This is a genomic window from Flavobacterium circumlabens, from assembly GCF_004345565.1.
Classification (GTDB): domain Bacteria; phylum Bacteroidota; class Bacteroidia; order Flavobacteriales; family Flavobacteriaceae; genus Flavobacterium; species Flavobacterium circumlabens.
On the sequence record NZ_SLWA01000005.1, the window covers coordinates 321,127 to 378,797 of the forward strand.

Annotated in this window: 54 protein-coding genes, 1 tRNA gene and 1 pseudogene (2 of these 56 only partly in view); 30 read left to right on the plus strand and 26 right to left on the minus strand. The window is 35.4% G+C overall.

The features are described from left to right. From EV142_RS24710 to EV142_RS14315, 6 genes are all read left to right on the plus strand, one after another. A protein-coding gene (locus EV142_RS24710) for an alpha/beta fold hydrolase (protein ID WP_371311641.1) crosses the window boundary here: on the plus strand, window positions 1-2 show a 2-nt sliver of it. 253 nt of this gene lie to the left of the window's left edge; only 2 of the gene's 255 nt are visible here; the start codon falls outside the window, past its left edge; its stop codon straddles the left edge of the window (only 2 of its three bases are visible, at window positions 1-2). Window positions 3-25: 23 nt separating this feature from the next. Further along, window positions 26-982 (plus strand): polysaccharide deacetylase family protein, encoded by a 957-nt coding sequence (locus EV142_RS14300; RefSeq protein ID WP_132036537.1) that lies wholly within the window; start codon window positions 26-28, stop codon window positions 980-982. 53 nt (window positions 983-1,035) lie between these two features. Next, a complete protein-coding gene (locus tag EV142_RS14305) occupies window positions 1,036-2,142 on the plus strand; it encodes an alkene reductase (RefSeq protein ID WP_132036538.1) in 1,107 nt (368 codons plus the stop codon). Between the two features lie 49 nt (window positions 2,143-2,191). Beyond that, entirely contained in the window at window positions 2,192-3,037 is an 846-nt protein-coding gene (locus EV142_RS14310; protein WP_132036539.1) for an oxidoreductase, read from the plus strand. 324 nt (window positions 3,038-3,361) lie between these two features. Next, the gene (locus tag EV142_RS24530) at window positions 3,362-3,712 is read left to right on the plus strand and encodes an alpha/beta fold hydrolase (RefSeq protein ID WP_202978505.1); all 351 of its coding nucleotides are present in this window, start codon (window positions 3,362-3,364) and stop codon (window positions 3,710-3,712) included. A gap of 50 nt (window positions 3,713-3,762) precedes the next feature. Further along, entirely contained in the window at window positions 3,763-4,299 is a 537-nt protein-coding gene (locus EV142_RS14315) for an alpha/beta hydrolase (RefSeq protein ID WP_262710766.1), read from the plus strand. 137 nt (window positions 4,300-4,436) lie between these two features. Here the strand turns inward: EV142_RS14315 and EV142_RS14320 are convergent, their stop codons facing one another. Further along, window positions 4,437-4,694 carry a hypothetical protein gene (locus EV142_RS14320; RefSeq protein WP_132036540.1) on the minus strand — a complete coding sequence of 86 codons (258 nt, stop codon included), beginning with the start codon at window positions 4,692-4,694 and terminating at the stop codon, window positions 4,437-4,439. A 560-nt stretch (window positions 4,695-5,254) separates the two neighbouring features. Here EV142_RS14320 and EV142_RS14325 point away from each other — a divergent pair. From EV142_RS14325 to EV142_RS14335, 3 genes are read left to right on the plus strand one after another with little or no spacing between them, the layout of a single operon-like run. Next, on the plus strand, window positions 5,255-5,692 hold the full coding sequence (locus EV142_RS14325; RefSeq protein WP_132036541.1) for a chemotaxis protein CheB: 438 nt from the start codon (window positions 5,255-5,257) through the stop codon (window positions 5,690-5,692). Next, window positions 5,693-7,987 carry a CheR family methyltransferase gene (locus EV142_RS14330; protein WP_132036542.1) on the plus strand — a complete coding sequence of 765 codons (2,295 nt, stop codon included), beginning with the start codon at window positions 5,693-5,695 and terminating at the stop codon, window positions 7,985-7,987. It abuts the gene before it with no gap. A gap of 35 nt (window positions 7,988-8,022) precedes the next feature. Beyond that, a complete protein-coding gene (locus EV142_RS14335) occupies window positions 8,023-10,467 on the plus strand; it encodes a PAS domain-containing protein (protein WP_132036543.1) in 2,445 nt (814 codons plus the stop codon). A gap of 31 nt (window positions 10,468-10,498) precedes the next feature. On the opposite strand, the gene EV142_RS14340 is transcribed toward EV142_RS14335, so the two are convergent. The 5 genes from EV142_RS14340 to EV142_RS14365 all read right to left on the minus strand — a co-directional run bounded on the left by EV142_RS14340 (window position 10,499) and on the right by EV142_RS14365 (window position 13,109). Then, complete coding sequence (locus EV142_RS14340) at window positions 10,499-11,503, minus strand: chemotaxis protein CheB (protein ID WP_132036544.1); 1,005 nt, start codon at window positions 11,501-11,503, stop codon at window positions 10,499-10,501. A gap of 486 nt (window positions 11,504-11,989) precedes the next feature. After that, window positions 11,990-12,235, minus strand: a complete 246-nt coding sequence (locus EV142_RS14350) for a GIY-YIG nuclease family protein (RefSeq protein WP_132036545.1) — start codon at window positions 12,233-12,235, stop codon at window positions 11,990-11,992. Window positions 12,236-12,356: 121 nt separating this feature from the next. Next, entirely contained in the window at window positions 12,357-12,611 is a 255-nt protein-coding gene (locus EV142_RS14355) for a GIY-YIG nuclease family protein (protein WP_132036546.1), read from the minus strand. 111 nt (window positions 12,612-12,722) lie between these two features. Next, entirely contained in the window at window positions 12,723-12,977 is a 255-nt protein-coding gene (locus EV142_RS14360) for a GIY-YIG nuclease family protein (protein WP_132036547.1), read from the minus strand. A gap of 58 nt (window positions 12,978-13,035) precedes the next feature. Then, window positions 13,036-13,109 (minus strand) — tRNA-Met (locus tag EV142_RS14365). 153 nt (window positions 13,110-13,262) lie between these two features. On the opposite strand from EV142_RS14365, the gene EV142_RS14370 reads away from it, so the two are divergent. After that, on the plus strand, window positions 13,263-13,655 hold the full coding sequence (locus EV142_RS14370) for an START-like domain-containing protein (RefSeq protein ID WP_026984135.1): 393 nt from the start codon (window positions 13,263-13,265) through the stop codon (window positions 13,653-13,655). A 54-nt stretch (window positions 13,656-13,709) separates the two neighbouring features. Continuing rightward, a complete protein-coding gene (locus EV142_RS14375; RefSeq protein WP_132036548.1) occupies window positions 13,710-14,549 on the plus strand; it encodes an aminotransferase class IV in 840 nt (279 codons plus the stop codon). On the opposite strand, the gene EV142_RS14380 is transcribed toward EV142_RS14375, so the two are convergent. From EV142_RS14380 to EV142_RS14405, 6 genes are all read right to left on the minus strand, one after another. Continuing rightward, on the minus strand, window positions 14,546-15,106 hold the full coding sequence (locus tag EV142_RS14380; protein ID WP_127339858.1) for a YqgE/AlgH family protein: 561 nt from the start codon (window positions 15,104-15,106) through the stop codon (window positions 14,546-14,548). The two genes, EV142_RS14375 and EV142_RS14380, sit on opposite strands and share 4 nt — an antisense overlap. Window positions 15,107-15,234: 128 nt before the next feature. After that, window positions 15,235-15,507, minus strand: coding sequence for an HU family DNA-binding protein (locus EV142_RS14385; protein WP_012022249.1), 273 nt, complete (start codon window positions 15,505-15,507; stop codon window positions 15,235-15,237). Between the two features lie 180 nt (window positions 15,508-15,687). Then, the gene (gene fmt, locus EV142_RS14390; protein ID WP_132036549.1) at window positions 15,688-16,635 is read right to left on the minus strand and encodes a methionyl-tRNA formyltransferase; all 948 of its coding nucleotides are present in this window, start codon (window positions 16,633-16,635) and stop codon (window positions 15,688-15,690) included. Further along, a complete protein-coding gene (locus tag EV142_RS14395; protein WP_132036550.1) occupies window positions 16,635-18,530 on the minus strand; it encodes a RecQ family ATP-dependent DNA helicase in 1,896 nt (631 codons plus the stop codon). Before EV142_RS14395 ends, fmt begins: the two co-directional genes overlap by 1 nt. A gap of 64 nt (window positions 18,531-18,594) precedes the next feature. Further along, window positions 18,595-19,128 (minus strand): AAA family ATPase, encoded by a 534-nt coding sequence (locus tag EV142_RS14400; RefSeq protein ID WP_132036551.1) that lies wholly within the window; start codon window positions 19,126-19,128, stop codon window positions 18,595-18,597. Between the two features lie 233 nt (window positions 19,129-19,361). Beyond that, complete coding sequence (locus EV142_RS14405; protein ID WP_132036552.1) at window positions 19,362-20,279, minus strand: alpha/beta hydrolase family protein; 918 nt, start codon at window positions 20,277-20,279, stop codon at window positions 19,362-19,364. Between the two features lie 264 nt (window positions 20,280-20,543). On the opposite strand from EV142_RS14405, the gene EV142_RS14410 reads away from it, so the two are divergent. The 4 genes from EV142_RS14410 (at window position 20,544) to EV142_RS14425 (ending at window position 23,987) form a co-directional block, all read left to right on the plus strand. Continuing rightward, window positions 20,544-20,840, plus strand: a complete 297-nt coding sequence (locus EV142_RS14410; RefSeq protein ID WP_132036553.1) for a DUF493 family protein — start codon at window positions 20,544-20,546, stop codon at window positions 20,838-20,840. 3 nt (window positions 20,841-20,843) lie between these two features. Continuing rightward, window positions 20,844-21,566 (plus strand): DUF4290 domain-containing protein, encoded by a 723-nt coding sequence (locus EV142_RS14415; protein ID WP_132036554.1) that lies wholly within the window; start codon window positions 20,844-20,846, stop codon window positions 21,564-21,566. Between the two features lie 218 nt (window positions 21,567-21,784). Further along, entirely contained in the window at window positions 21,785-23,098 is a 1,314-nt protein-coding gene (gene murA / locus EV142_RS14420) for a UDP-N-acetylglucosamine 1-carboxyvinyltransferase (protein ID WP_132036555.1), read from the plus strand. 13 nt (window positions 23,099-23,111) lie between these two features. Next, a complete protein-coding gene (locus tag EV142_RS14425; RefSeq protein ID WP_132036556.1) occupies window positions 23,112-23,987 on the plus strand; it encodes a cation diffusion facilitator family transporter in 876 nt (291 codons plus the stop codon). Window positions 23,988-24,286: 299 nt separating this feature from the next. On the opposite strand, the gene EV142_RS14430 is transcribed toward EV142_RS14425, so the two are convergent. The 3 genes from EV142_RS14430 to EV142_RS14440 form a co-directional block, all read right to left on the minus strand. Beyond that, window positions 24,287-26,776, minus strand: a complete 2,490-nt coding sequence (locus EV142_RS14430) for a DUF5686 and carboxypeptidase regulatory-like domain-containing protein (RefSeq protein ID WP_132036557.1) — start codon at window positions 26,774-26,776, stop codon at window positions 24,287-24,289. A 70-nt stretch (window positions 26,777-26,846) separates the two neighbouring features. Beyond that, window positions 26,847-27,260 (minus strand): type II 3-dehydroquinate dehydratase, encoded by a 414-nt coding sequence (gene aroQ / locus EV142_RS14435; RefSeq protein WP_132036558.1) that lies wholly within the window; start codon window positions 27,258-27,260, stop codon window positions 26,847-26,849. A 133-nt stretch (window positions 27,261-27,393) separates the two neighbouring features. Beyond that, window positions 27,394-27,954 (minus strand): porin family protein, encoded by a 561-nt coding sequence (locus tag EV142_RS14440; RefSeq protein ID WP_132036559.1) that lies wholly within the window; start codon window positions 27,952-27,954, stop codon window positions 27,394-27,396. A gap of 472 nt (window positions 27,955-28,426) precedes the next feature. On the opposite strand from EV142_RS14440, the gene EV142_RS14445 reads away from it, so the two are divergent. From EV142_RS14445 to EV142_RS14460, 4 genes and pseudogenes are all read left to right on the plus strand, one after another. Further along, window positions 28,427-29,008: a porin family protein gene (locus EV142_RS14445; RefSeq protein ID WP_132036560.1), complete on the plus strand. Its 582-nt coding sequence runs from the start codon at window positions 28,427-28,429 to the stop codon at window positions 29,006-29,008. Between the two features lie 196 nt (window positions 29,009-29,204). Beyond that, a pseudogene (locus tag EV142_RS14450) lies at window positions 29,205-29,793 on the plus strand (porin family protein). Between the two features lie 78 nt (window positions 29,794-29,871). Beyond that, a complete protein-coding gene (gene xerD / locus EV142_RS14455; protein WP_132036561.1) occupies window positions 29,872-30,768 on the plus strand; it encodes a site-specific tyrosine recombinase XerD in 897 nt (298 codons plus the stop codon). Between the two features lie 146 nt (window positions 30,769-30,914). Continuing rightward, window positions 30,915-32,435 (plus strand): sensor histidine kinase, encoded by a 1,521-nt coding sequence (locus EV142_RS14460; RefSeq protein ID WP_132036562.1) that lies wholly within the window; start codon window positions 30,915-30,917, stop codon window positions 32,433-32,435. A gap of 78 nt (window positions 32,436-32,513) precedes the next feature. On the opposite strand, the gene rny is transcribed toward EV142_RS14460, so the two are convergent. From rny to EV142_RS14475, 3 genes are all read right to left on the minus strand, one after another. Next, window positions 32,514-34,076 (minus strand): ribonuclease Y, encoded by a 1,563-nt coding sequence (gene rny, locus EV142_RS14465; RefSeq protein ID WP_132036563.1) that lies wholly within the window; start codon window positions 34,074-34,076, stop codon window positions 32,514-32,516. 209 nt (window positions 34,077-34,285) lie between these two features. Beyond that, window positions 34,286-34,576, minus strand: coding sequence for a cell division protein ZapA (locus EV142_RS14470; protein WP_132036564.1), 291 nt, complete (start codon window positions 34,574-34,576; stop codon window positions 34,286-34,288). A 4-nt stretch (window positions 34,577-34,580) separates the two neighbouring features. Further along, complete coding sequence (locus tag EV142_RS14475) at window positions 34,581-34,871, minus strand: hypothetical protein (protein WP_132036565.1); 291 nt, start codon at window positions 34,869-34,871, stop codon at window positions 34,581-34,583. Window positions 34,872-35,050: 179 nt separating this feature from the next. Here EV142_RS14475 and EV142_RS14480 point away from each other — a divergent pair, with 179 nt between their 5' ends. From EV142_RS14480 to EV142_RS14490, 3 genes are all read left to right on the plus strand, one after another. After that, window positions 35,051-36,748, plus strand: a complete 1,698-nt coding sequence (locus EV142_RS14480; RefSeq protein WP_132036566.1) for a M23 family metallopeptidase — start codon at window positions 35,051-35,053, stop codon at window positions 36,746-36,748. Between the two features lie 11 nt (window positions 36,749-36,759). Then, on the plus strand, window positions 36,760-39,225 hold the full coding sequence (locus EV142_RS14485) for a TonB-dependent receptor (RefSeq protein ID WP_132036567.1): 2,466 nt from the start codon (window positions 36,760-36,762) through the stop codon (window positions 39,223-39,225). 110 nt (window positions 39,226-39,335) lie between these two features. Beyond that, window positions 39,336-40,058: a hypothetical protein gene (locus EV142_RS14490; RefSeq protein WP_132036568.1), complete on the plus strand. Its 723-nt coding sequence runs from the start codon at window positions 39,336-39,338 to the stop codon at window positions 40,056-40,058. 176 nt (window positions 40,059-40,234) lie between these two features. Here EV142_RS14490 and EV142_RS14495 read toward each other — a convergent pair whose 3' ends face one another. From EV142_RS14495 to EV142_RS14520, 6 genes are all read right to left on the minus strand, one after another. Then, on the minus strand, window positions 40,235-40,936 hold the full coding sequence (locus EV142_RS14495) for a hypothetical protein (RefSeq protein WP_132036569.1): 702 nt from the start codon (window positions 40,934-40,936) through the stop codon (window positions 40,235-40,237). 101 nt (window positions 40,937-41,037) lie between these two features. Next, a complete protein-coding gene (locus EV142_RS14500) occupies window positions 41,038-42,867 on the minus strand; it encodes an ABC transporter ATP-binding protein (RefSeq protein WP_132036570.1) in 1,830 nt (609 codons plus the stop codon). Beyond that, the gene (locus EV142_RS14505; RefSeq protein WP_132036571.1) at window positions 42,868-43,905 is read right to left on the minus strand and encodes a PDDEXK nuclease domain-containing protein; all 1,038 of its coding nucleotides are present in this window, start codon (window positions 43,903-43,905) and stop codon (window positions 42,868-42,870) included. It abuts the gene before it with no gap. Between the two features lie 6 nt (window positions 43,906-43,911). Next, a complete protein-coding gene (locus tag EV142_RS14510; RefSeq protein WP_132036632.1) occupies window positions 43,912-45,639 on the minus strand; it encodes a phospho-sugar mutase in 1,728 nt (575 codons plus the stop codon). Window positions 45,640-45,765: 126 nt separating this feature from the next. Then, the gene (locus EV142_RS14515; RefSeq protein ID WP_132036572.1) at window positions 45,766-46,722 is read right to left on the minus strand and encodes a glycosyltransferase family 2 protein; all 957 of its coding nucleotides are present in this window, start codon (window positions 46,720-46,722) and stop codon (window positions 45,766-45,768) included. 7 nt (window positions 46,723-46,729) lie between these two features. Then, on the minus strand, window positions 46,730-47,260 hold the full coding sequence (locus tag EV142_RS14520; RefSeq protein ID WP_132036573.1) for a DUF4199 domain-containing protein: 531 nt from the start codon (window positions 47,258-47,260) through the stop codon (window positions 46,730-46,732). Between the two features lie 271 nt (window positions 47,261-47,531). Between EV142_RS14520 and EV142_RS14525 the strand changes: the two genes are divergently transcribed. The 5 genes from EV142_RS14525 (at window position 47,532) to EV142_RS14545 (ending at window position 53,947) form a co-directional block, all read left to right on the plus strand. Further along, complete coding sequence (locus tag EV142_RS14525; RefSeq protein WP_127339835.1) at window positions 47,532-47,783, plus strand: type B 50S ribosomal protein L31; 252 nt, start codon at window positions 47,532-47,534, stop codon at window positions 47,781-47,783. A 174-nt stretch (window positions 47,784-47,957) separates the two neighbouring features. Next, window positions 47,958-49,133, plus strand: a complete 1,176-nt coding sequence (locus tag EV142_RS14530) for a GlmU family protein (RefSeq protein ID WP_132036574.1) — start codon at window positions 47,958-47,960, stop codon at window positions 49,131-49,133. A gap of 349 nt (window positions 49,134-49,482) precedes the next feature. Then, window positions 49,483-51,117, plus strand: a complete 1,635-nt coding sequence (locus tag EV142_RS14535; RefSeq protein WP_132036575.1) for an ABC-F family ATP-binding cassette domain-containing protein — start codon at window positions 49,483-49,485, stop codon at window positions 51,115-51,117. Between the two features lie 224 nt (window positions 51,118-51,341). After that, window positions 51,342-52,496, plus strand: a complete 1,155-nt coding sequence (locus EV142_RS14540) for a porin (protein ID WP_132036576.1) — start codon at window positions 51,342-51,344, stop codon at window positions 52,494-52,496. 20 nt (window positions 52,497-52,516) lie between these two features. Further along, window positions 52,517-53,947, plus strand: a complete 1,431-nt coding sequence (locus EV142_RS14545; protein WP_132036577.1) for an anion permease — start codon at window positions 52,517-52,519, stop codon at window positions 53,945-53,947. Between the two features lie 2 nt (window positions 53,948-53,949). On the opposite strand, the gene EV142_RS14550 is transcribed toward EV142_RS14545, so the two are convergent. Continuing rightward, window positions 53,950-54,234, minus strand: coding sequence for a GNAT family N-acetyltransferase (locus EV142_RS14550; protein WP_132036633.1), 285 nt, complete (start codon window positions 54,232-54,234; stop codon window positions 53,950-53,952). 312 nt (window positions 54,235-54,546) lie between these two features. Between EV142_RS14550 and EV142_RS14555 the strand changes: the two genes are divergently transcribed. Next, on the plus strand, window positions 54,547-55,206 hold the full coding sequence (locus EV142_RS14555; protein WP_132036578.1) for an alpha/beta hydrolase: 660 nt from the start codon (window positions 54,547-54,549) through the stop codon (window positions 55,204-55,206). A 170-nt stretch (window positions 55,207-55,376) separates the two neighbouring features. Here EV142_RS14555 and EV142_RS14560 read toward each other — a convergent pair whose 3' ends face one another. Then, the gene (locus tag EV142_RS14560; protein WP_035682014.1) at window positions 55,377-55,892 is read right to left on the minus strand and encodes a hypothetical protein; all 516 of its coding nucleotides are present in this window, start codon (window positions 55,890-55,892) and stop codon (window positions 55,377-55,379) included. A 166-nt stretch (window positions 55,893-56,058) separates the two neighbouring features. Between EV142_RS14560 and rpmH the strand changes: the two genes are divergently transcribed. Further along, on the plus strand, window positions 56,059-56,220 hold the full coding sequence (rpmH, locus tag EV142_RS14565; protein WP_008464848.1) for a 50S ribosomal protein L34: 162 nt from the start codon (window positions 56,059-56,061) through the stop codon (window positions 56,218-56,220). Window positions 56,221-56,366: 146 nt separating this feature from the next. Then, a protein-coding gene (carB, locus tag EV142_RS14570) for a carbamoyl-phosphate synthase large subunit (protein ID WP_132036579.1) crosses the window boundary here: on the plus strand, window positions 56,367-57,671 show its beginning. The gene runs 1,551 nt beyond the window's last position; the window shows 1,305 of its 2,856 coding nt (coding positions 1-1,305); its start codon is at window positions 56,367-56,369; its stop codon lies beyond the right edge, outside the window.

The following is a 57,671-nucleotide window of genomic DNA, read 5'->3' on the forward strand; positions in this document are numbered from 1 at the left end:
AAAGATAAATTTTAGTGAAACCACGATGAAGGACAGAAGAACATTTCTTAAACAAGCAAGCCTCGTTGGGCTTGCGGGATTGTTGCCAACAACTACATTGCTTGCAGGTGATTTCAAAGCAGAAACACTAGCCAGTGATAAAGATTCGGTGACCAGGTGGGCAGACGGATCACGTTTGGTCGTATCCTTGTCTATGCAGTTTGAAGCGGGAGGTCAGCCTGTAAATGCTGAGAGTCCATTTCCACAAAACATGCAAAAAGGATTCGTTGACCTTCCGGGGAAGACGTGGTATCAGTACGGGTACAAAGAAGGAATTCCAAGAATGCTCGACAATTGGGATAAGCTCGGAGTAAAAGTTACCTCTCACATGGTGGGGTCGGCAGTATTAAAAAATCCTGCTCTTGCAAAGGAAATTGTGGAAAGAGGGCATGAAGCTGCCGCTCACGGGATGGACTGGGCAACGCAATATTCTATGCCCTATGAAACTGAAAAAAAGTTCATCAGGGATGGTGCCGATGCTATAAAAAAAATAACCGGTTTTGAACCTGTGGGTTATAATGCCAATTGGTTAAGACGGGGTACCAATACACTCGAAATTTTGCAGGAACTTGGCTTTAAGTACCATATTGATGACTTAAGCCGTGATGAGCCTTTTTTAGTAAAGGTAAAGGGAACTGATTTTGCAGTGGTTCCATACACCATTCGCTGTAACGATATTGTATTGATAGAAGGAAAGAATTTTAGCGCAGATCAGTTTGCACGCCAGGTCATAATGGAATTTGACCAGCTTTACAGGGAATCTGAAAAGAAACGCAGGCAGATGTCTGTAAGTTTTCATGATCGCATAGGAGGTACACCACAAATGGTTGCCGCAACGACAGAAATCATCAGTTACATGCAGCGCCATAAGGGAGTTAGCTTTAGACGAAAAGACGAGATTGCCCAAATGGCTTATGAAGATAAGAATATCATAAGGGAATGATGATCCGGCTAAAAGCTAAGTTCTAATTTTTTAAAATAATAATCAGACCTAAAATGAAGTATCAGAAATTATTTCAGCAATACAACTTAAGCGGGAATCAATTGAAAAACCGTTTTCTAATGGCTCCAATGACCCGGTCAAGAGCTTCACATCCGGGTGATATTCCAAATGCTTTAATGGCCGAGTATTACGCTCAAAGAAGCACAGCCGGTATTATAATTACAGAAGCAACTCAGATTTCTTTGCAGGGAAAAGGCTATGCCAATACCCCGGGTGTTTACAGTAAACAGCAAATAGAAGGCTGGAAATTAATAACAGATGCCGTACATAAAAACGGAAGTATCCTATTTCTGCAATTATGGCATGTGGGCAGAGTCAGCAGTTCAAAAGTTAACGGATTGCAACCTATAGGACCTTCACCCTTAACAGCTCAAAACACAAATGTTTACATATTTGACGGCGCTCCAAACGGAGATGTAACTTTTGTTCCGGTAGAAGAACCCAGGGAAATGAATAAAATCGATATCAGTACTGTAATTAATGAATTTGTAGAAGGTGCTAAAAATGCGATTGAAGCCGGTTTTGACGGCGTTGAAATTCATGGCGCAAACGGTTATCTGATCGATCAGTTTTTACGAAGCAACAGTAATAAACGAACAGATGCGTATGGCGGAACCATGGAAAACAGAATTCGTTTGCTGATTGAAATTTCAAAAGCGGTAGCCGATGCAATCGGAAGAGAAAAAACAGGAGTAAGACTATCACCATTTATCAGCTTTAAGGATATGAGTGATCCTGAGATTTTGCAAACCATAATGCTTGCTGCAGCCGAATTAAACAAACTGGATCTTGCTTATATTCATCTTTGTGAGGTCGATTGGGATGATGCACCTCAAATTCCAATTGAGTTTAGAATGAAACTTAGGGATACTTTTAGCAATACCATTATTGCTACAGGAAATAAAACCCCTGAAGAAGCGGAGCAATTACTTCAGGATAATTTAGTCGATTTAATTGGCTTTGGAAGAAATTTTTTAACCAATCCGGATTATCCTGCTAAAGTAAAACAAAACCTGAGCTTAAATAAAATTTCAGACAATCACACTTTATTTGGCGGAGGTACGGCAAGAGGTTATACCGATTATCCCTTTATAAAATAAATGTTTTTTAGCTCTTTAACAGATAATAAAAACTTTAAATAAACAGATTATGAAAAATGAAAATAAAACATGGTTCATCACCGGAACTTCGCAGGGTATTGGACTTATTTTGGTGAAACAATTACTGAAGCAGGGATATAATGTTGCCGCAACAGCCAGAAATGCCGAAACGCTCAAAAAGGCTGTTGGCAGTTCATCATTGCAATTTCTTCCGTTACAGGTAGATTTAGTTGACGAAAAAAGTGTCAAACAAGCGGTAGAAACTACGGTTGCCCAGTTCGGTTCAATAGACTATTTAGTCAATAATGCCGGATATGGTCTGATAGGAGGAATCGAAGAAAGCTCAGATGCTGAAGTTCGAGCCAATTTTGATGTGAACGTTTTTGGTTTACTAAATGTAACCCGTGCGATTCTCCCTTATATGAGGCAAAAGAAATTGGGACATATCATTAATATCTCTTCTGTTTTTGGACTACTTGCAGGAGCAGGCTGGGGAATCTATTGCAGTACCAAATTTGCCGTTGAAGCTATTTCTGAAGCTTTAGTCCAGGAAGTAAAGCCTTTTGGCATAAAGGTTACCCTTATTGAACCCGGGTATGTGCGTACCAATTTCCTGAACAGTTCGTCCTTAATTGCATCAAAAAATCCGATAAGCGATTATACGGAAATACGCGAGGCAGTAAGAACACATCAGGAAGATCTTGGCGGGAAACAGTTAGGTGATCCTGAAAAAGTAGCCGCATTAATTCAACAGATAACCACACTGGAAGCGCCTCCACTTCATTTATTAACAGGATCTGACGCGTATCAGTTTGCTAATTATAAAATTGATTCGTTAAAAAATGAAATAGAAGCCAACAAAGAACGCACGTTCTCTACAGACTTTACAGCATAATTATTGCTTACTATTTATATTATTAATTATTGTGAAACATCAATTTCAAACAGCAGTTGAAATTGGTGTTTTTTTTTGAAACAGAGTACTTGTTAAAGTGTGAACTAAAACCATTTTAAAGTATAGGTCGCTTTTTTCTGATATTAAAAACAAATATTTAGATTTATTTATTCCTCCAAAACAAGCAAATGCTTATAAAATAAGGCTTCCCGATTACTAAAATTTCAGCATTTTAATTTTAACGAACTATTAACAGAAATAATAACGGAACGATCGTTCCGTTATTGTAAATTTGTCCCATAAATATTTAAACACAATATAAAAATGAAAACAATAATTAGAAATTTAGCCATGCTTTCAGGAGCATTTTTAATGGGGATTAGTTTACACGCACAAGATAAACCGGTAGAAGCTGCTAACCCGCCAGCCAACTTTAAACACGCAACTGTAAAAGTGAATAATGTTGACATTCATTACGTAATTGGTGGTAAAGGGGAACCATTGGTATTAATTCACGGTTTTGGTCAAAACTGGTATATGTGGAACAGACTTTTACCGGAACTATCCAAACATTTTACATTTATTGCTCCGGACTTAAGAGGAGTAGGGGAATCAGGCAAACCTGATAGCGGTTACGATAAAAAAACAATGGCATCAGACATTCTGAACTCGTAAAAAAATTAGGTTACAAAAGCATCAATTTAGCGGGACATGATATTGGTCTCATGGTAGCTTATGCCTATGCAGCACAATATCCAAACGAAGTAAAAAAATTAGCCTTAATGGATGCTTTGCTTCCGGGAATTGAGCCTGTATGGTCGCAGGTTTCAGCGTCAGCATGGTGGTTTGGATTTTTCAGCTGGCAGCCTTCAGGATCTATTGTATCCGGAAAAGAAAAAGAATTTTTAACCGGATTTTGGCATGTAGTAGCTTTCGCGAAAGATTCTTTTACAAAAGAAGAATCAGCTGAGTTTATCCGTGCATACTCTTTAAACGGTGTCATAACAGGAAGTTTCCGTTGGTTTGGGGCTTTTTCACAAGATGCAAAAGATAATGTTGAATTGATGAAAACGAAATTAAATATGCCAGTGCTCACGATGGGAGGACAGTATTTTGCTGCAGCATTTTTAAAAGAGCATACAAAAATTGTAGCCAACGATGTGCACGAAACGAATATTCCAAATTCAGGACACTGGCTGGTACAAGAGAATACTGCCGCTGTACAAAAAGGGTTATTAGAGTTTTTTCTTGAAAAAAAATAATTTTTACAAGAGTCAAAAACTGCAGCCGTTATTAAGTAATAGTAATAACGGCTGCAGTTTTTTTATCACTGATTAATGATTTTTTTACTGTTCTTATTCAGCCTGATTGCTCATTAATTGTTTTAATGTAATCTATATTATTTTTCCTCTTCTAAATCGTCAACGGCCGAAATCTGATCCAGAATATTCGTTTGGTTGGGCGAGATGTAGTTTTTTGTCTCGGCGGGAGTTTCTTTCTTAAAAAGCATATCCAAGGCATTGTATAGTCTTAATAAAACATCTCTGTCTTCTTTTTCAATCTCCAAAGCGGTATTAAAATTAAAAACATAATTATTCGAATTGCGTACTTCTACTTTTATCGTTTTTGAGGTGATTTTAAATTTGACTATATCCATATTGTTTCTTGTTTTTTAGCTGGTATTTGACTTATTCTTAATAAGTTCTGTTTTCTCGTTTTTTCCGCAGATAGTGAAGAAAAGATTCCAAATAGGGATGAGATTTCACAAAGGTAATATTCTTTACTAGCTTTTTGAAAATCAATAATTCAAAATTAATTTTTTATCCAATCAAAAATATACTAAAAAATAACTTTTCGCATATAATTTATCAGTAATAAGCATTGTATGAGATAAATGAGTAGATATTAAATTAATGTATCGGTGCTTAAATGATATTTTTATTTTGGTGTGCGTGAAAGATTTTCCAAAAATACCATCGAGCAATTTTTAAAAAACAGGTAAAAAATGAGATTTAGTATAGCTTGAATTCTGATGGTGTAGCGCAACTAAAAATGCTTATAAGGAAGATGCAAATTCAACGCATAATAAATACAGGACAAATTATTGGACAACTAAATTCTTTTATTGCCTTCTAGTCACATTTAATAGGGTTCCTATAATATTAGTCGTACATTTGATACCCCTGCTATTTCGCAAAAAAATCCTAATCTAAGTTTATGAGTAATGAAGAACCAAACTATATTGTTGCAATCGGTGCTTCTGCTGGCGGCTTAGAAGAAATAAACACTTTTTTTGAGCGTACGCCGCATGATGGCATATCCTATATTATTGTACAACACTTGTCTTCGGATTTTAAGAGTGCAATGGTAGAACTGTTGTCTAAACACAGCAGTTTGTTAGTGAAAGAAGCGAAAGAAGGAATGGAAGTTTATAAAAATGTAGTCTACCTTATTCCCAATGATAAGTTTATGGGAATCAAAAACAATAAACTCCAGTTAACGGATAAGGATAAAATAAAAGGGCCACATCTTACTATTAATACTTTTTTTAATGCCCTTGCCATCGACAACGGTAAAAAAGCAATTGGAATCGTTCTCTCCGGTTTAGGGTCTGATGGTAGTGAAGGTATAAGAGCCATAAAAGAAGCAGGCTGAATGACCATTGCCAGAAATCCACAAAATACCGAATTCAGCAGTATGCCCGAGCAGGCTATTGCCACAGATATGATCGATTACATTCTGGAACCTCAGTTTATGCCGGATGTTATTGCAGCGTATGTAAAAAGTAATGATGAAGTATCAGAGAATACCAAAGCTGATAAGAGTAACATCACTGAAATTATTGATTATATCCATCAGAATTTACCATTTGATTTTTCAGATTATAAAGATACGACCATACTCCGCAGAACCAAAAGAAGAGCGGCGGCACTCAATATTTACGACCTGAAGGATTATTTATTATTTCTAAAAGAAAATCCGGAAGAACTCAAAGTATTGGCAAAAGATTATTTAATCAGCGTTACTTCATTTTTTCGCGACACAGAGGCTTTCGATCTGATCGAGAAAACTATTTTACCAAGAATATTAGAAAATCTTAATCCACGTGATGAAATTAAATTGTGGGTCGCAGGTTGTGCAACAGGAGAAGAAGCGTATTCAATTGCTATTCTCTTAAATGAATTGCTGGTTGGGAGATTTAAAGATACAGTGGTAAAGATTTTTGCAACAGATATCGATTCCGCAGCATTGCTTTATGCCGGAAAAGGAGCTTACAGCGCTGATCGCATTAATGGTATCAGTGCAAAGAGGCTCAGTGAATATTTTAATTTTGACGGAAAAAATTACATTGTAAAGCCGGAAATTCGCAAGATGCTGATATTTGCACAACACGATCTTGTCAAAAATCCTCCCTATTGCAACATGCATTTTATAAGCTGCCGTAATTTGCTGATTTACATGACGCCAATTCTTCAGAAAAAAATCTATGCTATGTTATTGTTTGGTCTTAAAACCAATGGCTTTCTGTTTTTAGGTTCAAGTGAAAATCCGCTAACCATTATAGATAATTTAGAGGTAGTTAATAAAAAATGGCGGATTTATAAGAGTCTGAAGGATAAGCGGACTGTTAACTTTGATACGTTTGCCCTGCCGGAACTTAGTACCTATCGACAGACGACAGCCATCAAAGACGATCCCTCCAAGAATATGAATACTACTTTTACAGAGACCGTTAATAGCTTAATAGCAAATTATATCGGGTATCTGGCGATTTGCGTTGATATCGAGAATACGGTAATCAAATCTTATGGCAATACATCAAAATATCTTTTGCCACAAAATTTCAATACCAATTTGCCGGAATTACTGCCCCGATCTTTAGCCGTTGCTTACAATACGCTGAGTAAAGAAGTTCTGAAAACGGAACAATTTGCAAGTGCAAAAGGTATCATTTTTAAACTCAATGATATCGTTATGGAAGTCAATCTTTCCGTAGGCCCTGTTAATATTGATGGTGGAAAACAGAAAGGACTCATTGTTATTTTTAATGACGATAAAACTACAAGTTCCGATAAGGATAAATACCCCTTATTTAACGAAGTAGAATATAATAACAAATATACCGAAGCGCTCGAAGAAGAACTGGTAGAAGTAAAAAGCCAACTTCAGGACGCACATGATAAACTGTCGGCTTCGAATGAAAATATGCAGTCTTTTAATGAAGAATTAATTTCAGCCAACGAAGAAATGCAAAGCACCAACGAGGAAATGCAGTCTGTTAACGAAGAGCTTCATACCATAAATGCGGATTATCAGTTGAAAAATAAAGAACTCGCTGAAATCAATGACGATCTTAATAATTATTTCAGAAGTAATATAAACGGACAAATTTTTATCGACAGTAATCTGAGATTAATGAAATACTCCCCTGGTGCCGTTAAACATATTAATTTGGTAAATACTGATATTGGACGTCCAATTCACCATATTTCAACAAATATAAAATTTGATACAATTGTAGAAGATACCAAAGCTGTAATTGAAAAAAGCACCATGATTACCAGGGAAATAGAGGCCAACAACGGAAAATGGTATCAGGTTATGATTATGCCTTATCTACAGGCAGGCAATAAAATTAACGGAGCGATTATTACTTTTAATGATATCAGCGAACTTAAAAACACGCAGTCTGAACTCCATAGTAAAAATGAAATTTTGCTGCGTATGAATAAGGAACTGGAATATATAAAAAAGACGGCAACAAACGATATTGCAATTCCTCTGACTGACATTGAAAATAGAATTAAAAACCTGAAAGATCTAAAATCTTCTGATGTTGACGTTGCGGAATTACTTTCGATCATAGACAGTTCAGTTCAGACACTTCGAGGTCTTGCAACTGATCTAGCCCGTAAAGTTCCAATTAAACACGACAGTGGATTAAACTAAATGACGACACGCGACAACTGATAAATATTTAAAACATGAGCAACGCAAATCTGGATTTCCTTTCACCACACAGTGAAATAGCGAAGCTTATACGCGATAAAGATTGGAGTAATAATCCGATTGGCAAGGCAGACTTATGGCCGCCTGTTTTAAAGTCAGCATTGATAATTATTTCAAACTCAAAATTACCAACAGTACTATTTTGGGGAAATGAGCTTGTTGTTTTCTACAATGATACTTTTTTGGAAATCCTGGATTCAAACGAGAAAGAAAAGTTTTCTTTTGGAGAACCCTTTAAAAATAATTCGGATAAGGAGTGGGAATTTATAGAACCGATACTTAAAAATATTCTTCTGCAGGGTAATACGGTTTTCTATGAAAATCAAATATTTGAAGTTTTTTTAGCTGGAAAAAATAATATTCCCTATACCGTTAGTTGCAATCCCATTAGTGATGAATTAGGAAAAACGGCAGGTATTACAGTGAGTTTTATAACAACTTCAGGAAACGAAAAAAACAAATTAGCAAAAAATATTGAACGCTATTCTGCGACTCAAAGTGTGAGGGAATTTCGCAAAATTGTAGCAGAATCATCTATTCCCATTGCAATTCTCCGGGGACCAAATCATATTATTGAGAATGTTAACAGCGCTATGTTCCAAACTGTCTTTCAAAAAGAAAGCAAAGGAATTTTTGGTAAGACACTTATTGAGGTTTTTCCGAATATGCGCGATCAGAAATATCCCGATTTACTTGATGAGGTTTTTAAAAGCGGTCTTATTAAGAAGGAGAAAGAAGCAGAAATTTATGTTTTGTATGAAGGAGAGCGGTATAAATTCTATTTTGATTTTGAATTTACGCCTTTACTGCAGGCCGATGGGAATACTTCAGGAATTATGGTCATCATATACGACGTAACTGAAAAAGTGGAAGCACGCAAAAAAGCAGAAGATGCAGAAGAGCGGGCAACGCTTGCTGCGGAAATTGCAGAAATTGCCACCTGGGATCTCAATCTACAAACGCATCAGTTGATACATTCTGCCAGTCTGGCTACAACTTTTGGTTATCTGCCATCCGTAAAAATGTCCTATATTCAAATGTTAGAGCATATTGACCCTGCCGATCTGACGGATATTGTCAACAAAGCCTTTGAGGAAGCTATGAATACGGGTTACTACAAATACGTAGTTCGCATTAATAAAGCAGATGGGGAAGCCAGGTGGATTAAATCGCACGGTAAAATTTTTATGGATGATACTGGTGAGCCATTGAAAATGATCGGAACCATCCTTGACATAACAAATGAGAGAGAACGTGAAGATCTTCTTTTAGGAAGGGAACAGAAATTCAGAATGCTGGCCGATTCCGTACCACAACTCATCTGGACTGCTGATTCTCAGGGAAATTTCAACTATTTTAATTTATCAGTTTATAAGTATACGGGATTAGCCGAAAGTGAGATGAGCCAGGGAGGATTGTTATCCCTTATACATAAAGAGGATAGGGATCAATTTATGAAATTATGGTCTGCTGCTATTGGGGCAGGGACTGATTTATCGATAGAGCACCGCTTACTTAATGTTAAAGGTCAATACAGGTGGCATCTTAGCCATGCCTCCGCACAAAAAGATATTCTCGGCAATATCCAGATTTGGGTAGGTACGAGTCATGATATACAGAATCAAAAAACTTTTACCAATGAACTTGAAAAACAGGTCCACGAACGTACTACCGAATTAATGACTAAAAATGGAGATCTGGTCAAAATGAATATAGAATTACGATCTTTCGCGTATGTTTCGAGTCATGACTTACAAGAGCCTTTACGGAAAATCCAGATGTTTATCAGCCGTTTAGAAGATACAGAAGAAGATGCATTTACAGAAAATGCAAAAGAATATTTTACAAGGATTAAAGTTGCTGCAAGTAGAATGCAGACCCTTATTGTAGATCTTCTGGACTATTCGAGAACAAATACGTTAGATAAAATATTTGTGAATACCAATTTGGAAGATCTTGTTAAAGAAGTTATAAATGATTACAAAGAAATCATTGAAGAGAAAAATGCCGTAATTGAATTTTTTGATCTATCCGAAGTAAGAGGAATCCCTTTCCAGTTAAGACAGCTTTTTAGTAATCTGATAGGTAATTCTTTAAAATTTACCAGAAAAGGTATTTCGCCTCATATTATAATCAAAAGGGTAAATATTAAGGAAAAAGAAATAAACGCGCAGTCTGAAAATCCGGAAAGAAACTATTGCCATATTTGTTTTTCAGATAATGGAATAGGATTTGAAACCGAATATGAAACACGAATTTTTGAAATCTTTCGCCGTTTGCATGATAATGTAGAATTTAAGGGAACCGGTATTGGACTGGCGATCGTTAAAAAAATTGTTGAAAATCACGAAGGTATTATTACCGCTAAAGGAACTAAAGGAAAAGGAGCACAATTTAATATTTATATCCCTATACTCTAAAAATTTTGAAGTTCTTTCAGGAATTATTAAATCATACGGCAGAATCCGTTACGCTAGCCTCATCGTTACTCAATAAAATGGCTCTTATTCTGTCGATATGTATCTGTGACATTTTGGACCTCTCTTTAGCAGAGGTCGCTGTGGCTCCTTTTTGATCCTGCGCGATCGTAGTGAGAAGATTTTTTCTTTCTTCAAACATTCTTAAAGCAGTCCACATCGTTTCTTCAATTTTCATAGTTTGTTCCGTCAGTAAAGTGGCAGCAGTATAAGCATGACCCGTGTGACATCTGTACCGCAAATCAGGTCCTTTATTCATTTTCCATAAAACACCTCCGCAGCCGGGGCAGTTAAAAGGAACTTGTTCTCCTAGTGAATTAACGGAAGGCAAGTCACTTAACACACGTTTTGCGATTTGAACCTCTTTGGTAATGTCTTCCGGAATTGCTACCTGTTTTTTAGATTTTCTTGCGACTAAAGTCGAAAGTATACCGCCCATTTCGGCTATGGGTATGCAATAATCCGGTTTTATTTGATTTAGTGCGTTTTTAGGCATGTCCGGATAATCGGCATCTGCCGGATCCTGAATAATGCAAATGCCTCCGCACCTTTGAATGGCAATTAAACCCGAGGTTCCATCATCCAGATATCCAGTTAAAAGAATTCCAATGGTACGGTTGCCGAAAGAAGTGGCTGCCGACCTGAATAAAGGGTCTATTGCAGGGCGCGAACGATTTTCCTGTGCACCTTTAGTGATCAGTATAGAACCATTTTCTTCAATCATCAGGTGATTATCGGAAGGAGCAAGATATATTTGACCAGATTTAATTTTTTCCCCCTGTGTAGCATGAATGCATTTGAGTTTGCCAATTTTATTTAATTCATTTAGCAATGCGTCGCCTGTAGCATCTGACGATAGATGCTGTACAATCAGTAAAGGGGCAGGAAAATCTTTTGGCAGTTGTTCTATTAAGGCTGTTAACGCCTTCATTCCTCCGGCAGAAGTTCCAACAACAACTATAAATTCGTTTTCTTTCATGATTTCTAATTAATTATAGAATTTTAATTCCCGGTTGTTATTTTAAAATTTCAGTTAAAGGCGATTTGCAATACTCTGCTTAATACCTATTAAAATTATGAACTTGTTAAGTTCTTAGAAGATATCACCTAAAAATCGATGAATTTACTATTGTTTCGATGTTATTATTTGCAGCTGGAATTTAGGCAACTGGTTTTGCGTTTTACAGTTACAAGGTCTCCATTCTTTGTGATGTCTAAAGTATTATATTTTTCAATAGAATAGTTACACAACAATTACAATGTGTTTCAAGATTAAAGGGTGTTGCGAGTAAAACCAGTGTAGTTTTTATTAAATGTTTCAGAATAAAGAATATAGACAACAAATTCTTCCATAAGTAATTGTTATAAACGAAAAAAACACCAACTTTTCAGTGGTGTTTTTTTATTTTGTAGCGAGGACGGGAGTTGAACCCGTGTCCGCCGCGGCGGATTAGAATCCGTTATTTTATAAGTTACTGATAAGGTTTTTAATAAATTCCCGTCCAATTCCTGTTTTTAGGTATTTTTCTCTTTTCATCGCTTCAGATTTAGAGGAGAAAAACTCAACGTGAATCACCATCCAGGGTCTGAATTTTACAGTGTATCCTTTTGTTCCAAGATGATTATGAGATTTAAACCTTTCCATTAGATTTGATGTAAAACCAGTGTAGTTTTTATTAAATGTTTCAGAGTAAAGAATATAGACAACAATTCTTCCATAAGTAAATTGTTATAAACGAAAAAAACACCAACTTTTCAGTGGTGTTTTTTTATTTTGTAGCGAGGACGGGAGTTGAACCCGTGTCCGCCGCGGCGGATTAGAATCCGTTATTTTATAAGTTATTGATAAGGTTTTTAATAAATTCCCGTCCAATTCCTGTTTTTAGGTATTTTTCTCTTTTCATCGCTTCCGATTTAGAGGAGAAAAACTCAACGTGAATCACCATCCAGGGTCTGAATTTTAAAGTGTATCCTTTTGTTCCAAGATGATTATGAGATTTAAACCTTTCCATTAGATTTGATGTAAAACCAGTGTAGTTTTTATTAAATGTTTCAGAGTAAAGAATATAGACAACAAATTCTTCCATAAGTAAATTGTTATAAACGAAAAAAACACCAACTTTTCAGTGGTGTTTTTTTATTTTGTAGCGAGGACGGGAGTTGAACCCGTGTCCGCCGCGGCGGATTAGAATCCGTATTTATAAGTTATTGATAAGGTTTTGAATAAATTCCCGTCCAATTCCTGTTTTTAGGTATTTTTCTCTTTTCATCGCTTCAGATTTAGAGGAGAAAAACTCAACGTGAATCACCATCCAGGGTCTGAATTTTACAGTGTATCCTTTTGTTCCAAGATAATTATGAGATTTAAACCTTTCCATTAGATTTGATGTAAATCCAGTGTAGTTTTTATTAAATGTTTCAGAATAAAGAACATAGACAACAAATTCTTCCATAAGTAAATTGTTATAAACGAAAAAAACACCAACTTTTCAGTGGTGTTTTTTTATTTTGTAGCGAGGACGGGAGTTGAACCCGTGACCTCAGGGTTATGAATCCTGCGCTCTAACCAACTGAGCTACCTCGCCAAAATTGCAAGCGAACCGTGTTCCTCATTGCGGGTGCAAATATAAAAATAATATTAGAGCTTACAAGCATAAAATGAAGAAAAAAAAATATTTTTAAAAACGCATTGTTTTCGGACATATATTCTTATATTTCGAAAAAATTAAAAGTAGCACATGGATCCAAAAATACGTTACGAAATCGAGTTTCCTATAAATTCTTCGCCGCAATTATTATATCAATATATATCCACTCCGTCGGGTTTATCAGAATGGTTCGCTGATAATGTAAACTCAAGAGGGGAATTTTTCACTTTTATCTGGAATGATTCGCAGGAAAAAGCGCGTCTGGCTTCTAAAAAAACAGGTGAAAAAGTAAAGTTTAAATGGGTAGATGAAAGCAGTAAGGATACCGAATACTTTTTTGAACTTCATATCCTGGTCGATGAACTGACTAAAGATGTGTCCTTAATGGTAGTTGATTTCGCTGAAAAAGAAGAAGTGGGCGAAGCTAAACAATTGTGGGAGAATCAAATCTCAGACTTGAAACATCTTATAGGATCTGTTTAGTAAAAGTCTATTTAATGCCTTATATTTGCCCTGAACAAAATTCAGGGTTTTTTTATGATCAATTTTAACGGAAACATAGTGGAGCAGGAAGAGAATATATTAACTCAAAATCGTGCTTTTTTGTATGGTGATGGTGTTTTTGAAACGCTAAAAATAATCAACAGCAAAATATTGTTTCTCGAAGATCATTATTTCAGGTTAATGGCTTCAATGCGTGTGGTCAGAATGGAAATTCCCATGAATTTCACCATGGAATACCTGGAAGAGCAAGTTTTAAAAGTGGTGAAGGAAAATGGATTTTCGGCCTCAGCAAGAGCGAGAATTACTGTTTTTAGAAAGGATGGAGGTTTGTATTTGCCAAAAACAAACGAAGTTTCATTTTTAATTCACACAACTGCACTTGAAAACACGTCATACGTCTTAAATACAGCTCCTTATGAGGTTGATTTGTATAAAGATTTCTATGTGACCAAACAATTATTATCGTCCATTAAAACGACTAATAAACTGATTAATGTTACCGGAAGTATTTTTGCTCACGAAAATGGTTTGGATAATTGCATTTTGGTAAATGATACTAAAAATGTTGTTGAGGTATTACAGGGAAATTTATTTATGGTTATGGGTAAAAAACTGATCACCCCGCCAATTTCAGAAGGTTGTCTGAATGGAGTAATGCGTAAACAGATTTTAGCTCTGGCTAAGAAAACAGAAGGCATAGAAGTAAGTGAAGAAATAATTTCTCCGTTCGATCTTCAAAAAGCAGACGAATTATTTCTGACAAATGTAATCACAGGGATACAACCGATAAGTAAATATCGAAAAAAAGAATTTACAAACAGTCTGGCTCATTTATTAGTGCAGAAGCTGAATGAATCTATATCTGAAAATTAATTCAGATATGGATTTTCAGGTGCATTCGACCAAATAAGATAATCTCCGCCCAACTCAATTATTTGTTCTTTCCAAAAATGAGTGGTGGATTTTCCGATAATTTTATTCTTGTAATTATTATCGGCAATGATCCAGGAGTTTCCCTGCATTTCACTTTCAAGCTGATTTTCATCCCAACCGGTATACCCTAAGAAAAAACGAATATTATTTTTGTTAATAGATCCGTCATTTATTAAGTCTTTGGTCGATTCGAAATCACCTCCCCAATAAATTCCATTAGAAATCTCCACACTATTCGGGATTAACTCTGGAATATTGTGAATGAAATAAAGATTGTCCTGCTCTACAGGACCTCCATTATATATCTTAAAGCTAGCATCAATTTCAGGAATTAAGTCATTAATTGTATATTTTAATGGCTTGTTTATTATAAATCCTATTGATCCTTCTTTGTTATGGTCTGCTAATAAAATTACCGATCTGTTAAAAGATAAATCTCCAATTATTGAAGGCTCGGCAATAAGCAGGTGTCCTTTTTTTAATTTTTCTGAAATCATACGGCTACAATTTTTATTAAATTTAATCATAAAATTTTTAAAATCCCAAATAAAATCGTTAAACCGCACAAAAAAACCCTCCATGAGGAGGGTTTTAATTATATTATAAGTTTAGAGAACTTTCTTACTTAGTTCACTGCACCTTCTAATTCAGCACCAGCTTTAAATTTCACTACATTTTTAGCAGCGATTTTGATAGTTTTTCCAGTTTGTGGATTTCTACCGTCTCTAGCAGCTCTAGCAGATACTGACCATGATCCGAAACCTACTAGTGAAATTCTTCCTCCTTTTTTCAAAGTAGTCCCTACATTACCTAAAAAAGACTCTAAAGCTAATTTAGCCGCAGCTTTTGTAATTCCTGCATCAGCAGCGATAGCATCGATTAATTCTGATTTGTTCATAATTATTAGTTATTAATTGTTGGTTAAAAAAAAATTGTTAATACACAAATTTAGTAGGAAATCCGTTCCTTGCAAGTGTTTTCTTTAAATTTAGCAAAAATTGTTAATAACTTACTTTTTTTGTTCATAAAGCGTGTTATTTGTGGCTTAAAACAGGTAAAAACCCCTGTTTTATTGACCTTAATAGACCTTTGCTGTTTCCGAAAAAGTAATCCCGTTTAGCAATTCTGCTACCTGCATTCTCTTTTTTCCGGGTAATTGTAAACTTAAAAGCTGAACAAAACCATTTGCAATAGCAATTTTGATTTCTTTTTTGCTGCTGATCAGGCTTCCAATTTCATGGGAATGAGCTTCCTCAATCAGTTTTGCCTCATATATTTTAATACTTAATTCTTCGTTTTTGTCTTTTAAGAAACACCATGATGCCGGATAAGGACTTAATCCTCGAATCAGATTGTTGATTTCATCTCCGGATTTCGTCCAGTCGATTTTGCAATTTTCTTTGTTGAGTTTATAAGCGGTTTTAATTTCAGCATTGTCTTCTTGAATTGTCGTCGTCACATTTCCTTTTTCAATAATCTGCAAAGTATCAATTACCGTCTGACTTCCTAAATGCATTAATCGGTCGTGTAATTGTCCGGCATTTTCTGCTGGTTCAATTGCAATCTCCGAATTTAAGATCATCGCTCCCGTATCTATTTTATCATCTATAAAAAAAGTAGTGACGCCGGTTTTGGTTTCTCCATTAATAATAGCCCAGTTAATGGGTGCCGCGCCACGATAATCGGGTAATAAAGAGGCATGAAGATTAAAGGTTCCCAGGCTTGGCATTTCCCAGACTACTTTTGGTAGCATTCTGAAGGCAACTACAATTTGTAAATTCGCATTTAAGGATTTTAGTTCTTCCAGAAAACTTTCGTCTTTTAGGCTTGTGGGTTGTAATAAAGTTAAATCATTTGCTAGTGCATATTCTTTTACGGCAGAGTATTTTATTTTTTGTCCGCGTCCCGCAGGTTTATCTGCAGCCGTGATAACGCCTACAACATCGTAATTGTTTTTGATAATGGTGTCCAGAATGCCAACAGCAAATTCGGGAGTTCCCATAAATATGATTCTTAATTTTTCCATTATAATTTTAAAGTGTATGTATTATTCGGTTGTATGATGATATAGTTGTTTTCTAATAATTCCTGAAGTGCCGGAATAACAACGTCGGTATCCAGTTTGATCTGACTCTGAATTTCCCTCGAAGTTAAAGAGGCTGATTTTAATAAAGAAAGAATCTTATCCGCTATCGAATCCGCTTCGGTTATTTTGCCTTTTTTGGCAATACAATAGGAACAAACTCCGCAATTGGATTCTGTTTTTTCTCCAAAATAATCCAGAATCAATCTGTTTTTACAGGTTTTATCTTCTTTTATATAATGAAGAACAGATAAAAGCTGGTCTTTTTTAAGTTGATTTTGCCTTTCCAGATATTTTGACACTCTGTTTATCGTGAGCTCATCTTCACGGACTTCATTAAATAAGATAGTTGCGTCGTTGTTTTTGGATTTATATTCGATAATCTCTTTTTCTTGTAATTTTTCTAACACAACAGTAACTTGTTCTTCGGTATGATGTGATTTTTTGGCAATTAAGGAAAGATTAAAAGGGACTTTCATTTCATAAATTCCGGGATAAGTTCTCAATATCGCCAGAACAATTTCTTCATCGTTCGGATTCAGACTTATGTAGCGAATCACTTCTTTGGATTCGATTAAAAATTGCATGGTAATCTTTTCAGAGAATTCCTGTGACATCGTAATAATTCCCTGCTGATTCAGAAACTGCAAAGCATTATAGGTTTTTAGGGTTGAGAAATCATATTTCTGGCAAAAATGATTCAGCTTAAACGAAAACGAATCATTAATACCTTCGCCATAAGCAATCTGAAAATAATTGCAGAGTTTGACATAGATGGCATTCAGGAATTTTTTATCAGGTAAAATACTTAAAAACTGCTGTTCGGTTTGATTGATATCTGAAGAACTGGTGAGTAAAACGGCAAATGATTTACCGCCATTTCGTCCCGCTCTTCCGGATTCCTGATAATAATTTTCAATGTTTTCAGGAAGCTGGGTGTGAATCACTGTTTTTACATTATCCTTGTCAATTCCCATTCCAAACGCATTGGTAGCCACAATTACCTGCGCTTGTTCCGACATCCACAATTGCATGTTTTTGTCTTTTTCCTTAGACGAAAGGCCGCCATGATAATAAGTTGCCTTAAAGCCCAGCGATTGTAATTGTGTCGAGATGTTCAGGCAGGATTTTCTGTTTCGTACATATATAATGGAAGGCTGTGGATTTTTCTTGAGGATTTGCTCAACACGATACAGTTTGTCTTCAACATTAAACACCATGTAAGCAATATTTTCCCTGGCAAAAGACTGCTGAAAAAATGCAGTATCTTTTAGTCCGAGTTCTTTTTTTATGTCTTCAATAACTCTCGGAGTAGCCGTTGCTGTCAGCGCCAGAAAGGGAATTTTAGGAAAGAACTTTTTTAGTTCTGAAATTTTCAGGTAAGCGGGACGAAAATCATGGCCCCATTGCGAAACACAATGCGCTTCATCAATTGCAATTAAATTTATGGGCAGATTTTTAATGCGTTCCAGAATCCAGTCCGATTGCAGTCTTTCGGGGGAGAGGTATAAAAATTTATAATTTCCGAACTGGCAATTGTCCAGTAAATCAATGATTTCTTCAGTGTGAATTCCTCCGGTAAGGGCAATAGCTTTGATTTCTCTTTTTTGTAAATTAGCCACCTGATCTTTCATCAGTGCAACCAAAGGTGAAACTACAAGGCAGATTCCGTCCTGCATCATGGCGGGAACCTGAAAACAGATTGATTTTCCGCCGCCGGTTGGCAGTAAGGCAAAAGTATCCTGACCATTCAGAACCGAATCAATTATTTCTTTTTGAAGTGGTCTGAAACCGTCGTGTTTCCAGTATTTTAAAAGAATTTCCTGTGCTTCCGGCATTGGTCTTGTTTTAAAGTTAAAAAATTTAGAAAGCAGTTTCTAGTTTTGCAACTTTAAAACAGGCCTAAATTTTATCTAAGATATAAAGAATTCTATTGTCCACGGTATCTTTCGGCACTTCTATTAAGTCGTAGCCGTATTTTTTATAAGTTTCAACAAGGTGATTCTGGATCGTGACTGCCTGTTCAAAATTCTCATAACGCTCTGTGTCGCTTTCATAAATTTCTTCCCAGGGCGGTAAAATAAAAATCTTAGAATATTTAATGTCTTCGCATGCCTTTGTGAAATGTGCCGGATATTCATCACCAATATAATCCATGTAAGCCACAACATCAGGAATGCCACGGTCTATAAAAACCACATTGTCAGGTTCTTCAAGAGCCTGTTGGTATTGTTTGATGCGGCCCTGAAGCAGCATTTCGCTAAACAATAAAGGCTGTTCCAAAAACAATTGGTCGATACCTCGCTGTTGTGCTTCGAGCGTAACTTGTCTTGAAATTTCAGGATAACAGCAATAGCCACGAGCTACCAATTCGTTAATAAGAGTAGATTTTCCCGTTCCCGGGCCACCAATGAGTACTATGATTTGTTTTTGCACTTTCTTAAAATAAAGCGCAAATTTACCTAAACTTATTCGTAATTAAAAAGAATATTTATCAGAAACGAATGATTTCGTAATTTTATAGTTCAATAGAACGATTTCTGTTGCTGCAATAAAGTTTGTTCTCCTGTAATTAAAGCATTAAGGAGCCACTTGTTCGATAGGTATGGATTCATTTATTTAAATAAAAAGTAAATATAGAGAGAGGCCTTTTTATTCCTGATTTTTTTTTACTCACAAAATAAATACTTTCCAGTATTAACACTTTTCTTCTCCAAAGGAATAATCAAATGCGATTCAAATTTGTTGCCTTTTAAAACAGTATCTACAAAATTCAAAACATATTGCTGTCCCTGATGAAAAAGATAACCGGAGAATTCATGCCCGCCGCCGCAAAAAGTAATCAGTTCAATGTCTTTATGCAGGTCATTCATATGATTGTAAACGGCATAAGAACCAAAAAGAATCAGCCAGCCTGAAGCATTTGTAGGGCAGGAGCGATGGGAGCCCGCGGAATACGGAACTGTTGCATCATTATTTCCGTGTGAGAGTAACGTCGGAATTGCCTTTTCTCTCGTAATCAGATTAATATCCATGATTGCTCCCGAACCTCCGATAAAACCTTTGTATTTGAAGTTTTCCGGCAGATTGCTTTTGTATAAATTCATCAGTTTATAATCCCAGTAAACAGCGTGAAAGCCGATTTCGGCACCGGCGCTAATTCCGGAAATAAAGATTTTAGAGGTGTCCAGATTATATTTAGCAGCATTTTCAAGTAAAAAAGAAGTTGCCTGCCACATGTCGCTGACGCCAATCTGAATGGCTTTTATCTTTTCGGTCAAAGTGCCTTTACAGCCAAAATCCTTTCTTTTCATATACAAACTGTACGAAATGCTCGCCACGGCATAACCGTTTTTAGCCATAAACATTCCGAATTCTTTTTCGCTCGTGCGTTCTCCGCCAGAAAACCCGCCTCCGAATGCAAAAAGGATCAACGGAATTTTTTCATTAGTTTTCTGCTGAGGCAAATACAAATCTAAATCCAGTTGGATCGTATCGTTCTGAAAATAGGTTATTGTTTTGATTTCCTGTGCCTGAATGTTGTTGAAATGGAGAATTATAAAAAGTAAGATTGCGTATTTTTTCATAAGAATGTTTTTTGAATGTCGCAAAGTTGCAAAGCCGCAAAGTAAAAATATCCAAAGCTTAAAAACTTTGCGTCTTCGCGACTTTTCGCGCAAATTTATCAGCAATGTTTTCTCAAATATAAGAGGAAATTTCACAAAGAAATAAAGTTACAAAGCTTTTTTCTTCGCACCTTTGCATCTCTGTAACTTTGAACCTTTTTCGAAAGAAAAAAATCTAAAAATCTAAACTCAAAACCGTATATTTGCGTTTATTTTTAATTACGAATGGAGAACGATAAAGAAAAAAGTACCGCCGAATTTTACGAAAGATTAAAGGTTGAGCTGGATAATTCAAATACCTGGCCAGCAGAATATTTGTATAAATTTATAATGCCTTCAGTAGGCGATAATGTCGACCGTGTTGAAAAAGCTTTTGACAGTATGGGGGCGGTTATTAAAACAACAAAATCTAAAACAGGTAAATTTACCAGCGTTTCTGTAGATGTTACGATGAACAGCGCCGATGAGGTGATTGCTAAATACAAAGAAGTTTCTACAATAGAAGGTATAGTTTCCTTATAACTTATGGTCGAAAAATATAAAAAAGAAGTCGCGAATGACGTTGTTTTTAATTTAGAATACAATTCTGAAAGACAGCGTTTACTTATTCCGGAATATGGTCGTCATTTACAAAAACTGATTGATCAGGCAACCATTATTGAAGATGCTGAAACGCGCAATAAAGCAGCGAAATACATCATTCAGGTTATGGGTAGCCTGAATCCGCATTTACGTGATGTGCCAGATTTTCAACATAAATTATGGGATCAGCTTTTTATTATGTCTGATTTTAAATTAGATGTAGAATCGCCTTATCCAATTCCGTCCCGTGATGTATTACAGCTAAAGCCGGATGTTTTACAGTATCCGCAGAACTTTCCAAAATACAGGTTTTATGGGAATAACATCAAATATATGATTGATGTTGCCAATAAATGGGAGGATGGCGAGATGAAAAATGCATTGATACTGGTGATTGCCAACCATATGAAAAAATCATATTTGAGCTGGAACAAAGACACGGTAAAAGATGATGTGATTTTTGAGCATTTATACGAATTGTCAGGAGGTAAAATCAACTTGTTGCAAAGTACAGAAGAACTTTTAAATACAACTGATTTATTGCGTACCAACAAACGTATATCTAATAAAATTACGCCAGCCGGACCACCAAAAATCCAAAGTAACAAAAGCAATAATAAAGGCGGGAAACCAAAACCTTTTCAGAAAAACAATAGTCAGAAATAAAAAAAGGTACTAAGATACTAAGTGACTAAGGCTCTAAGTTTTTTAACTCAGAACCTTAGCGTCTTAGAGCCTTAGCGACTTAAAAAGAAGAACCTTAAAAATAAAAAAAGTTGCTAAGCAGCTAAGTTCCTAAGTAGCTAAGCTTTATGGCTTATAATCTTAAAAAGAAACCTTAGAAACTCAGAACCTTAGAAACTCAGAAACTCTAAAAAAAGAATATGGGAATTTTTAAAATCGAAGGAGGAATACCTTTAAAAGGAGAAATTACTCCGCAAGGAGCAAAAAATGAGGCATTACAAATTTTATGTGCCGTGCTTTTAACGGGAGATAAAGTGAAAATTAATAATATTCCCGATATTATTGATATCAATAAATTAATCACTTTGCTGGGTAATTTAGGGGTAAAAATTCAAAGAAATGAACCAGGTTCTATTACATTTCAGGCTGATGAGGTTAATGTAGGTTATCTGGAAACAGAAGCTTTCAAAAAAGAAGGAGGAGCACTGAGAGGTTCTATTATGATTGTTGGTCCTCTTTTGGCCCGTTTCGGAAAAGGATACATTCCTAAACCGGGAGGAGATAAAATTGGCCGTCGCAGATTAGATACACACTTTGAAGGTTTTATTAACCTTGGGGCAAAATTCAGATACAACAGAGAAGATCACTTCTATGGAGTAGAATCACCGGAAGAAGGTCTTACCGGAACAGATATGTTGCTTGACGAAGCTTCGGTTACCGGAACAGCAAATATTGTGATGGCTGCTGTTTTGGCAAAAGGACAAACAACCGTTTATAACGCTGCCTGTGAGCCTTACCTGCAACAGTTATGTAAAATGTTGAACTCTATGGGAGCGAAAATTACTGGAGTGGGTTCTAATTTACTAACTATTGAAGGTGTTGAAAGTCTTGGTGGTTGCGAGCACAGAATTCTTCCTGATATGATCGAAATCGGTTCCTGGATTGGTCTTGCGGCTATGACAAAAAGCGAAATCACAATCAAAAATGTAAGCTGGGATAATTTAGGTTTGATTCCGAATACATTCAGAAAATTAGGTATTACAATAGAAAGACGCGGAGATGATATTTACATTCCTGCTCACACAGATGGGTATGAAGTAAAAACAGATATTGACGGTTCTATTCTGACCATTGCAGATGCACCATGGCCAGGATTTACACCTGATTTATTAAGTATTGTTCTGGTGGTGGCAACACAAGCCAAAGGCGATGTTTTAATTCACCAGAAAATGTTCGAAAGCCGTTTGTTTTTCGTAGATAAATTAATTGATATGGGAGCAAAAATCATGTTATGCGATCCGCACAGAGCGGTGGTTATGGGACATAATTTCGAATCTCAGTTAAAAGCAACAACAATGTCGTCTCCGGATATTCGTGCGGGAATTTCATTATTGATTGCTGCTCTTTCGGCAAAAGGAACCAGTACAATTCAAAATATCGAACAAATCGACCGTGGGTACGAACGTATCGACGAGCGTTTGAGAGCAATTGGAGCAAAAATCGTGAGAGCGTAGATAAAAATCTCAAATGACTAATGAACAAAAAGCTATAAAAGCTACTTATTTTAGTATAGCTGGAAATACCTGCCTGGCCCTTGTAAAAGGTTTGGCAGGTTTTTTTGGCAATTCTTACGCCTTGATTGCAGACGCGATCGAATCAACAACGGATATATTTTCGTCCTGTCTGGTCTTGTTTGGAATCAAATATTCTAATAAACCGGCAGATGAAAATCACCCTTACGGTCATGGCCGTGCGGAGCCGTTAATTACTTTTTTGGTGGTAGGTTTTCTGATTACCTCGGCTACAGTTATTGGGTATGAAAGTATAGCCAATATTCAAACATCCCACGGATTACCAAAATCATGGACTTTGTATATTCTGGGGGCTATCATTATCTGGAAAGAATATTCTTTCAGAGTGGTGATGAAACGCAGTAAACAAACCAATAGTTCAGCTTTAGCGGCAGATGCCTGGCACCATCGCAGTGATGCGATAACTTCGGTTGCGGCATTTATCGGAATTACGATTGCGCTGGTAATGGGAAAAGGTTACGAATCTGCTGATGACTGGGCGGCTCTTTTTGCTGCTTTCTTTATTTTATACAACAGTTATAAAATCTTCAGGCCGGCACTTGGTGAAATTATGGACGAACATTTAAATGATGACTTAGTCGAAGAAATTCGCATTAAATCATTAACGGTTGAAGGAATTCTGGGGACTGAAAAATGTTTTATCCGAAAAGCAGGGATGAAATATCACGTCGATCTTCATGCCATTGTTTCGGCTAAAATTTCTGTAAAAGAAGGGCATGATTTGTCGCATAAACTGCAGGATACTTTAAAAGAAAAAATTCCTCAGCTGGGAAATGTATTAATTCATATTGAGCCGGATGATTATCATTGAGGAAGGTTCTAAGTTGCTAAGGTTCTGAGGGACAAAGGTACAAAGGGACAGAGGTGCAAAGATTTGAATGCTTTTTGCATTTTTTAAATAAAATATAAAGCCGATTACTCTCAAAAGAGTAATCGGCTTTTTTGTGTTTTGTTTTCCGCTACTAACCTTTTAATCTGCTCAATCTGCCAAATCTGCGGGGAAAAAATATACGACAGAGATGTAAGTTACACATAATCGTAAATCCGCTAGGGATTTCGGTTAATCAACTTAGAACCTTAGTTACTTAGGACCTTAGCACCTTTTAAGAACTAATCCAAAACATTCAAAATCTTCAGTCCGAAAACAACGCCGTTTTGCTGAATTCCGCCCTGATAGGAATGAACATAATCTACTCTGAAAAGTTTAAATTTTCCAAAACCCAAATTGTCCAGACCAACCGTAAATTCAGAATAAGGCTTTCTGTCCGGAACAGCCAGCGAGTGAAAACCTAAATTCAGGGTTGATTTTAACAGATTCAGTAACGGAATTTTATTCATCATAAATCCGGTGTCATTGTACTCTAGATGTGCTTCAAAATAACTGTCGTTCGTGCTATTGGTATAGTAAGGCATTAAATTGAAAACATTCAGGTAACGATCGCTTGTTCCGATATGGGTTTGGTTTCCGTTAAAATGTTTGTAATCTATAAAGGATATATTTTCGGCATTAAAGAACTTTCCTGCCTTGAAACTGGTTCCCAGCAAACCTTTGTTCCCTAACGATAAATCATATTGTACCGCGGTTGCAATTCGCTCAAATTCATAGTTTTTTGAGCTGGCAGCAAATGCCTTTTCATAGGACAAAAACAGAGTAGGGTATTTGTCGTTCTTAATATTATATCTTCCGTCGGGTCTTGAGATATATTTATTGCCAAAATTGATGCGTGCCGTAATATTGGCCTTGAGCAAATGATGCTGATTGAAAGCAGGAGTTTCAAAATCATTTGGCGCCAGTGGATTATTGGAAGAATAAATATCGTCTCTTTTAAAGAAAGAATAATCGGTTGTATTCAAAAGCGGTTTTCGTTGCTCGTACGCAATTTTACCATTCAGATTTATTCCGTTTGCGACATATTGGTTGTAGTTGATTTGTGCAAATTCTAAATTATATAACTTCATGTAATTGTCTTTAAAAAACAAGGAGCTAACAGAATTGACAAATTTACTGATTGGCTCAGCACTATTAAATTGGGCTACTTTTGTTCCTCCGGAAACGGCAACAGAGGCGTAATTTATTGTGTTGAAACGGTGGGTAAATTCTCCAACTACGCGAAAACGTTCGTCCGAAAAACCATAATTAAACGTAGTGCTTACAGAAGTGCTTTTTCCTTTTTCTTCATTCCAGTTTTTGAATGAAAAGCCCGAATTGAAATTAAATCCCTGAACGGTATTAAAACTTAAAGAAGTAATGTTTAACAAACCGTCATACTCGAAAGAATATTTCTTAAAAGTATTTTTGTACTCGTATCCTTTTAAAATATCCCAGATTTTAAATTTATTGTTTTTGGCATCAATCGAATCAGTGTATTTCTGAGATTTGCGAATGGTTTGCAGGCTGTCTTTTTTGTTATAGTCATTGCTTTCCTCAATAGTTAAAGGAATCGGACGAATTTCATTCCAGAAAGCGTCGTCTTTTTTATTGGAGTTGGCTTCAAAAGCAACAATTTCGTTTCCGAATGTCTTTTTTGCAAACGAAGCCGGAAACTCGTAATTGGAATAAACATAATTGAATTGCCCCGAAAATTTAATACCAAAAACGCCCGCTTTAAAATATAAGGTTTGTGCGTTTTTAGACCATATTTTGTTTTCTGAATTGTAATTAAAGCTTTGTTTTAGCGTCATTATCTCCGTAAGTTCATTTTTCATTCGATAGCCTTTTATGTCTAAATCTATCGCGTAAATCGCAAAACTGTCATCAACAATATAAATATAACCTTCAAAAACAGGCTCTTTGTCGCGTTTTGGAATTACTTTTATTTTGTTTATTTCGTGATTATTGGCATCAAAAAAGGTGCCTTCCAATTGGTATTTATAATAATTGAATGCATTATCGGCAATTGGGGAAATTAGTTTAATGTCGAAATCCAAAGTATTATCATAAAAATCATAGGTCGATAATGCTGCGGTATTGTAGCTGTAGCCTCTATTGTTTCCGGAAATTTTTGAGGCTATAATTTTTTCTTTGAGATTATTCGGTTTCTCATAACTGACTTTCGAGATGGTTTCCGACAGGTACAGAATTCCTGTTCCGGTAGAATCCAAATTAGAGGACATATCTTCTCCCAAATCTACTTTTTGGCCTAATATTTTTTTGGGCAGGTCTTTTACTTTAAACATTCCCTTTGAATAAAAATCGGCCGTGAAGCGGGAAGTTTTTTCTGAGTTTTCTTTTTTGTTGGCAATGGCACTTCTTATGATGGCATTTGCGGGATTGTTTTTAGGATCAATCACCACTTCATTTAAGGCAAAACTTTCTTCCACCATTTTAACATCCAGAACGATTACTTTAGAACCGGGAGAAACGGCTATTTTTTGGGTTTTAAAACCTAAATACTGAAAGGTAATTTTGTTTTTTCCGGCTTCTTTTACATTAAGCTGGTATTGTCCCTGCTCGTTTGATGTGGTTCCGGTATACGTATTTTCTTCAAAAACAGAAACAAAAGGTAATGGATTTCCTTTTTCATCGGTTATGGTTCCTTTGATCTGGGCAAAGTTAGAAAGCGTAAAAAATAAAAAGGCGAATAAAGTATAGTTTCTCATGAAAGTTATTTCTTTCACAAAAATAGAATAACTTAAAATCGGGGCTATTAAAAATTTGTTAAATAAAGAGTTACAAAAAAGACTGAATGGCCAAATCGTAACTTTTTAATCCAAAACCTAAGATAACACCTTTGGCATTTCCCGATAAATACGATTGATGTCTGAAGCTTTCCCGGGCATAGGTATTCGAAATGTGGACTTCAATTACCGGAGTGGTCACCGCTTTGATGGCGTCGCCCAAACCAATAGACGTATGCGTGTAAGCGCCGGCATTTAGTATTATTCCATCAAAAGTAAAACCGCACTCCTGAATTTTGCCTATCAGTTCGCCTTCGATATTACTTTGATAATAAGAAAGTTCAATATTTGGATATTTTTGCTGCAACGTTTCAAAATAGTCTTCAAAAGTCTGGCTTCCGTAAACTTCGGGTTCTCTTTTTCCTAAAAGATTCAAATTGGGTCCGTTGATAATGCAGATTTTCATAGTATAATTTGATTTAATAATTGAGCAATGATTCCGCTTCACATTTTGCAGCATACATTTTACAAAGTATGTAAAAATAAAAAAACCGCTCCAATTAACAGAGCGGTTTTTATAAAAGTATGTGATATTATTTTTAGAACATAAATCCTGCTGATAATTGTATGTTGGAGTTTTTAACATCTGCATTTTTTGAAGCTTCTGTTAATCCCAGACCGTAACGAGCCTGAACAAAAATGTTTTTAGTGATTTTTAATCCTAAACCTGCATTTACACCAAATTCAAAAGTTTCAGCATCTTTTACATCAAAATCATTTTTTTCGCTTAATAAGAATGACGCTTGTGGCCCTACCTCTAAACTTAATGATTTAGTCATATAAATTTTAGCCATTACAGGAATAGATAAATAACCTAATTCGTTTTTAAATTCTTCTGCTGCATTTTTATATGTTGCTCCTTGTGTAGAGTACAAAAGCTCTGGCTGAATAGAGAATTTCTCTAATAATTTGATTTCAGCGACTACACCTACATGATAGCTGGTAATTCCGTCTTTATCGAATGCTACACCGTTTAAAGATGCATCTCCTGTCTGACTGGCAAAGTTAACCCCTGCTTTAGCTCCAATTTGTAATAATTGAGCCTGAATTGTTGCTGATGTTGCGATGAACAATACAGCTGCTAAAAGTATCTTTTTCATAAAAAAGTTTTTTAAAGTTTGGTATTTTTTTTTTAATGTTATTAACAGTTCAAAACTACTTATTTTGCTTTTTATTGTTTTATGTTTTAGTTAAAATTTTTATTAAAATTCACACATCTTAATATTTTAATTTGATATAACACTTTTTTTATAATTTTAAAGTATTGAATTTTAGTTATTTACGAATTAATATAAATACTTATATATTTAGGATATACTTATTATATTTTATTAAAGTTGTATATTATTTTTTAATTTGAAAGATTTTAATTGTTAATTTTTAAGCATAATTATGCCTTGTTAGTAGGTTCGTTTAGTGCGAATAGTAATACTAATATATTTTAAATCAAGGGTATACAAAACAGAATAGTTTGATTCTTTTACTTTTTGATAATTGTTTTTTAATTTACTTTATTAGGAATTTTAACATGTGTTTTATACGTTTGTTTTCTAAACTTTAACAAAATAAAAAATGAAAAAAATTATTTTATCAATGCTTGCGATCTTAGTATTTGGATTTGCAAATGCTCAGAAAACAAGATTTGGAGTAAAAGGAGGTTTGAACGTTTCAAGCTTTACAGGTGGAGATTATTACGACGATTCGAAATCTTTAATAGGTTTCCATGTTGGGGGTTTTGCTGAGATTAAAGTTATTGAAAGATTAGCTATTCAGCCTGAACTTTTGTTTTCTACACAAGGTGCAAAATTGAAATATATTGGGGATTCTGATATAGATAATAAATTAAGTTATTTGAATGTGCCAGTTTTAGCTAAATTTTTTATAACTAAAGAATTTACCGTGGAAGCAGGTCCGCAAGTAGGATTTTTGCTTTCTGCAAAATACGATAGTGAAGATGCAAAAGATGATTTTAAATCTGTAGATTTTGGATTTAATTTTGGTGTTGGATATAGTTTTACTGACAATCTTGGTGTAAACCTTCGTTATACAGTAGGTTTAGCTAATATTGCTGATTATGAAACGGATAATGTAGAAGATTTTTTAGATAGCCCAAAAAATAGCAATTTAGCTTTGTCTTTGGCTTATAAATTCTAATATTTTTTTGAATATATTAAATTAAACCTTCCCTAATCCGGAAGGTTTTTTTATGTTTTAAAGTAAGATTTTTCTCGTATATTAAAGATTTATTTTTTAATATTCAAATAAAATATTTGTATGTATTTTATTACATTTGAGAAATTATTTTAAAATAAAAAAAATGAAAAAGATTATTTTTGCTGCTATGACAGTAATGGTATGTGGATTTGCAAATGCGCAGGGAGTTAAAATTGGAGTAAAGGGAGGTTTGAATGTTTCAAATTTTACAGGAGATTTGGACGGTATTGATGTTGGCTATCAGACTGGATTTAATGCAGGGGGTTTCGTAGAAATTAAATTGTCAGACAAATTGGTGGTGCAGCCGGAAATTATTTTCTATGCAAGGTGCCGAATTTAAGAATGGGAAAGCGTATGTAGAAGGGAAGCTTGTAACTGGAAGCGCTAATTTTATTCTGAATTACGTAAATGTTCCGGTTATGTTTAAATATTCTTTGGTTAAAAACTTTAGCATTGAAGTAGGCCCTCAAATTGGATTTTTAGCTTCTGCAAAAACAAAAACAGTCGTAAATGGATATTCAGGCAAACACGAAATGGATGTCAAAAAATTATTTGAATCAACTGATTTTGGTTTAAATCTGGGAGCAGGATATGATTTTACAGAAAATTTCTCTGTTGGTGTAAGATATAATTTAGGATTATCTAATATCCTAAAAACTAAATTCGGCGACGATTCAAAACTTCATAATGGAGTTTTATCATTTTTAGCAGCATATAAATTCTAATTTTTTTAATAAATTAAATATAACCTTCCCTAATCCGGAAGGTTTTTTTATGCTTAAAAATTGTTTTACTTTGCGGACATGAAATGGAATACCTACATAAAAGATTATCAATCCTATTTGCGAATCGAAAGAGGTTTGTCTAAAAATACTATTGAGAATTATGGTTTTGATATTGAACGGTTGTGTCTTTTTTTAGAAACCAATCAGATTGAAGTTTCGCCTTTAAAAATTACCGATGAAACCGTTCAGCAGTTTATTTACGACGTTTCAAAAGAAGTTAATCCGCGTTCTCAGGCACGCATTATTTCCGGATTGAAAAGCTTTTTTAATTATTTAGTTTTTGAGGATTATAGAAAAGACAATCCGCTGGAATTAATAGAAACCCCGAAAACCGGACGTAAATTACCGGATACGTTATCGGTTCAGGAAATTGATTCCTTGATTGCTGCTATTGATCTGAGCTCAAATGAAGGAGAACGAAACCGCGCTATCTTAGAAACACTCTACGGTTGCGGACTTCGCGTCTCTGAACTGGTTTCCCTTAAGATTTCTGATTTGTATTTTGAAGAAGGGTTTGTTAAAATCACCGGTAAAGGAAACAAAGAACGTTTCGTTCCGATTGGTAAACTGACTGAAAAATACATTCGGATTTATCAGAATGCGGTAAGAAGCGAATTAAATATCAAAAAAGGTTTTGAAGATACCCTGTTTTTGAACAGAAGAGGAAGTCAGCTTACCCGTTCCATGATTTTTGCAATTATAAAAGATCTGGCTGTAAAAGTCAGTTTAAATAAAAAAATTAGTCCGCATACTTTGCGCCATTCGTTTGCCACACATTTACTTGAAAATGGTGCGGACTTAAGATCTATTCAGTTAATGCTTGGACATGAGTCTATTACAACGACGGAAATATATGTTCATTTAGACAGAAGCTTCCTGAAAGAAGTGATGAATTCTTTTCACCCAAGGAAATAATTTCGGGCAATAATTTTAAAAAACAGCCGTTTTTCTTTTTAAATTTTAATATCTTGTATTGTATTTTGGCAAGAAACGAAGAATAATGACTTCTTTTTTAGCTAAAATAGTGTCGAATAATTTAAATTAGATAAAATAGGTGATGTATGGTTTTTGATTTGCATGAAAATGAGGATTGCTTAGAAGTAAATACTTTTTACAGGAAATTATTCGCCGAAATGCCGGATTTGCTTTTTCAGTTCGTTATTGATTGTGATAATAAGTATTCTTTCCCGCTTATCAGTAAATCTGCCGATGATATTTTTGAGATTTCTGTAAATGATTTTACTACCGATATTATATTTGTTGTTTATGACAGGATATTCGCTCCGGACAGGGAATTGTTTTTTCAGTCCCTGGTAAAAGCCAGGAAAGAAGTAACACCCTGGGAAATTGAATTCAGGGCAGTCCTGCCTAAAAAAGGATTGCGGTGGTTTAAAATTTCATCTAGAACCGAATTGGCTCCAAACGGTTGTGTTAGTTTTTTCGGACATGTTTCTGATATTACAAATCTAAAAGATAAAGAAGAAAAACTCCGTATTTCCGAAGAGCGGTTTCAATTTGCACTCGAAGCTTCAACAGCCGGTATTTGGGATTGGGATATGGTCACCAATAATGTTTTTTATTCTTCATTATCCTTAAAAATTTTAGAATTAGATTCAACAGATATTTTTGATGATCCGGAACGCTGGGATAAAATTGTACATCCGGATGACTTGCCAAAATATTATTCAGACATTCAGGAACACTTTGACAATAAGATTCCGTACTATGAAAATTACCATCGCGTGATGACTTCCAGCGGCAATTACAAATGGATTTTAGACAGAGGGAAGGTGATCAAAAGAGATGAAAATGGAAAGCCTCTGCGTGTTATCGGAACACATACCGATGTCTCTTTGCAAAAAGAAAAAGAACTGGAACTCCTAAAAACAATGAAGCTTTACAGTGACCAGAATAGTCGGTTGCTGAATTTCTCTCACATTGTTTCGCATAATCTCAATACACAAGCCGGTAATATAAAATCTATTCTGGACTTTATAGATGCTGATCTAGATAAGCTGACGGTTAATGAAATGCTACAGCATCTGCGAACGGTTTCAAATGATCTGAATGAAACAATTTCGAATTTGACGCAGATTGTTAAAACACAAAGCAATATCAATATTGTGGTAGTTCCTTTGAAGTTAAGTGAGTATATCGAAAAAATTAGTTTTACTATCAAAGGATACGACAAACAAAAAAATGTGACCATCGTCAACAATGTTCCCCAGTATCTGACTATAAATTTTAATCCGGCATATCTCGAAAGTGTTTTGTTGAATTTTACCACAAATGCTATCAAATATGCCCATCCGGACAGGGATCCTGTTATTGTTTTTGATTTTGGAATTGAACCGGAAGGTTATAAATCATTGAAAATTACAGATAATGGTTTGGGTATTGATCTGGAGGTTTACGGCGATTTATTATTCGGAATGTATAAAACATTTCATAAACATCAGGAAGCCCGCGGTATTGGATTGTATATTACGCGAAATCAAATTGAAGCCATGAAAGGGAGTGTTTTTGTTGAAAGTGAAGTAGGAGTAGGAACTTGCTTTAAAATTGTTTTTAATGATATGTAAAGGATAAATTTAAGAGCTATAAACAACAAAGGCTGTCTTTCTAAAGACAGCCTTTGTTGTTTATAATGAATTTTGAGATTACTTCGCAATATTAACTGCTCTTGTTTCCCTGATTACGGTTACTTTTACCTGACCCGGATAAGTCATTTCGGTTTGAATTTTTTGTGAAATTTCAAAAGATAAGTTGGCTGCATTGTCATCAGAAACTTTTTCGCTTTCTACAATTACACGAAGTTCTCTACCTGCCTGGATTGCATAAGCATTTTTCACACCGCTGAATCCGTAAGCTACTTCTTCAAGATCTTTCAGACGTTGAATATAAGAATCTAAAACCTGACGTCTTGCACCTGGTCTTGCCCCTGAAATAGCATCACAAACCTGAACAATCGGAGATAATAATGATTTCATTTCAATCTCGTCGTGGTGAGCTCCAATCGCGTTGCAAACCTCTTCTTTTTCACCATATTTCTCAGCCCATTGCATACCTAACAAGGCGTGAGGTAAATCACTTTCAGTATCCGGAACTTTACCAATATCGTGAAGTAAACCGGCTCTTTTAGCCAGTTTTACATTTAAGCCCAATTCGGCTGCCATGATACCACAAAGTTTAGAAACTTCTCTGGAGTGTTGTAATAAGTTTTGTCCGTAAGAAGAACGGTATTTCATTCTGCCTACCACTTTTATCAATTCAGGGTGTAATCCGTGAATTCCTAAGTCAATAACAGTACGTTTACCAACTTCAATGATTTCGTCATCAATTTGTTTCGCTGTTTTAGCAACAACTTCTTCAATTCTGGCCGGGTGAATACGTCCGTCTGTTACCAGTTTGTGTAAGGACAAACGGGCAATCTCTCTACGAACAGGATCGAAACAGGAAAGAATGATCGCTTCCGGTGTGTCGTCAACAATGATTTCTACTCCGGTTGCAGCTTCAAGCGCCCTGATGTTACGACCTTCACGGCCAATAATTCTACCTTTTACATCATCAGATTCAATGTTGAATACAGAAACGCAATTTTCAACGGCCTCTTCTGTTCCAACTCTCTGAATGGTATTGATAATGATTTTTTTAGCTTCCTGCTGCGCAGTAAGTTTTGCCTCTTCGATAGTTTCCTGAATGTGCGACATCGCCTTACTCTTAGCTTCGGCTTTTAAGCCTTCTACTAATTGCTCTTTTGCTTCTTCTGCAGAAAGTCCTGAAATTACTTCAAGTTGTTGTAATTGACTTTTATGTAATTTGTCAACTTCAGTTTGTTTTTTGTCTAAAAGTTCAATCTTACTATTGTATTCCTGAGTTTTAGCTTCAAAATCATCATTTACTTTTTTGGCTTTTGAAAGCTCGTTTGATATTTGTGATTCTTTGTCTCTAATTCTTTTTTCTACTTCGGCTACCTTCTTATCTCGTGCCAAAATAACTTGCTCGTGCTCCGATTTTAATTCGATAAAACGTTCTTTTGCCTGAAGAATTTTGTCTTTTTTAATATTTTCAGCCTCTAAATTAGCGTCTTTTAAAATTGAAGCTGCTTCCTTTTTAGCGTTTTTGATTAGATTAGAAATATTGCTTTTTTCGATAACTTTAGCAATTGCAAACCCCGCTGCAATCCCGACGATACCTGAAATAATGATCGTTACTATGTCCATGTTTGTTAAAATTTATATATAAAAAAAGCCTACATTAATTGCTTGAATAAACTCGTAAAGACAAGTTTTGAGCTAACTCACTGTTCAAGTTTTCCCAATAAAATCGGGACGTACTATAGTAGCGACGATTCACTCACTTTAATTTGTTAGTGTTGAGTTTACCAAAAATGAACTAATGTAGGCAGTATCTTAGTTTCTGTAAAGAACGTTTAATTTTCGAGATATTGATCTAAAAGCAAATTTAATCTTTTAATTCTTTCGATATCTTCACTATCGACAGTATAATCAATTTGTTTTTGTTCTACTTGTGAAGCAAATTGTAAGGCACACATGGCCAGTACATCCTGCTTGTCGCGGACTGCGTAACTTTCTTCGAATTGCTTGATCATCACATCAATTTTCTTAGAAGCACTTCTTAGTCCTTCTTCCTGATTGGGTTCTACGGTTAATGGGTATACCCGATCTGCAATTGATATTTTAATTCTAAGCTTTTCGTCCATGTTTCTAGTCTGATAATTGTGCTATACAGTAATCAATTTCGCGAATTAATGAATTTATTTTAAGCTTTGTCTCTCTCTTATTGTTGTCACTGCCGAGCAACGAATTGGCTATCTTAAGTGTTTCATATTGCTTTCTCAAAGCTTCCATTTCTTCAGATTGTTTCTGGATGATTTGCGCAGCTTTGGCTAGTTGTAATCTAAGTTCCTGATTGTTTTTCTCGAATCCTTTTGACTTTTCAAAAAGCTTTTCGATTTTATATTCAAGAGTATCAATTATTTCGGCAATTACACTCATTATAAATCCTATTCATTACTTAATCATACAAAGTTAGTATTCCTTTTTATTAATGCAATTTTTTATCGCTTTTTTTGCATTAAAAATAGACAAATATATGAAATTCAATGAATTGTATTTTTGTAGCTTTTTACTCGTTTTTGGCTTCTTATTTTTTTATCTTAGCAAAAATGTTGCTTATGAGATTTTCACTACTTACACTGTTTTTCTGTAATTTTATTTTTGCTCAGACACCATATCCTAAAGATTATTTTCGTCCGCCTCTTGATATTCCAATGCAGCTTTCGGGTAATTTTGGGGAGTTGAGGCCAAATCATTTTCATGCCGGTTTCGATTTAAAAACGAATCAGAGAGAAGGTTTAAATGTGTATGCAGTTGCGGATGGATATGTTTCAAGAATAAAAATGTCGACTTTTGGTAATGGAAAATGTATCTACATCACACATCCAAATGGATATACTTCTGTTTACGGACATTTACAAAACACCATTGGTCCAATTCAGGATTATGTTCAGAAAGCACATTACGCCGAGCATTCTTTTGAAATTGAATTATTTCCAAAACCCAATGAATTACCAGTTACAAAAGGACAACTGATTGCGCTTTCCGGAAACACCGGATCTTCTGAAGGGCCTCATCTGCATTTTGAAATCCGTGATTCGAAGACGGAATTTGTCATTAACCCCATGTTTTTTGGTTTTGATCAAAATATAAAAGACAGTAAAAAACCAACCATTTCCAGTTTATATGTTTATCCTGTTGCGGAAAATACAGTTGTGAATCAGTCCAGACAACCGCTGCTATTGAGTCTGGCGCTTCAGAAAGACGGAACCTATCTGGCTTCTAAAGTTAAGGCAAATGGTAGAATTGGTTTCGGAATCTCGGCGGTGGATTATGATGATGTTTCGAATAATAAAAACGGGGTGTTTAATGTGAGCACCTTTTTAAACGGAAATCAAAATTACAACTATCAGTTCAATACTTATTCATTTGATGAAATGCGTTATGTAAATGCGCTGGTTGATTATCCGAAATATAAAAAATCAGGACAACGCGTGCAGAAGCTGTTTATGAAAACACCTTTTCCTTTAAGCATTATCAAAACAGATTCGCTTCGCGGAATTATTTCTGTCGATCCGAATTTAGCTTCCACTTACCGAATTGAAGTATCGGATTATTTCGGGAATTTAAACTCGATTGATGTTCCGATAGAGTATGATTCGGCAACACCAATTGTAAATGCTGAACCAATTGCCTCAAAATATTTTGTTCGTTATAATAAAGATTCAAATTTTGAAAAAGACAATATGTCGGTATTTTTTCCTGCCGGTACTTTTTACGATGATTTTAATTTGAATTTTGATGTGAAAAACAATCGAATTTATATTCATGATGATGTTGTTCCGGTACATTCCAATTTCACGATAACCATAAAAGATTCTACTTATTCAGAAGAGCTCAGAGATAAATTATTCATTGCAAGAATCAGCGGTAACAGCAGAAGTTATAATACCACAACGCGAAAAGGAACTGTTTTTACTGCGAAATCGAAAATATTAGGCCAATTCGGATTGGTTTTGGATACCATTGCTCCGGTAATAAAAATTAATAAACCCATTCAGGATAAATGGATTAGTGATGTGAAAGTACTTGAGTTTACAATAGGAGACAGCTTGTCGGGGATTAAATCATACAACGGTTATCTGAACGGAAACTGGATTTTACTGGAGTATGATAATAAAACCCGAAAAATTACGCACAAGTTTGAAGATGGGATTGTAGCAGAAGGTGCAAATGATTTAAAAATTGAAGTAGTTGATAATGTAGGTAATTCTGCTATCTTTGAAACTCACTTTTTTAGAAGTCAACAAAAATAAAATCAAAACGTTTGAATTATAGTAAATTAATATTCGTTTTCCTTTTTTTGTGCATTGGTTATGTCTCATTTGCTCAAAACGCCCGTGTTAAAGGAATCATTTTAGATAATGAAAAGCGGCCAGTTGCCGATGTGAATGTTTCTTCATCAGGAAATACAACCCAGACCAATTCGGATGGTTTTTTTGAAATTGAAGTTCCTCCCAATAAAAAAGCAGCTTTGGTTTTTACTCATATTTCCTTAAAAATGATGAGCCTCACCGTAAACTTAAAGCCAAATGAAGTTTTTGTCTTTAATCCTGTAATGAGTAATGCCCAGGAACAAATGGGCGAAGTTTTTGTATCTTCTAAAAATAAAAAACGGGTTCAGGGAATCACGGTTATTGACGCGGCGACCATTAAGAAAATTCCCGGTGCAAATGCCGGAATCGAAAATATCCTGAAAACATTACCCGGAGTAAATTCAAATAATGAGCTTAGTACACAATATGCGGTACGAGGCGGTAATTATGATGAGAATCTGGTTTATGTAAATGAAATTGAAGTCTATCGTCCTTTTTTGATCCGCTCTGGACAACAGGAAGGTTTGAGCTTTACGAATACCGATTTAGTGCAGAATGTTGATTTTTCTGCAGGAGGATTTCAGGCGAAATTTGGTGATAAATTATCTTCTGTTTTAGATATTACGTATAGAAAACCCACAGAATTCGGAGCTTCCTTAGAAGCCAGTTTGCTGGGAGGAAGCATATCTGTTGATGCGGTTTCCAAAAATAAAAAATGGTCGGCCGTTACCGGAGTCCGTTACAGAAATAATAGTCTGCTTGTGAACAGTCAGGACACTCAAACCAATTATACTCCAACTTTTGTTGATGTTCAGACGAATGTAAATTATGATATTTCAGAAAAATGGCAAATGAGCTTTTTAGGGAATATTTCGCAAAACAAATATTTATATCAGCCTTTAACACGTGAAACCAAATTTGGAACTATAGATCAGCCCATGGCACTTGCGGTTTATTATGAAGGAAAAGAAAAAGATCAGTACGATACTTATTTTGGTGCCCTGAAAACTACTTACAAAGCTTCGCCAACTTTAACTTTTAAATTTATTGGCTCTTTGTTTCATACCAAAGAGCAGGAGCATTTTGATATTCTGGCACAATACCGATTGGGAAATGTAAATGCTGACGGGACAACCAATCTTGACGATGTTGATTTTACACGCGGAATTGGTTCCCAGCTCAATCATGCCCGTAATGATCTGGATGCTTTAATTGCAAATGCAGAAATAAAAGGTTTTAAAGAGTGGAGGGACAGTCAGCTTGAATTTGGCTTGAAATACACAAGAGAATCAATCCGGGACAGGGTAATAGAGTGGGAAGTCATAGATTCTGCCGGATTTTCTATAAATCCCCCAATCGTGATACTTCCGGAAAACAATCAGCCTTACGAACCTTATACGGGGCCTTTATTGCCGTATCAGGATATTCGCGCTACTAATTTTAATACGATAAACAGATTTTCCGGTTACGCACAATGGAATCAGAAAACACAATTAGGCTCCAGTCAGGTTTGGTATAATCTGGGAGCTCGTTTTCAAAGCTGGACCGTTTCTGGTGCCTCAGAGGAAGGAAAAAACCAAATCGTTTTTAGTCCGAGAGCTCAATTTGCTATAAAACCGGATTGGGATATGGATATGGTTTTCAGACTTTCGGGAGGATTGTACCATCAGCCGCCTTTTTACAGGGAGCTTCGTGATTTGAATGGGGTGGTGAATCCGAACGTGAAAGCGCAGGAATCCGTACATATTGTTTTAAGTAATGATTACAGCTTCAAAATGTGGGATCGTCCTTTTAAATGGGTGACGGAGATTTATTATAAATCACTGACAGATGTAAATACATACTCAATAGACAATGTTCGTATCCGTTATGTGGCCAACAATAATGCAAAAGCTTATGCGCAAGGTCTTGATTTCAGGCTGAATGGAGAATTTGTGCCGGGGACAGAATCCTGGATAAGTTTCGGATATCTGAAAACCGAAGAAAACTACGAGGATAAAGGTTATATTGCACGACCAACAGATCAGCGTTTGAAATTTGCCATGTTGTTTCAGGATTATATGCCCAATATTCCAAGTGTTAAAATGTATCTGAATTTGGTGTACAATACAGGTTTGCCGGGCGGTGCTCCTTCGTATTCGGATCCTTACCTGTATCAAAACAGACTGAATGATTACCGAAGAGCAGATATTGGTTTTGCTAAAGTTTTTGTAGACAGCAGTACTAAAAGTGCCAAGACAAATTGGTTGAAAAACTTTAAGGAACTGTCTGTTGGTGTGGAGATTTTTAATGTGTTTAACAATCAAAATGCGATAACCAATACATGGGTAAGGGATATTTATTCTAAAAACCAATACGCAATCCCGAATTATATGACTTCAAGAGTTTTTAATATTAAGCTGAATGCGAGGTTGTAATTAAATTGACAGAAACAGATACTTGTTTTGAGAAATTCCCGTTTTACTAAAATGAAACCGATAATACAATCAAAAATACTATATTTGATATCCCAATATAATTCGAATAGATGAAAAACTCATTAAAATATATAGCCCTGGCAATCATCGGAAGCTTAGTAAGTTGCAAAGATGAAGCTCAAAAACCGAAAGTAATTTATGATGCTGCGAATAAAGCAAGAGTTGTAAATAAAACGGATTCAACCCAGATTGAAGTCGCTGATTTGCCGATTCAGATGGAAGGAACGGATTATTTAATTCATCCGGTTGGTGATTTGAGGGTATTTGAAAAAGGAACAAAAGCCCGTTACGGATCTTCAAGTGTAAACGATGTGAGTTTTACGATTTCAAATTTAGGGGAATATGAAATTACAGGCTATTTGCAGAATCTGAAATTTCAAAAAACAGATTCTGATTCCATTCGGTCTTTGACAGATAAACCGGCTTTGATCTTAACCGCTACTTATTTAAAAACAGTGGCTGACAGAACTAAGAATCAAATTATGGTCTATACTCTCGCAGATTCCGATACGAATAAAGATGGCAAAATTGATTCCGGCGATATAAAAACATTATACCTGAGCAATATTAGCGGAGAAAATTTTACTAAAGTTTCTGAAGACTTTCAGGAATTGGTAGATTGGAATTTAATTGATTCCAAAGGCCGTTTGTATTTCAGAACAATTGAAGATACCAATCAAAATGGTCAGTTTGATAAAAATGATGTTTTGCATTACAGCTATATTGATTTGGCTGCTAAAAAATGGGAAGTTAAAAGTTATAAACCGATATAAAGTTTTTAAGGTTCTAAGATCCTAAGATTTTTTAAATCTTTGTACATAAAAGCCAGTTGAAAATTATTTTTAACTGGCTTTTGTTATTTAAAATTGAAAATAATTTTATGCTTTTTTTTAAAAAAAAACTCAGCACCTTAGCATCTCAGTTCCTTAGCAACTTTTTAAAAAAAAACCTAAATCAAAATATCACTTTCCAAATCTGATTTTTCTATTTCAATTCCAAAACCCAGACGTTCTACCAGTTCAATCACGAGCTTTTTATACCAGTTTTCTGACTTTGGATGAATGTATATTTTTTCAATTAACTGATTGATATTAACATTGATTTTTAAACCGTCATTCAGTTTTATATTACTTTTTGAAGTGTCCGTGATGATACGGACTTCGCGCTCGTACTGAAAGCTTTTTCTTTTAAACAAAAACGGAAAGAACAAGTCGTCAAACGGAATGTATTCTTTTTTGTAGTCGATATAATTTACTTCTCCAATATACTGATCAAAATTATTCTCGGGATTTAAGGCACTTTGCAGTCTGCCAATGGTAGACTGAATGGCTAAACCTTCACTGTTTTGAGTAAATATCTGCCACATGGCAAACGATTCGTATTCGTTGATATGCCAGCTGCTTATCGCTACTTTTTCGCGGTGTGTTTTGTAATAATTTAAGAAGTCAGGATTGTCGACTGCCAGTTTTTTGATCTCTTCAAAGGTAGGCTCGCTAAAAGTTCCTTCGTACTGATCTTCAAATTTGTCAGAACGGGACATGAACAACTTTTTAGAAAGCAGCAAATCCAGAAACTTAGATAAGTCTAAGTATTTCCAAACAATGGTATCCGGATCTTCAGGCAGCTTTATGTTTGGATTGTTGAGATACATGATTGTAGATTTATAGATTTACTAAAAAAAATCTGCCACAGCTTACACAGATTAGAATGATTTACATCAGTGTTAATCTTATAAGCTGTGGCAAAAAATCTTTAAGATTCAAAAGATTGCATCGTTACCAGTTTATTGTAAGTTCCGTTATGTGCAATTAATTCATCATGCGTTCCTTGTTCTACGATTTTTCCTTTTTGCATGACCACGATCACATCTGCTTTTTGAATAGTAGAAAGGCGGTGTGCAATTACAATCGAAGTTCGGTTTTGCATCATGTTTTCAAGTGCCACCTGTACAAATTTTTCGCTTTCCGTATCCAATGCTGATGTCGCTTCATCCAAAATCATAATCGGAGGATTTTTCAATACCGCACGGGCAATCGATAGACGTTGTTTTTGGCCTCCGGAAAGTTTGTTTCCACTGTCTCCGATATTGGTGTAGATTCCCAAAGGAAGGTCTTTTACAAACTCATATGCATTAGCGATTTTTAGCGCTTCGATAATTTCATCATCAGTGGCGTCTAATTTTCCTAATGAGATGTTCGCTTTTATCGTATCATTAAATAAGATGCTGTCCTGAGTTACCAATCCCATCAAGCTTCGAAGCGACTGTAAATTCATGTCTTTGATGTTGATTCCGTCAATAGAAATCGATCCGTCATTTACATCATAAAAGCGGGTTAATAAATTGGCAATGGTACTTTTTCCACTTCCGGATTGTCCTACCAGGGCTACAGTTTGTCCTTTTTTAATCTGAAGGGAAAAATCTTTTAATACCGTTTCGTCTTCATATTTAAAGTTAATATTCTGAACCGTTATATTGTTGTCAAAGGTTGTTTTTTCGACAGCATCAACTTTGCTTGTAATGGGGTTGTCCTGGTCTAAAATTTCCAGTACGCGTTCTGCAGCGGCATTTCCTCTTTTTACACCGTATGAAGCTTTAGAAATCGCTTTTGCAGGGGTTAGGATGTTATATGCCAGTCCCATGTATGCTATAAAGGAGGCACTTTGTAATGTTTTGTCAATCAAAACCATTTGCCCTCCATACCAAAGCAGGATAGCGATTACGGTAATTCCCATAAATTCACTTGCGGGAGAAGCTAAGTTTTGGCGATTACCAATGCTGTTTGATAAACTAAAAAAACGTTCTGTTGAATTTTGAAAAACACTGTTGAAGTAATTTTCAGAATTATATCCTTTTACTACTTTCAGACCTCCAATAGTTTCTTCTATGGTCGATAAAAAAGTACCTTGTTCCTGTTGTGCTTTGGTGGATTGTTTTTTAAGCTGTTTCCCTATTAATGAAATAATATAACCTGAAACCGGAATAAAAATAAAAACAAATAAGGTTAGTTTAGGGCTGATAATCAGCATTGTGGTTATTGTGAAAATAATAGTTAGAGGCTCTTTTACAATAAGTTCAAGAATGGCTAAAAAGGAGTTTTGTACCTCGTTTACATCAGCTGAAATTCTCGAAATAACGTCTCCTTTTCTTTTTTCAGAGTAAAAAGCCAAAGGAAGTTCCAGTGTTTTCTTATACATTGCATTTCGCATGTCCCTTAGAACGCCATTTCGTAAAAAAGTAATAAAAAACATGGCTAAATAATCGGCGAGGTTTTTTAATAAGAAAATCGAAATGATAATAGTAACCATTATAGATAAAACGTAACCGGATTCATGAGTACCTTTTGTTGTTGTAATGTAATAGCTTAAATAGTCTTCACCGTATTGCTGAATTTTCAGAATGCCGTGATACACTGGTTTTACTGTAATTTGCTTGCTTTTGTCAAATAAAACCTGAAGCATCGGGATTAAGGCAACAAACGAAAGTGTGCTGAATAGTGCGTACAAAACATTGAAAAAGATGTTTAGCAATGCGTATTTTTTATATGGATATATAAAAGGAACTATTTTTTTAAAATTACTCATTTATTTATAAATATTGTTTTGTGCTATAGCAATGGCTTTTTCCAGTTTTTCTAGCAATAATTTTTTTTCTGGTAATTGGGTTAAATAAGCAGAGACTTTGATCTGTTCGTCATTGTCAAGCATTAAATAATTTATTTGCTCAGGAGATTTTTCACTGCACAAAATTAATCCAATTGGTTTATTTTCACCTTCTTTTTGTTCGTTTTTCTCTAACCAACGTAAATAAAGCTCCATTTGGCCTTTGTATCCGGCTTTAAACTTTCCTAATTTTAAGTCAATAGCAACCAATCTTCTAAGGCCGCGATGATAAAAAAGTAAATCGATGTAAAAATCTTCGTCATCAATTGTAATTCTTTTTTGACGCGCAAGAAAAGCAAATTCGCTACCTATTTCAGTAATGAAATTTTGTAATTGGGCTAAAATAGAGCTTTCCAGATCCTTCTCAGAATAACTGTCATGAAGACCTAAGAAATCTAAAAAATAAGGATCCCGAAAAATTAAATCAGGACTAATTTGTTTTTCGGTTTTTAATAACTCGAGATCATTAATTATGGTTTCTTCGGGCTTTTTGCTGATCGCAGTTCTTTCAAAAAGCATGCTGTCAATACGTTCTTGTAAAGTTCTTACGCTCCATCTTTCATGGATACTCATTTGAACATAGAATTCACGTTTTATATTATTCTCAATATAAATTAAAGTTCTAATATGAGACCAACTCAATTGTGCACACACTGTGTGCACAATTGTAATGTCTGGAATTATAGAGTTTAATTTGATGAAACTGTGCAGGTTTCTTTTGTTAAAACCGCTTCCGTATCTATTGAATAGATCTTCACTTAAATTTTTTATAAGTTTCTTTCCATAATCAGCCCGATCATTTTTTAGGATTTCCTCATTGATCGTTTTTCCTATTTTCCAATACAAAAGCGTTAATTCCTGATTTACCGTTTTGGCCACAAAATGTCGGGTCTGATCTATTAATCCTACAATGGAATTTAATAGTTCAGGATGATCATTTGCTTCCGGTTTATCACTCATTATTTATTATTTCAATTGCATTCCTGCAATGATATTTTGTATTTTTTCGTCTAAGAAACTTTCTGCTGCATCGAAATCATTTACCGATTCTAATTCAGCGTTTACACTGATGTAGAATTTGATTTTTGGCTCTGTTCCGCTTGGTCTTGCGCAGATTTTAGAACCGTCTTCGGTATAATAAATCAATACATTCGATTTAGGAATATCCATCACCGTTTCTTCACCTGATAAAAGATTAAGGGCAATCGATGACTGATAATCTTCCACCATAATTACACGCTGGCCACTAATTTCTTTTAATGGATTTTCACGTAAATTAATCATCATCTGATTGATTTCTTCCAGACCTTCCATTCCTTTTTTGGTTAAGGATACCAAAAATTCCTTGTAGAAACCATTTTCAACATAAAGCTGTAAAAGTTCTTTGTAAACAGAGCTTCCGGCAGCTTTTGCCTGAGCAGCAACTTCACAGATCAATAAGGTAGCGGCAACGGCATCTTTATCCCTTACGGCATCACCAACCATAAAACCAAAGCTTTCTTCACCACCTCCAATAAATTGAAGTTCCGGGAAGTCTTTGATCATTTTGGCAATCCATTTAAAACCGGTAAGGCCAACTTTGCATTCTACGCCATAGCTTGTGGCTAATTCCATCATCATCGGAGTAGAAACGATTGTAGACCCAACGAATTGTTTTCCATTAATTTTTCCGGCTTTTTTCCATTGTTTCAATAAGAAAGAAGTCATCAAAACCATGGTCTGATTTCCGTTAAGCAAAATCATTTTGCCTTCATTATTTCGTACTGCAACACCTAAACGGTCACAGTCAGGATCAGTTCCCACTACAATGTCTGAATTGGTTTTTTCAGCCAGAGCCAAAGCCATTGTCAAGGCTTCCGGTTCTTCCGGGTTTGGAGATTTTACCGTAGGGAAATTTCCGTCCGGAACAGCTTGTTCGGGAACAATATGTACATTATTATAGCCAGCCTGAGATAAAGTATCGGGAATAGATTTTATAGAAGTTCCGTGCAAAGAGGTGAAAACAATATGCAGGTTATCTTTTGCTTCAGCAGACGTATTAAAACTCGCATTTTCGATTGATGATTTTACGAATGCCTTGTCAATTTCGGTATCAATATACTGAATCAGTTTTTCGTTGGCCTGAAATTTAATTTTATCGTAACTCAGGTTTTCGATTGTAGTAATAATTTCACCATCTTGTGGCGGAACAATTTGTCCCCCGTCTTCCCAGTACACTTTGTATCCGTTGTATTCCGGCGGATTATGTGAAGCCGTAAGTACGATTCCGCATTGACAGCCTAAATATTTAAGAGCAAATGACAATTCAGGAGTTGGTCGTAAATCTGAAAATAAATAGACCTGAATTCCGTTTGCAGAGAAAACATCGGCAACAACCTTAGCCAGTGTATTACTGTTGTGACGACAATCATAAGCAATCGCTACTTTTAAAGGCTGATTCGGAAAAACCTGATGCATGTAATCCGAAAGACCCTGCGTGTTTTTTCCAAGTGTATATTTGTTAATACGGTTGTTTCCAACACCCATAACGCCACGCATTCCGCCAGTACCAAATTCCAGGTTTTTATAAAAACTTTCCTCAAGTTCCTTTGGAGCTGTAGTCATTAATTCTTTAACGGCTGCTTGTGTTTCGGTATCAAATGTAGGCGTCAGCCATTCGTTTACAGCATTCAAAATATTAGGTGCTATATTCATCATTCGTGTATTTTTATATTTAATAATAAATTTCAGGAGCTATTTCCTGCTATCATTCCAATCTTTTTTATTGTAGAAAAAACAATAAAAAAGGATTTTCCCTTCTATCAGGGCTAGGGCTTTACGTTAAAAGTTAACCTCTCGGGCAACTTTATAACGTGCTTCGTTACTTTTTGTTCTCAGGATAATTTCACCAAGAAAACCTGCCAAAAATAATTGAGTGCCCAGAATCATTGTCGTTAAGGCAATAAAAAACCACGGATTATTAGTCACGAGGTTATATTGCATTCCGTTATACATATGGTATAATTTAGAAATTCCAATATACCCGGCCAGGAAAAAACCAATAATAAACATCAGTGAACCCATTGCTCCAAATAGGTGCATCGGTCTTTTTCCGAATCGGGATAAAAACCAGATGGTAATCAAATCCAGAAAACCGTTTATAAACCGTTCCATTCCAAATTTTGTCTCTCCGTATTTACGGGCCTGGTGGATGACAATTTTTTCACCAATTTTATTAAAACCGGCATTTTTTGCCAAAACCGGAATGTAGCGGTGCATTTCGCCCGAAACTTCTATGTTTTTTACAACGGTATTTTTGTATGCTTTCAATCCGCAGTTGAAATCATTCAGTTCAACACCGGAAGTTTTTCTTGCTGCCCAGTTAAATAACTTGGAAGGAAGATTTTTAGCTACAACAGAATCATAACGCTTCTTTTTCCAGCCTGAAACCAGGTCGAATTTTTCGGCTGTAATCATTTCATATAAACCCGGAATCTCATCAGGACTGTCCTGTAGATCCGCATCCATAGTAATAATCACATCCCCTTTTGCTTTTGCAAAACCAGCGTGTAAAGCTTGTGATTTTCCAAAATTTTTCATGAAACGAATTCCCTTTACATTTGGGTTTTCATTCGAAAAATTTTCAATAATATTCCAAGAATCATCCGTACTTCCATCATCTACAAAAATGATTTCATAAGAGTAATTGTTAGATTGCATCACTTTAATAATCCAGGAGTAGAGTTCTTGTAGTGATTCCTCTTCATTAAGAAGCGGTATAAGTATAGATAAATTCATTTATTTTTTATTCTTGTGTATTTTTGCTTTTAAAAAATGCTGCGAAAATCAATCCGAAAATGGAGCTGATCACTATCGCGAAAACAGATCCTTTTAGTAATTCTATAGTAGAATAAGGATTGCTTAATTTCATCTTGGCAATAGTTTCATTAATAGCAGATGCCGGTGTTCCGAATTTTTGCATCATTCCCACGGTGTATTTGATCATTAATTCACTTAAAGTGTCTTTTGCAGCCGGATCAATAACATTAAAAAGGATAATATTAAAAAAAGTAGAAATCAGTATTCCAATTACAGCAGCAATGAAATAAGTGGTAAAGGCTTCTTTAAAAGGAAAAACACCCTTTAATTCTCTCTTTGTTTTAGAAAGTAAAATGATAGAAAGCGTAAGGCTTATGGCAATCCCTAAAAGTCCCATCCACCATGAAGTGAATAAATTTAAATCAATAGCATATATAGTAGCAGTAACTAATGCTGATGCAATTCCGATCATTACACCATAAGTAATCCCATTTTTTTTTATAACTTCATTAATCATATTTCTATATGTTTTAAAATTAATCCACAAATATAGCAATTACCATATATACAAAAGCAAAAGTCAGATATATATTAGAAATATTGACACAAATGAAGTCCTTATTAAAAATATTGACTAAAACATTTGTTTATTAAAAAATAAATGTAAATTTGCACACTCAAAAATAATTAAATTTTTAAACAAAAAAGAGTATTGTTTGTTTACACCTTTTTCTAACCATGAAAAAGCTTCAAAACGAAAATCCTCTAAACAATAAATAAAAGAAAAGATGAAAAAAGGAATCCACCCGGAAAATTACAGATTAGTTGCATTTAAAGACATGTCTAATGAAGATGTTTTTATCACTAAATCTACTGCAGATACAAAAGAAACAATTGAAGTTGACGGAGTTGAGTATCCAGTTGTAAAAATGGAGATTTCAAGAACATCTCACCCTTTTTATACTGGTAAATCTAAACTTATCGATACTGCAGGACGTATTGATAAATTCAAAACTAAATATGCAAAACACGCTAAATAATAAAAGCTGTTTTTCTTTAAATATAAAAGCCTTCCAATTTGGAAGGCTTTTTTTTATGGAATTTTCTGATCGAAAATTGATTTGGTCTTATACACGTTTAATGAAACTCATAAAATATTTGTAACTTTGAACCAGGTAACCAACTCAAAATTTTAACAAATATTAATTAATTTTATGAATTACATTCTATTTGACGGTCCCGTCCGGAATGCTTTGCTCCCTTTTACTTTTACGAGACCAGTTGCTGATATTTTAATCGGGATTATGACGATTCGTCAAAAATGGGAAACACGTTTAGGTTCCACTATCACAACTATTACCGAAGATTATTTATCTGCTAAGTTTCCAATGGTGGAAATGGAAGAAAATGTGATGATCAATGCAGCATATTTACCAAATGATACGCTCGCTGAAATGGTTTCTGATCTAAAGGAAAATCAGGCCATTTTTAAAGGAGAAGATGTAATCGCTTTTTTTACAACAGAAAATCAGGAAGAAGTTGATTTCGATTCGTACGAGATTATTCAATATAATGACGATTGTTTGACAGTTGAACATACGTGGGATATTTTTTCTAAAAACGATGCCGCCATTCGTCAGGATTTTATTTACCTGACAGCAGACAGAAAATCACAGCCAATTCCAAAAAGCGTCAATACCATTGCACCTGAAAATATATTTATAGAAGAAGGGGCAAAATTAGAGTTTGTTACTTTAAATGCTTCGGGCGGTCCTATATATATAGGTAAGAATTCGGAGATTATGGAAGGTACAGTAATTCGCGGTCCGTTTGCCTTATGCGAAAATGCGCAGGTAAAACTGAATGCTAAAATTTACGGTGCCACAACAGTTGGTGTTGGATCCAGAATAGGAGGAGAGGTTAAAAATTCAGTTCTTTTTGCAAATTCAAATAAAGGGCATGACGGATTTTTAGGAGACTCTGTTTTAGGGGAATGGTGCAACATTGGAGCAGATTCCAACAATTCAAACCTGAAAAACAACTACGAAGAAGTGAAATTGTGGAGCTATGAAACAGAAGGTTTTGCAAAAACCGGACTTCAGTTTTGTGGTTTGATGATGGGAGACCACAGTAAATGCGGAATCAATACCATGTTTAACACCGGAACTGTTGTGGGTGTAAGTGCCAATATTTTCGGCAGTGGATTCCCGCGCAATTTTGTTCCGAGTTTTTCATGGGGAGGTGCATCAGGATTTACGACTTACGTGACCAAAAAAGCTTTTGAAACCGCTAAACTGGTTATGGGCAGAAGAAACATCGAATTTGATGAAACAGAATCAGCCATCTTAGAGCACATTTTTGAGGAAACAAAAAAGTGGAGAAAAGATTAAGATAATTAGATAATTAGTCAATTAGATAATTTTTCAGCAACCCGACAGGTTTTTAAAACCTGTCGGGTTTATTTGTTATACCATTTTTAAAAGTCTCCAATTAACACATTCTCAAAATTATCTAATTTTCAAATTGGCAGATTATCTAATTGCAATAAACCCGACAAGTTTTTAAAAACCTGTCGGGCTTTGTTTGTTATGATATTTTTAAAAGTATGCAATTAGCACATGCTCAAAATTATCTAATTATCTAATTGGCAGATTATCTAATTAATCTATCTTTGCGCTTTCAAAAAATACGTGCTGAAAGATCTAAAAATCTAAGCAGTCTAAAAATCTAAAAATCTAAATGATTACAGTTAACGATATTTCAGTTCAGTTTGGTGGAACTACTCTTTTTAGCGATGTCTCTTTTGCTATAAACGAAAATGATAAAATTGCCCTTATGGGTAAGAATGGTGCGGGAAAATCGACACTTTTAAAAATAATTGCAGGGCAGAGTAAACCTTCTACCGGAAATATCTCAGCTCCAAAAGAAGCTGTTATCGCTTATCTGCCGCAGCATTTGCTAACGACAGACGGAGCAACTGTAATGGAAGAAGCATCGAAAGCTTTTGGTGAAATTTTTAGTATGAAAGCTGAAATCGATGAAATCAACGAACAATTAACCGTTCGTACCGATTACGAAAGTGATCAGTATATGAAGCTTATCGAAAGAGTTTCTGATTTAAGCGAGAAATTCTATGCTATTGAAGAAGTAAATTACGAAGCTGAAGTAGAGAAAATATTAGTTGGTTTAGGATTTGAGCGTGAAGATTTTACACGTCAGACTTCTGAATTTTCAGGAGGATGGAGAATGCGTATTGAACTGGCTAAAATCCTTTTGCAAAAACCGGATTTAATTTTATTGGATGAGCCAACCAACCACATGGATATTGAAAGTATCCAATGGTTAGAAGATTTTCTTTTGAATGCTGCCAAGGCAGTTGTAGTCATTTCGCACGACAGGGCATTCGTAGATAATATTACCAATCGTACGATTGAAGTTACAATGGGAAGGATTTACGATTACAAAGCGAAATATTCTCATTATTTAGAATTGAGAAAAGACCGTCGTATTCACCAGCAAAAAGCATATGACGAGCAACAGAGAATGATTGCTGATAACAGAACTTTTATTGACCGTTTTAAAGGAACATTCTCTAAAACAGATGCCGTTCAGTCCCGCGTTAAGATGTTGGAAAAATTGGTAATTGTTCAGGTTGATGAAGTAGATACTTCTGCCTTGAAATTAAAATTTCCTCCTGCGGCGCGTTCGGGCCAATATCCTGTTGTGGTAAAAGATTTATCAAAATCATATGGCGATCATGTCGTTTTTAAAGATGCCAATATTGTGATCGAAAGAGGTCAGAAAGTTGCTTTTGTCGGTAAAAACGGAGAAGGAAAATCGACTATGATTAAAGCCATCATGAAAGAGATTGGTATTGATGAAGGAAGTGTCGAAATTGGACATAATTCGCAAATTGGATATTTCGCTCAGAATCAGGCTGCCTTATTAGATGAAAATGCAACTATTTTCGAAACGATTGATGGTATTGCCGTTGGTGACGTCAGAACACAGATTAAAAATATTCTAGGGGCATTTATGTTTCATGGTGATGATATTACCAAAAAAGTAAAAGTACTTTCAGGTGGTGAAAAAACACGTCTGGCAATGATTAAATTGTTGTTGGAACCTGTAAACCTGCTGATTCTGGATGAGCCTTCGAATCACCTGGATATGAAAACAAAAGACATCATCAAGGATGCTTTACGTGATTTTGACGGAACGCTAATCCTGGTTTCTCACGATCGTGATTTCCTTGACGGACTAGCGACTAAAGTTTTCGAATTTGGAAATAAACGAGTGAAAGAACATTTTGAAGATGTTGCCGGTTTCTTGGCACATAAAAAAATGGATTCTATGAGAGAGATCGAAAAGTAATTTTTCGACACTAGATAAGTAAAAAGCGCAGTTAATTCCTGCGCTTTTTTTTGCTTCATGCTTTTCTAACATAATTTTAATGCAATTTTTTTTACAATAGCTTATTTATTTTCCTTACTTTAGGAGAATGCTTTTGAATGGAATACAAACCGACGTATGTTTCGGGATCCAAATCCTGATTTTAAACCAGGCAGTAAAAATCTAATTTTTTATTTAGGAAGTTTATGAGTAATTCATTGATAAACAGAATTGTTTTTATCCTTTTTATAATGCCACTTTTCATGAATGCCCAGGTTGATGTCAATCAGGCAACAGCAGAGGCTGAAGAAGCCGTGAAATATCCGCAGTTTCAATTCAAAGGACTTTTTCAGGCCCGGTATCTATCTTCTTTTGGAGATAATGTTGATGTTATGGGAGTTCATCATGCTACGGGTGAAGAGGTGACACGAAGTTCTTTTGATATAAAAAGAATGCGCGTTGGCCTTAATACAAAGCTCAGCAAAGAAACCGAAGTCGTTATTTTGGTGAATTTAGCCGATTTTAAATCCGATCCAAAAACTAAAGTACTTGAAAATGCCTATGCAAAATATACTTTTAGTAAATATCTCGCTTTAACCGGAGGTCAGTTTCGTCCTGCCTTTGGTATAGAGGAACTTGTTCCCGTTGACATTATTAAATCTTTTGATTTTTCCAATCAGTATTATGAATTTGGTAAAAATGGCTGGACCAGTTTTCAGATCGGAGCTTCGGCAACCGGATCGGTAGATGTTGGAAAACTACCCGTTAGTTACGCCGTTTCAGTTTTAAACGGAAATGGAAAGAATCAGGAGAAAGATAAAGATAACGGAAAACAGTATTCGACGCGATGGGTTTTCGGACTTTCCAAAGCGTATAAAATTAATTTAGGCTTAAACGGAGGAATTGGAAAAGTTTTCAAAAAGGATGTTTTTGCTTTAGGAGCAGATATTACCAGTGATTTTAAACTTACCGATAAGTTAACTTTTGATCTGCAGATGGAATACAAACAAGGAACAAACCACAACTTATATTTTTCACTGCCAGTAGAGACCAGGACTTCAGATGTTGCAGATTATCAAATGCGTGGTTACTATATCATGCCTAATTTGAGATATACCGTAAATTACGGAAAGTTATCCTCTCTGGAGTTTTCATGCCGCTATGAATCTTTTGATCCAAGTTATAAAATTGCTCCCAATGTTCGTCAGACCTGCATACCGATGATTAGTCTTGAATTTGGAAAAGCGTATTTAGGCCGGATTGAGATGGGGCTTGAAATTGACAGATTTGATAAAAGTATTCCGAATACGTCAACATACAATGATGAATTGTTCCTGATTCAGTTGCAGCTTCGACTTTAATATAATTAAATACCAGGTTTATGAAAGAAGTAAAGATACCTCAAGTCCTAATTACACTTGCAATTGGAATTGCAATCTGGTTCATTCCGGCACCGGAAGGTGTTGTGATCGAAGCCTGGCATCTGTTTGCCATTTTTGTCGCTACGATTGTTGGGATTATACTCAAGGCTGCTCCAATGGGAACTATGTGTATGGTTGCAATTGCACTGACTGCTTTTTCGCAGGTTTTAGCGCCCGGTGATGCCGGAAAATCGATAACATTAGCATTGAAAGGTTTTGGAGATAAAGTAATCTGGCTAATTGGGATTTCGTTTTTTATCGCAAGGGGATTTATTAAAACAGGTCTGGGAAACAGAATTGCTTTTCTATTCATAAAAATATTCGGAAAAAGTTCGCTCGGACTGGCGTATGGTTTAGGACTGGCTGATTTAGTTCTGGCTCCGGCTGTACCGAGTAATACGGCGAGAGGTGGAGGAATTATTTATCCGATCATGAAATCAATGTCAATGAGTTTTGGTTCGATGCCCGATCAGCCGGAAACACACCGAAAATTAGGAGCCTTTCTCACGTTGAGCAGTTATAATATGAATCTGATTGCTTCTTCTATGTTTTTGACAGGAACAGCAAGTAATCCGATGTGTCAGAAATTCGCATTCAATCTGGGAATAAAAATTACTTGGATTTCATGGGCTGTTGCAGCAATTGTCCCGGGTTTGGTGGCGTTTTTTGTAATTCCTTTGGTATTGTATAAAATATATCCGCCGGAACTTAAAAAAACGGGAGATGCTCCTCAGATTGCGACTCAAAAACTAAAAGAAATGGGGCCGATTACCCGTAACGAATGGATGATGCTGCTAACTTTCTTTATTTTGTTGTTTCTCTGGATGACTGGTGATTTGTTTTCTATCGATGCCACTACTACCGCTTTTATAGGTTTGGTTATTTTGCTTTTAACTTCGGTTTTAACCTGGGAAGATGTAAAAGCCGAAAAAGGAGCATGGGATACGATTGTCTGGTTCTCCGTTTTGGTAATGATGGCCAGTTCACTTAACGAATTAGGATTTATTGGCTGGTTTAGTAATCTGGTAAAAGCAGAAATAGGAGGATTAAGCTGGCAGATGGCTTTTCCGATTATTGTATTGGTGTATTTCTTCAGTCACTATCTTTTTGCTAGCGCAACAGCACACGTGGCCGCCATGTATGCAGCCTTGCTTGGTGTTGGAATTTCACTCGGAATTCCGGGATTACTGCTGGCTTTTATGCTTGGTTTTATAGGATCGCTTTACGGAACTTTAACGCACTATGGTCACGGCCCGGCTCCGGTATTCTTCGGGAGCGGGTATGTTGATCTGAAAGACTGGTGGATAAAAGGCCTCGTAACCGGAGTGTTCATGCTCTTCATTTATATGACGATCGGTGGAGCCTGGCTCCGGGTTATTGGCTATTTTTAAAACTAAATCCTGATTCCAGGAGGAAGCAATTCTTTGTATTTTGGATTTTTTTTAATGAATAAGGCGATTTTTGGAGAAATAGGCATCAGTTTGAATTTCTTTTCGATAATGACTTCCATGATGTTTTTAAGTAGTGCATCAATTACGGCCTGATTTTCATAACCTTCCGGGGTATTGATTTTGGTTAAGAAAATTTTCTTTTCCTGAAATGAATATTCAACAGTTAGCATTCCTTCCGGTACTATGGTTTCAAATTGTCTTGCGAAAGTATTGTCTTTGATTTCCATAGATTCAATTGTTTGTTCCATAACAAATTTGTGTTTTAGGTCCTGTTAAAAAAATAGGTTTGAGGCTTGAAACAAGTATGAAAGAAAATTCTGTATAAGATTTTTAATCGTATTTTATTTCAAATACAAAGGTAATCAATTGATTTTCAATATTGAATTATTTTTTGTTGGAGAGGGTTATGTTGACCATTACTTTGTGGTTCCATTTTTTATTTTTCTTGTAATATTACGGTCTGAAATTTGCTTGAAATAGTAAAAAAAGTAACTTTAAACTTTCTAACAAGATTTGTAATTGTAATTTCTTTTCATTCAATGAGTAAAATTCCGGTTTATTTTATGCCAGGACTGGCTGCAGGTTCATCCATTTTTGAAAATATTCACTTAGATGAATCCATTTTTGAAATGTGTTTATTGGAGTGGGAAATTCCGCTTCCAAAAGAACCTTTATCTGATTATGCACTCCGAATTGCCAAAAACATCAAACATCCGAATCCGGTTTTAATCGGAGTTTCTTTTGGCGGTATTCTGGTTCAGGAAATGGCAAAACATATTGAGGCCAGAAAAGTGATTATTATCTCAAGTGTCAGAAGTAATCTTGAGTTTCCGAGAAGAATGAAAATCGGAAAAACTACAAAAGCGTATAAGCTGATTCCGATGCAATTGCTGTTGAATGTAGAAAAGCTGGCAAAGTTTTCGTTTGGAGAAAAAATAAACAAGCGTATCAAGTTATACGAAAAATTTCTGTCTGTCCGGGATCTTTATTATTTGCAATGGGCGGTGGAGACTGTTATTCTATGGGACAGAAATCAGGTCGATGAAAATGTAATTCATATTCACGGAGATCAGGATGATGTTTTTCCGATTAAATATATCAAAAGTTGCATTGTGGTAAAAGGAGGGACTCATGTTATGATTATCAATAAATACAAATGGCTTAATGAGAATCTGCCTTCTATAATATTGGAAGAATAAGGGGGGGTAAAATTCCAATTTTTTAAATTCCAAATTCCAATACTTGAAAAATGTAAATTGCAATCGTTTAAATTCCAAATCCCAAAAATCTAAACTCAGAAATCTAAAATAAAAAATCCCAAATTCACAATTTGAATTTGGGATTTCTAATATTGGGATTCAAAAAATCGTTAGATTTTCTTCATCTGATCTTTCATCATTGTAATTTGTTCTTTCAGCATACCTTGTTTGTCTAATTTCTTAGCTTCATTTAGTAAATTGGTAGCTTCCAGTTTTCTTCTGCGTGACATGGCAACTCCGGCAAGGTTTAGTTTGGCGACAGCTAAATCCATATCCATAGATAATCCAAGTTCGATTGCTTTCTTGAAATGTTTCTCTGCCTGGTTGATATTGGTTTGAGACAACATGATTCCGTGCAGGTAATTAAAGTATCCCTGTTGTTTTCTCACTAACGCAGCTTCAGGATTTTTAATGTATGCCAGCCATTTTTTAGCGCCTTCAAAGTCTTGTTTTCTTAATTTAAGGAAGGCTAAAAGGATAAATTCATTTTTAAAGTAAAGAAAAATTGGGATTGCAGTTAGTAAAATAAGGAAAATTCCATTACCGATATTGCTTTCTGTAAATTGCCAAATGCCAGCGACTACAAGAAGTCCGGCCAAAATAAGTTTAATATTTTTGTGAAACATAATAGATGTATATTTGTGATTGCAAATATAGTAAAATGAATTAAAAATATTTTTATTAAAGTACTTGCCAGAAAAAAAAGTCTTTGTATATTTGCACTCGGTTTTAGAATAACGATATTCGAAAACAGAAAAGAGATATTAGATACCATTTTAAAGATACAAAGCAATGAGCAAAAGAACGTTTCAACCATCGAAAAGAAAAAGAAGAAATAAGCACGGATTTATGGACAGAATGGCTTCTGCGAATGGAAGAAAAGTTCTAGCGCGCAGAAGAGCAAAAGGAAGACATAAATTGACTGTTTCTAGCGAACCTAGACACAAAAAATAATGTTTGTATAAACATAAATAAGGCGTTACTTTTTTTAGTATCGCCTTTTTTTATACCTTGTCGGTAAAAATATTGCAACGTTCTAGTTTAGAATAGACTACGAATGTTTTTTAAAGTACTTTATATAACTACACAATACAAATAAAATGCCTAAAGACACATCAATAAAATCAGTTTTAATAATAGGTTCAGGACCTATTGTTATTGGTCAAGCTTGCGAATTTGATTATGCAGGTTCTCAATCTGCACGTTCTATTCGTGAAGAAGGAATTGAAGTTATCTTGATAAACTCAAATCCAGCGACTATTATGACCGACCCAACCATGGCCGATCATGTATATTTGAAACCATTAACTACAAAATCGATTATTGAAATTCTGAAGGAACATCCGCAAATTGATGCAGTTTTGCCTACAATGGGAGGACAAACGGCTTTGAATTTATGTCTGGAAGCGGAAGAAAAAGGAATTTGGCAGGATTTCGGAGTAAAATTAATTGGGGTTGATGTAAACGCAATTAATATTACCGAAGACAGAGAGCAGTTTAAACAGCTTTTAGAAAGAATTAATGTACCAACCGCACCTGCAAAAACAGCTACTTCCTACTTAGAAGGAAAAGAAATTGCTCAGGAATTTGGTTTTCCATTAGTAATTCGTCCTTCGTTTACGCTTGGAGGAACAGGAGCAGCAATTGTTTACAAAAAAGAAGATTTTGATGAGCTTTTAACCCGCGGACTTGAAGCTTCCCCTATACATGAAGTTTTGATTGACAAAGCTTTGATGGGGTGGAAAGAATACGAATTGGAACTTTTGAGAGATAAAAATGATAACGTAGTAATCATTTGTTCGATCGAAAATATGGATCCAATGGGAATTCATACCGGAGATTCAATCACAGTGGCGCCTGCGATGACCTTATCTGATACGACATTCCAGAAATTACGTGATTATGCCATTTTAATGATGCGCAGTATCGGAAATTTCGCAGGAGGCTGTAACGTACAATTTGCAGTTTCACCGGATGAAAAAGAAGATATTGTTGCGATTGAAATCAATCCGCGTGTATCCCGTTCTTCTGCATTGGCTTCTAAAGCAACGGGTTATCCGATTGCTAAAATTGCTTCTAAACTGGCTTTAGGATACAATTTAGATGAATTGCAAAATCAGATTACAAAATCTACTTCGGCTCTTTTTGAACCAACCCTGGATTATGTAATCGTAAAAATCCCACGTTGGAACTTTGATAAATTCGAAGGTGCTGACAGAACTTTAGGACTTCAGATGAAATCTGTTGGTGAGGTTATGGGAATCGGACGCTCGTTCCAGGAGGCTTTACACAAAGCAACCCAATCATTAGAAATTAAACGTAACGGTTTAGGTGCCGACGGAAAAGGATATAAAAACTACGAACAGATTATCGAGAAACTGACTTTTGCAAGTTGGGATCGTGTT

What these genes read in the sequence shown, in the direction of transcription:
- EV142_RS14300 (WP_132036537.1), top strand. Translation starts at nt 26, where the DNA reads ATGAAGGACAGAAGAACATTTCTTAAACAAGCAAGCCTCGTTGGGCTT.
- EV142_RS14305 (WP_132036538.1), top strand. Translation starts at nt 1,036, where the DNA reads ATGAAGTATCAGAAATTATTTCAGCAATACAACTTAAGCGGGAATCAA.
- EV142_RS14310 (WP_132036539.1), top strand. Translation starts at nt 2,192, where the DNA reads ATGAAAAATGAAAATAAAACATGGTTCATCACCGGAACTTCGCAGGGT.
- EV142_RS24530 (WP_202978505.1), top strand. Translation starts at nt 3,362, where the DNA reads ATGAAAACAATAATTAGAAATTTAGCCATGCTTTCAGGAGCATTTTTA.
- EV142_RS14315 (WP_262710766.1), top strand. Translation starts at nt 3,763, where the DNA reads ATGGTAGCTTATGCCTATGCAGCACAATATCCAAACGAAGTAAAAAAA.
- EV142_RS14320 (WP_132036540.1), bottom strand. Translation starts at nt 4,694, where the DNA reads ATGGATATAGTCAAATTTAAAATCACCTCAAAAACGATAAAAGTAGAA.
- EV142_RS14325 (WP_132036541.1), top strand. Translation starts at nt 5,255, where the DNA reads ATGAGTAATGAAGAACCAAACTATATTGTTGCAATCGGTGCTTCTGCT.
- EV142_RS14330 (WP_132036542.1), top strand. Translation starts at nt 5,693, where the DNA reads ATGACCATTGCCAGAAATCCACAAAATACCGAATTCAGCAGTATGCCC.
- EV142_RS14335 (WP_132036543.1), top strand. Translation starts at nt 8,023, where the DNA reads ATGAGCAACGCAAATCTGGATTTCCTTTCACCACACAGTGAAATAGCG.
- EV142_RS14340 (WP_132036544.1), bottom strand. Translation starts at nt 11,503, where the DNA reads ATGAAAGAAAACGAATTTATAGTTGTTGTTGGAACTTCTGCCGGAGGA.
- EV142_RS14355 (WP_132036546.1), bottom strand. Translation starts at nt 12,611, where the DNA reads ATGGAAGAATTTGTTGTCTATATTCTTTACTCTGAAACATTTAATAAA.
- EV142_RS14360 (WP_132036547.1), bottom strand. Translation starts at nt 12,977, where the DNA reads ATGGAAGAATTTGTTGTCTATGTTCTTTATTCTGAAACATTTAATAAA.
- EV142_RS14370 (WP_026984135.1), top strand. Translation starts at nt 13,263, where the DNA reads ATGGATCCAAAAATACGTTACGAAATCGAGTTTCCTATAAATTCTTCG.
- EV142_RS14375 (WP_132036548.1), top strand. Translation starts at nt 13,710, where the DNA reads ATGATCAATTTTAACGGAAACATAGTGGAGCAGGAAGAGAATATATTA.
- EV142_RS14380 (WP_127339858.1), bottom strand. Translation starts at nt 15,106, where the DNA reads ATGATTTCAGAAAAATTAAAAAAAGGACACCTGCTTATTGCCGAGCCT.
- EV142_RS14385 (WP_012022249.1), bottom strand. Translation starts at nt 15,507, where the DNA reads ATGAACAAATCAGAATTAATCGATGCTATCGCTGCTGATGCAGGAATT.
- fmt (WP_132036549.1), bottom strand. Translation starts at nt 16,635, where the DNA reads ATGGAAAAATTAAGAATCATATTTATGGGAACTCCCGAATTTGCTGTT.
- EV142_RS14395 (WP_132036550.1), bottom strand. Translation starts at nt 18,530, where the DNA reads ATGCCGGAAGCACAGGAAATTCTTTTAAAATACTGGAAACACGACGGT.
- EV142_RS14405 (WP_132036552.1), bottom strand. Translation starts at nt 20,279, where the DNA reads ATGAAAAAATACGCAATCTTACTTTTTATAATTCTCCATTTCAACAAC.
- EV142_RS14410 (WP_132036553.1), top strand. Translation starts at nt 20,544, where the DNA reads ATGGAGAACGATAAAGAAAAAAGTACCGCCGAATTTTACGAAAGATTA.
- EV142_RS14415 (WP_132036554.1), top strand. Translation starts at nt 20,844, where the DNA reads ATGGTCGAAAAATATAAAAAAGAAGTCGCGAATGACGTTGTTTTTAAT.
- murA (WP_132036555.1), top strand. Translation starts at nt 21,785, where the DNA reads ATGGGAATTTTTAAAATCGAAGGAGGAATACCTTTAAAAGGAGAAATT.
- EV142_RS14425 (WP_132036556.1), top strand. Translation starts at nt 23,112, where the DNA reads ATGACTAATGAACAAAAAGCTATAAAAGCTACTTATTTTAGTATAGCT.
- EV142_RS14430 (WP_132036557.1), bottom strand. Translation starts at nt 26,776, where the DNA reads ATGAGAAACTATACTTTATTCGCCTTTTTATTTTTTACGCTTTCTAAC.
- aroQ (WP_132036558.1), bottom strand. Translation starts at nt 27,260, where the DNA reads ATGAAAATCTGCATTATCAACGGACCCAATTTGAATCTTTTAGGAAAA.
- EV142_RS14440 (WP_132036559.1), bottom strand. Translation starts at nt 27,954, where the DNA reads ATGAAAAAGATACTTTTAGCAGCTGTATTGTTCATCGCAACATCAGCA.
- EV142_RS14445 (WP_132036560.1), top strand. Translation starts at nt 28,427, where the DNA reads ATGAAAAAAATTATTTTATCAATGCTTGCGATCTTAGTATTTGGATTT.
- xerD (WP_132036561.1), top strand. Translation starts at nt 29,872, where the DNA reads ATGAAATGGAATACCTACATAAAAGATTATCAATCCTATTTGCGAATC.
- EV142_RS14460 (WP_132036562.1), top strand. Translation starts at nt 30,915, where the DNA reads ATGGTTTTTGATTTGCATGAAAATGAGGATTGCTTAGAAGTAAATACT.
- rny (WP_132036563.1), bottom strand. Translation starts at nt 34,076, where the DNA reads ATGGACATAGTAACGATCATTATTTCAGGTATCGTCGGGATTGCAGCG.
- EV142_RS14470 (WP_132036564.1), bottom strand. Translation starts at nt 34,576, where the DNA reads ATGGACGAAAAGCTTAGAATTAAAATATCAATTGCAGATCGGGTATAC.
- EV142_RS14475 (WP_132036565.1), bottom strand. Translation starts at nt 34,871, where the DNA reads ATGAGTGTAATTGCCGAAATAATTGATACTCTTGAATATAAAATCGAA.
- EV142_RS14480 (WP_132036566.1), top strand. Translation starts at nt 35,051, where the DNA reads ATGAGATTTTCACTACTTACACTGTTTTTCTGTAATTTTATTTTTGCT.
- EV142_RS14490 (WP_132036568.1), top strand. Translation starts at nt 39,336, where the DNA reads ATGAAAAACTCATTAAAATATATAGCCCTGGCAATCATCGGAAGCTTA.
- EV142_RS14495 (WP_132036569.1), bottom strand. Translation starts at nt 40,936, where the DNA reads ATGTATCTCAACAATCCAAACATAAAGCTGCCTGAAGATCCGGATACC.
- EV142_RS14500 (WP_132036570.1), bottom strand. Translation starts at nt 42,867, where the DNA reads ATGAGTAATTTTAAAAAAATAGTTCCTTTTATATATCCATATAAAAAA.
- EV142_RS14505 (WP_132036571.1), bottom strand. Translation starts at nt 43,905, where the DNA reads ATGAGTGATAAACCGGAAGCAAATGATCATCCTGAACTATTAAATTCC.
- EV142_RS14510 (WP_132036632.1), bottom strand. Translation starts at nt 45,639, where the DNA reads ATGAATATAGCACCTAATATTTTGAATGCTGTAAACGAATGGCTGACG.
- EV142_RS14515 (WP_132036572.1), bottom strand. Translation starts at nt 46,722, where the DNA reads ATGAATTTATCTATACTTATACCGCTTCTTAATGAAGAGGAATCACTA.
- EV142_RS14520 (WP_132036573.1), bottom strand. Translation starts at nt 47,260, where the DNA reads ATGATTAATGAAGTTATAAAAAAAAATGGGATTACTTATGGTGTAATG.
- EV142_RS14525 (WP_127339835.1), top strand. Translation starts at nt 47,532, where the DNA reads ATGAAAAAAGGAATCCACCCGGAAAATTACAGATTAGTTGCATTTAAA.
- EV142_RS14530 (WP_132036574.1), top strand. Translation starts at nt 47,958, where the DNA reads ATGAATTACATTCTATTTGACGGTCCCGTCCGGAATGCTTTGCTCCCT.
- EV142_RS14535 (WP_132036575.1), top strand. Translation starts at nt 49,483, where the DNA reads ATGATTACAGTTAACGATATTTCAGTTCAGTTTGGTGGAACTACTCTT.
- EV142_RS14540 (WP_132036576.1), top strand. Translation starts at nt 51,342, where the DNA reads ATGAGTAATTCATTGATAAACAGAATTGTTTTTATCCTTTTTATAATG.
- EV142_RS14545 (WP_132036577.1), top strand. Translation starts at nt 52,517, where the DNA reads ATGAAAGAAGTAAAGATACCTCAAGTCCTAATTACACTTGCAATTGGA.
- EV142_RS14550 (WP_132036633.1), bottom strand. Translation starts at nt 54,234, where the DNA reads ATGGAAATCAAAGACAATACTTTCGCAAGACAATTTGAAACCATAGTA.
- EV142_RS14555 (WP_132036578.1), top strand. Translation starts at nt 54,547, where the DNA reads ATGAGTAAAATTCCGGTTTATTTTATGCCAGGACTGGCTGCAGGTTCA.
- EV142_RS14560 (WP_035682014.1), bottom strand. Translation starts at nt 55,892, where the DNA reads ATGTTTCACAAAAATATTAAACTTATTTTGGCCGGACTTCTTGTAGTC.
- rpmH (WP_008464848.1), top strand. Translation starts at nt 56,059, where the DNA reads ATGAGCAAAAGAACGTTTCAACCATCGAAAAGAAAAAGAAGAAATAAG.